The organism is Sulfurimonas hongkongensis (genome assembly GCF_000445475.1).
GTDB classification, from domain to species: domain Bacteria; phylum Campylobacterota; class Campylobacteria; order Campylobacterales; family Sulfurimonadaceae; genus Sulfurimonas; species Sulfurimonas hongkongensis.
In genome coordinates, this window is record NZ_AUPZ01000005.1 from 57672 (window position 1) to 115342 (window position 57671).

58 protein-coding genes (2 of these 58 cut by a window edge) are annotated in these 57671 nt (G+C 35.5%); 47 read left to right on the plus strand and 11 right to left on the minus strand.

Annotated elements, in window-relative coordinates; genetic code table 11:
- From mqnP to M947_RS16300, 19 genes are all read left to right on the plus strand, one after another.
- Positions 1-475: the 3' portion of a menaquinone biosynthesis prenyltransferase MqnP gene (gene mqnP / locus M947_RS16210; protein ID WP_031347890.1), read on the plus strand. The gene continues 386 nt to the left of window position 1, outside the view; only the last 475 of its 861 coding nucleotides appear in the window; its start codon lies off the left edge, out of view; its stop codon occupies positions 473-475.
- Positions 472-987 carry a hypothetical protein gene (locus M947_RS16215; RefSeq protein ID WP_021287117.1) on the plus strand — a complete coding sequence of 172 codons (516 nt, stop codon included), beginning with the start codon at positions 472-474 and terminating at the stop codon, positions 985-987. Before mqnP ends, M947_RS16215 begins: the two co-directional genes overlap by 4 nt.
- Positions 984-1505 (plus strand): hypothetical protein, encoded by a 522-nt coding sequence (locus M947_RS16220; RefSeq protein WP_021287118.1) that lies wholly within the window; start codon positions 984-986, stop codon positions 1503-1505. Before M947_RS16215 ends, M947_RS16220 begins: the two co-directional genes overlap by 4 nt.
- Complete coding sequence (locus tag M947_RS16225) at positions 1505-2665, plus strand: FtsW/RodA/SpoVE family cell cycle protein (RefSeq protein ID WP_021287119.1); 1161 nt, start codon at positions 1505-1507, stop codon at positions 2663-2665. The genes M947_RS16220 and M947_RS16225 overlap by 1 nt, the downstream gene beginning before the upstream one ends.
- Positions 2666-2677: 12 nt before the next feature.
- Positions 2678-3697 carry an undecaprenyldiphospho-muramoylpentapeptide beta-N-acetylglucosaminyltransferase gene (murG, locus tag M947_RS16230; protein ID WP_031347891.1) on the plus strand — a complete coding sequence of 340 codons (1020 nt, stop codon included), beginning with the start codon at positions 2678-2680 and terminating at the stop codon, positions 3695-3697.
- On the plus strand, positions 3694-4296 hold the full coding sequence (locus tag M947_RS16235; RefSeq protein ID WP_021287121.1) for a DedA family protein: 603 nt from the start codon (positions 3694-3696) through the stop codon (positions 4294-4296). Before murG ends, M947_RS16235 begins: the two co-directional genes overlap by 4 nt.
- Positions 4293-4757 carry a DUF420 domain-containing protein gene (locus M947_RS16240; RefSeq protein ID WP_021287122.1) on the plus strand — a complete coding sequence of 155 codons (465 nt, stop codon included), beginning with the start codon at positions 4293-4295 and terminating at the stop codon, positions 4755-4757. The genes M947_RS16235 and M947_RS16240 overlap by 4 nt, the downstream gene beginning before the upstream one ends.
- 206 nt (positions 4758-4963) lie before the next feature.
- Positions 4964-5434 (plus strand): thioredoxin-dependent thiol peroxidase, encoded by a 471-nt coding sequence (gene bcp, locus M947_RS16245; protein WP_021287123.1) that lies wholly within the window; start codon positions 4964-4966, stop codon positions 5432-5434.
- A gap of 285 nt (positions 5435-5719) precedes the next feature.
- On the plus strand, positions 5720-6502 hold the full coding sequence (rpsB, locus tag M947_RS16250) for a 30S ribosomal protein S2 (protein ID WP_021287124.1): 783 nt from the start codon (positions 5720-5722) through the stop codon (positions 6500-6502).
- Positions 6503-6504: 2 nt separating this feature from the next.
- Positions 6505-7560 carry a translation elongation factor Ts gene (gene tsf / locus M947_RS16255; protein ID WP_021287125.1) on the plus strand — a complete coding sequence of 352 codons (1056 nt, stop codon included), beginning with the start codon at positions 6505-6507 and terminating at the stop codon, positions 7558-7560.
- 89 nt (positions 7561-7649) lie between these two features.
- Entirely contained in the window at positions 7650-8846 is a 1197-nt protein-coding gene (locus M947_RS16260) for an NAD(P)/FAD-dependent oxidoreductase (RefSeq protein WP_021287126.1), read from the plus strand.
- 38 nt (positions 8847-8884) lie between these two features.
- Entirely contained in the window at positions 8885-9529 is a 645-nt protein-coding gene (locus M947_RS16265) for an ABC transporter ATP-binding protein (protein WP_021287127.1), read from the plus strand.
- A gap of 7 nt (positions 9530-9536) precedes the next feature.
- Positions 9537-10301, plus strand: a complete 765-nt coding sequence (gene fliR / locus M947_RS16270; protein ID WP_021287128.1) for a flagellar biosynthetic protein FliR — start codon at positions 9537-9539, stop codon at positions 10299-10301.
- 40 nt (positions 10302-10341) lie between these two features.
- Complete coding sequence (locus M947_RS16275; protein WP_245541248.1) at positions 10342-12009, plus strand: midas domain-containing protein; 1668 nt, start codon at positions 10342-10344, stop codon at positions 12007-12009.
- Positions 12009-12635, plus strand: a complete 627-nt coding sequence (gene gmk, locus M947_RS16280) for a guanylate kinase (RefSeq protein WP_031347892.1) — start codon at positions 12009-12011, stop codon at positions 12633-12635. Before M947_RS16275 ends, gmk begins: the two co-directional genes overlap by 1 nt.
- 85 nt (positions 12636-12720) lie before the next feature.
- Positions 12721-12960 carry a Sec-independent protein translocase subunit TatA/TatB gene (locus M947_RS16285; protein ID WP_021287131.1) on the plus strand — a complete coding sequence of 80 codons (240 nt, stop codon included), beginning with the start codon at positions 12721-12723 and terminating at the stop codon, positions 12958-12960.
- A 3-nt stretch (positions 12961-12963) separates the two neighbouring features.
- A complete protein-coding gene (gene argS, locus M947_RS16290; protein WP_021287132.1) occupies positions 12964-14556 on the plus strand; it encodes an arginine--tRNA ligase in 1593 nt (530 codons plus the stop codon).
- A gap of 198 nt (positions 14557-14754) precedes the next feature.
- Positions 14755-15378 carry an acyl-CoA acyltransferase gene (locus tag M947_RS16295; protein WP_021287133.1) on the plus strand — a complete coding sequence of 208 codons (624 nt, stop codon included), beginning with the start codon at positions 14755-14757 and terminating at the stop codon, positions 15376-15378.
- 176 nt (positions 15379-15554) lie between these two features.
- Positions 15555-16766, plus strand: coding sequence for a Na+/H+ antiporter NhaC family protein (locus M947_RS16300; protein ID WP_021287134.1), 1212 nt, complete (start codon positions 15555-15557; stop codon positions 16764-16766).
- 156 nt (positions 16767-16922) lie between these two features.
- Here M947_RS16300 and M947_RS16305 read toward each other — a convergent pair whose 3' ends face one another.
- Together M947_RS16305 and nhaA are read right to left on the minus strand one after the other, a co-directional pair.
- Complete coding sequence (locus M947_RS16305; protein WP_021287135.1) at positions 16923-17666, minus strand: 3'-5' exonuclease; 744 nt, start codon at positions 17664-17666, stop codon at positions 16923-16925.
- A 57-nt stretch (positions 17667-17723) separates the two neighbouring features.
- On the minus strand, positions 17724-19058 hold the full coding sequence (nhaA, locus tag M947_RS16310; protein WP_021287136.1) for a Na+/H+ antiporter NhaA: 1335 nt from the start codon (positions 19056-19058) through the stop codon (positions 17724-17726).
- A gap of 58 nt (positions 19059-19116) precedes the next feature.
- Between nhaA and M947_RS16315 the strand changes: the two genes are divergently transcribed.
- From M947_RS16315 to M947_RS16365, 11 genes are all read left to right on the plus strand, one after another.
- Positions 19117-20484: a hypothetical protein gene (locus tag M947_RS16315; protein ID WP_021287137.1), complete on the plus strand. Its 1368-nt coding sequence runs from the start codon at positions 19117-19119 to the stop codon at positions 20482-20484.
- Positions 20485-21480, plus strand: coding sequence for an AAA family ATPase (locus M947_RS16320; protein WP_021287138.1), 996 nt, complete (start codon positions 20485-20487; stop codon positions 21478-21480).
- 27 nt (positions 21481-21507) lie between these two features.
- Positions 21508-22896, plus strand: coding sequence for a flippase (locus M947_RS16325; protein ID WP_021287139.1), 1389 nt, complete (start codon positions 21508-21510; stop codon positions 22894-22896).
- Complete coding sequence (locus M947_RS16330; protein ID WP_021287140.1) at positions 22877-23593, plus strand: FkbM family methyltransferase; 717 nt, start codon at positions 22877-22879, stop codon at positions 23591-23593. Before M947_RS16325 ends, M947_RS16330 begins: the two co-directional genes overlap by 20 nt.
- A gap of 157 nt (positions 23594-23750) precedes the next feature.
- Positions 23751-24908 (plus strand): methionine adenosyltransferase, encoded by a 1158-nt coding sequence (gene metK / locus M947_RS16335; RefSeq protein WP_021287141.1) that lies wholly within the window; start codon positions 23751-23753, stop codon positions 24906-24908.
- 70 nt (positions 24909-24978) lie between these two features.
- Complete coding sequence (locus tag M947_RS16340; RefSeq protein ID WP_021287142.1) at positions 24979-25263, plus strand: 4Fe-4S dicluster domain-containing protein; 285 nt, start codon at positions 24979-24981, stop codon at positions 25261-25263.
- A gap of 142 nt (positions 25264-25405) precedes the next feature.
- Positions 25406-25819 carry a nucleoside-diphosphate kinase gene (ndk, locus tag M947_RS16345; RefSeq protein ID WP_021287143.1) on the plus strand — a complete coding sequence of 138 codons (414 nt, stop codon included), beginning with the start codon at positions 25406-25408 and terminating at the stop codon, positions 25817-25819.
- A 54-nt stretch (positions 25820-25873) separates the two neighbouring features.
- Positions 25874-26230 (plus strand): DUF177 domain-containing protein, encoded by a 357-nt coding sequence (locus M947_RS16350; RefSeq protein ID WP_021287144.1) that lies wholly within the window; start codon positions 25874-25876, stop codon positions 26228-26230.
- 244 nt (positions 26231-26474) lie between these two features.
- A complete protein-coding gene (gene rpmF / locus M947_RS16355; RefSeq protein ID WP_021287145.1) occupies positions 26475-26624 on the plus strand; it encodes a 50S ribosomal protein L32 in 150 nt (49 codons plus the stop codon).
- A 3-nt stretch (positions 26625-26627) separates the two neighbouring features.
- Positions 26628-27626 carry a phosphate acyltransferase PlsX gene (gene plsX, locus M947_RS16360; protein ID WP_021287146.1) on the plus strand — a complete coding sequence of 333 codons (999 nt, stop codon included), beginning with the start codon at positions 26628-26630 and terminating at the stop codon, positions 27624-27626.
- Positions 27626-28639 carry a beta-ketoacyl-ACP synthase III gene (locus M947_RS16365; RefSeq protein WP_021287147.1) on the plus strand — a complete coding sequence of 338 codons (1014 nt, stop codon included), beginning with the start codon at positions 27626-27628 and terminating at the stop codon, positions 28637-28639. The genes plsX and M947_RS16365 overlap by 1 nt, the downstream gene beginning before the upstream one ends.
- A gap of 131 nt (positions 28640-28770) precedes the next feature.
- Here M947_RS16365 and M947_RS16370 read toward each other — a convergent pair whose 3' ends face one another.
- The 3 genes from M947_RS16370 to M947_RS16380 all read right to left on the minus strand — a co-directional run bounded on the left by M947_RS16370 (position 28771) and on the right by M947_RS16380 (position 33288).
- Complete coding sequence (locus tag M947_RS16370) at positions 28771-29142, minus strand: HIT domain-containing protein (RefSeq protein WP_021287148.1); 372 nt, start codon at positions 29140-29142, stop codon at positions 28771-28773.
- A gap of 264 nt (positions 29143-29406) precedes the next feature.
- On the minus strand, positions 29407-30930 hold the full coding sequence (locus tag M947_RS16375) for a DEAD/DEAH box helicase (RefSeq protein ID WP_021287149.1): 1524 nt from the start codon (positions 30928-30930) through the stop codon (positions 29407-29409).
- Between the two features lie 153 nt (positions 30931-31083).
- The gene (locus tag M947_RS16380) at positions 31084-33288 is read right to left on the minus strand and encodes a bacteriohemerythrin (RefSeq protein WP_021287150.1); all 2205 of its coding nucleotides are present in this window, start codon (positions 33286-33288) and stop codon (positions 31084-31086) included.
- 74 nt (positions 33289-33362) lie between these two features.
- Here M947_RS16380 and M947_RS16385 point away from each other — a divergent pair, with 74 nt between their 5' ends.
- From M947_RS16385 to M947_RS16410, 6 genes are read left to right on the plus strand one after another with little or no spacing between them, the layout of a single operon-like run.
- Positions 33363-34547, plus strand: coding sequence for a DNA recombination protein RmuC (locus M947_RS16385; RefSeq protein ID WP_021287151.1), 1185 nt, complete (start codon positions 33363-33365; stop codon positions 34545-34547).
- Positions 34548-34549: 2 nt separating this feature from the next.
- A complete protein-coding gene (locus tag M947_RS16390) occupies positions 34550-36403 on the plus strand; it encodes a cache domain-containing protein (protein ID WP_021287152.1) in 1854 nt (617 codons plus the stop codon).
- A gap of 49 nt (positions 36404-36452) precedes the next feature.
- Positions 36453-36752, plus strand: coding sequence for a hypothetical protein (locus tag M947_RS16395; RefSeq protein ID WP_021287153.1), 300 nt, complete (start codon positions 36453-36455; stop codon positions 36750-36752).
- Positions 36753-36791: 39 nt separating this feature from the next.
- Entirely contained in the window at positions 36792-37967 is a 1176-nt protein-coding gene (locus M947_RS16400; RefSeq protein WP_021287154.1) for a TolC family protein, read from the plus strand.
- Positions 37964-39022, plus strand: coding sequence for an efflux RND transporter periplasmic adaptor subunit (locus M947_RS16405; RefSeq protein ID WP_021287155.1), 1059 nt, complete (start codon positions 37964-37966; stop codon positions 39020-39022). The genes M947_RS16400 and M947_RS16405 overlap by 4 nt, the downstream gene beginning before the upstream one ends.
- Positions 39015-42080: an efflux RND transporter permease subunit gene (locus tag M947_RS16410; RefSeq protein WP_021287156.1), complete on the plus strand. Its 3066-nt coding sequence runs from the start codon at positions 39015-39017 to the stop codon at positions 42078-42080. The genes M947_RS16405 and M947_RS16410 overlap by 8 nt, the downstream gene beginning before the upstream one ends.
- 168 nt (positions 42081-42248) lie before the next feature.
- Here the strand turns inward: M947_RS16410 and M947_RS16415 are convergent, their stop codons facing one another.
- A complete protein-coding gene (locus tag M947_RS16415) occupies positions 42249-42935 on the minus strand; it encodes a response regulator transcription factor (protein WP_021287157.1) in 687 nt (228 codons plus the stop codon).
- Between the two features lie 44 nt (positions 42936-42979).
- On the opposite strand from M947_RS16415, the gene M947_RS16420 reads away from it, so the two are divergent.
- Positions 42980-43171 carry a hypothetical protein gene (locus tag M947_RS16420; RefSeq protein ID WP_021287158.1) on the plus strand — a complete coding sequence of 64 codons (192 nt, stop codon included), beginning with the start codon at positions 42980-42982 and terminating at the stop codon, positions 43169-43171.
- An 8-nt stretch (positions 43172-43179) separates the two neighbouring features.
- Positions 43180-43569, plus strand: a complete 390-nt coding sequence (locus tag M947_RS16425) for a DoxX family protein (protein WP_021287159.1) — start codon at positions 43180-43182, stop codon at positions 43567-43569.
- 693 nt (positions 43570-44262) lie between these two features.
- On the opposite strand, the gene M947_RS16430 is transcribed toward M947_RS16425, so the two are convergent.
- Positions 44263-44820: a CDP-alcohol phosphatidyltransferase family protein gene (locus tag M947_RS16430; RefSeq protein WP_021287160.1), complete on the minus strand. Its 558-nt coding sequence runs from the start codon at positions 44818-44820 to the stop codon at positions 44263-44265.
- Positions 44821-44987: 167 nt separating this feature from the next.
- On the opposite strand from M947_RS16430, the gene M947_RS16435 reads away from it, so the two are divergent.
- From M947_RS16435 to mltF, 5 genes are all read left to right on the plus strand, one after another.
- Positions 44988-45215 (plus strand): FeoA family protein, encoded by a 228-nt coding sequence (locus M947_RS16435; RefSeq protein WP_021287161.1) that lies wholly within the window; start codon positions 44988-44990, stop codon positions 45213-45215.
- Positions 45212-47350, plus strand: coding sequence for a ferrous iron transport protein B (gene feoB / locus M947_RS16440; RefSeq protein WP_021287162.1), 2139 nt, complete (start codon positions 45212-45214; stop codon positions 47348-47350). The genes M947_RS16435 and feoB overlap by 4 nt, the downstream gene beginning before the upstream one ends.
- A gap of 153 nt (positions 47351-47503) precedes the next feature.
- Positions 47504-48166: a response regulator transcription factor gene (locus M947_RS16445; protein ID WP_021287163.1), complete on the plus strand. Its 663-nt coding sequence runs from the start codon at positions 47504-47506 to the stop codon at positions 48164-48166.
- 91 nt (positions 48167-48257) lie between these two features.
- Entirely contained in the window at positions 48258-49532 is a 1275-nt protein-coding gene (locus M947_RS16450; protein WP_021287164.1) for an ArsS family sensor histidine kinase, read from the plus strand.
- A 20-nt stretch (positions 49533-49552) separates the two neighbouring features.
- Positions 49553-51001 carry a membrane-bound lytic murein transglycosylase MltF gene (gene mltF / locus M947_RS16455; protein WP_021287165.1) on the plus strand — a complete coding sequence of 483 codons (1449 nt, stop codon included), beginning with the start codon at positions 49553-49555 and terminating at the stop codon, positions 50999-51001.
- 106 nt (positions 51002-51107) lie between these two features.
- On the opposite strand, the gene rsfS is transcribed toward mltF, so the two are convergent.
- Positions 51108-51443 carry a ribosome silencing factor gene (gene rsfS, locus M947_RS16460; RefSeq protein WP_021287166.1) on the minus strand — a complete coding sequence of 112 codons (336 nt, stop codon included), beginning with the start codon at positions 51441-51443 and terminating at the stop codon, positions 51108-51110.
- The gene (gene nadD, locus M947_RS16465; protein ID WP_021287167.1) at positions 51419-51976 is read right to left on the minus strand and encodes a nicotinate (nicotinamide) nucleotide adenylyltransferase; all 558 of its coding nucleotides are present in this window, start codon (positions 51974-51976) and stop codon (positions 51419-51421) included. The genes rsfS and nadD overlap by 25 nt, the downstream gene beginning before the upstream one ends.
- 77 nt (positions 51977-52053) lie before the next feature.
- Here nadD and gap point away from each other — a divergent pair, with 77 nt between their 5' ends.
- The 4 genes from gap (at position 52054) to fabI (ending at position 56263) form a co-directional block, all read left to right on the plus strand.
- Positions 52054-53058, plus strand: coding sequence for a type I glyceraldehyde-3-phosphate dehydrogenase (gene gap, locus M947_RS16470; RefSeq protein WP_021287168.1), 1005 nt, complete (start codon positions 52054-52056; stop codon positions 53056-53058).
- A gap of 64 nt (positions 53059-53122) precedes the next feature.
- The gene (locus M947_RS16475) at positions 53123-54325 is read left to right on the plus strand and encodes a phosphoglycerate kinase (RefSeq protein WP_021287169.1); all 1203 of its coding nucleotides are present in this window, start codon (positions 53123-53125) and stop codon (positions 54323-54325) included.
- 1 nt (position 54326) lies between these two features.
- The gene (locus M947_RS16480; RefSeq protein ID WP_021287170.1) at positions 54327-55034 is read left to right on the plus strand and encodes a triose-phosphate isomerase; all 708 of its coding nucleotides are present in this window, start codon (positions 54327-54329) and stop codon (positions 55032-55034) included.
- A gap of 407 nt (positions 55035-55441) precedes the next feature.
- Positions 55442-56263: an enoyl-ACP reductase FabI gene (gene fabI / locus M947_RS16485; RefSeq protein WP_021287171.1), complete on the plus strand. Its 822-nt coding sequence runs from the start codon at positions 55442-55444 to the stop codon at positions 56261-56263.
- Positions 56264-56280: 17 nt separating this feature from the next.
- Here fabI and M947_RS16490 read toward each other — a convergent pair whose 3' ends face one another.
- The gene (locus M947_RS16490; RefSeq protein ID WP_021287172.1) at positions 56281-56973 is read right to left on the minus strand and encodes a hypothetical protein; all 693 of its coding nucleotides are present in this window, start codon (positions 56971-56973) and stop codon (positions 56281-56283) included.
- Positions 56966-57671 carry the 3' portion of a sigma 54-interacting transcriptional regulator gene (locus M947_RS16495; RefSeq protein WP_021287173.1) on the minus strand. It continues 62 nt past the right edge of the window, so only the last 706 of its 768 coding nucleotides appear in the window; its start codon lies off the right edge, out of view — the gene reads right to left on this strand; its stop codon occupies positions 56966-56968. Before M947_RS16495 ends, M947_RS16490 begins: the two co-directional genes overlap by 8 nt.

Genomic DNA, 57671 nt, shown 5'->3' on the forward strand with positions numbered 1-57671 from the left:
CTTTAAAAGGTTTTCTCATTTTGCACACATGGTTCTAGGCATCTCTTTGGGTTTAGCCCCTATTGCTGGGGTTGTTGCAGTTGAGGCAAATATTCCACCTTGGTCGGTGATACTTAGTCTCGGTGTTATCTTTTGGGTGGCTGGATTTGACCTACTCTACTCACTTCAAGATATAGAGTTTGATGTAAAACATTCACTCTATTCTATTCCTTCAAGATTTGGAGCTGAGGCTACCCTTTTTATCTCATTTTTGTTTCATATGTTAAGTGTTATATTTTGGGCTCTGTTTGTTTGGATAGCTGGACTTGGGCTTTTTGCTTATGTGGCAGTGATACTTAGTGCTATTATGCTAGGATATGAACACAAGATTGTAAGGCGTGACTTTACTCAGATAGATCGTGCTTTTTTTACAGTAAACGGCTACCTTGGAGTCGCTTTTTTAATCTTTATCATTTTAGATAAGGTTTTTTCATGAATGTCCGTCTAGTTGCATCTCATATTAGCATGGCTTATGATGAAGTTAGTGTAAATGAAGAGGAATTTAAAAAAGAGTTCTCAAAACTAAGTGAGAGTGACGATGATCCTATAAGCCAATGGTTAAAACTAGCTAAAGGAAGAGGTGAGACAGCTGAGAGTGACCCAGTACTACTAAACTTAATTGTAGAGCTTCACAGAAAAATAGATGCACTTGAGATGTTTTTAAAAAATGAAAAACCAAAAAGAGTCTATTTAGAACATAAGGTAGATATAGAATCTATAGGTTTTGAACACTTTAAAGTTAGCTCAGATGTTTTTGTTAGCGGAGTAGATTATTATGGAAGGGTTGAGATGCCAGTACACCCAAAAAGAGATGTGCCGATTTTCTTTAAAGCCGTAGACTCATCACTTGCAGAGATCACAAAGATACATGAGAGAGACGAAAAAGAGTGGGGCGCATATCTGACAGCTAGAGAGAGAGTTCTTATACGCGAGGCTAAGGCTAAATGAAGTATCTTGAGTTTTTAAATATAGAGTACATTGTAGTTGCAATGGCTGCAATGATTTTGTATCTTATCTATTTTGTATTATCAAAAGACTCAGAATCACATAAAAATATCCGCTCAGTTGCATCAGTAGTTGAAGACTTAAATAGGGAGATTTTCTACTTAAAAAAAGAGTTAGACACTACTAAAAAAGAGATAAAAGCACACAACACTCGTATGAGTGATGAAGATATTTACGCAGAGGTAGAGAGAACTACATATGACTTAGTAAAGCCAGTCTCTCTAGGGCTTAAAAGAGTTGAAGAGACTCTTGTAGTTATGGATGAGCAGCTAAATCTTAGAATTGCAACTATACAAAGTGGAGTAAAACAGATATCCATCCCTACCTCAGTTCATGGAAATGATGATGAGAAAATCATCTCACTTTTCAAACAAGGCGTCTCCCTAGAGACAATCTCAAAAGAGTTGCATATCTCAAAAGCAGAAGTAGAGTTTGTCCTAAAGATAAATAAAATCAAATAATGGCAGATAGAAAACTCTTTACACTAGTCTCAATGATGATTTTAATAAGTATCATCCTTACCTACTCACTCTCAGCATATACAACTTTGCTCTTTGGGGTAAATGAGTTTCATTTTGCTCTAAGACAAGCTATCTTTGGCTTTATTGCTATTGTTATCATTTGGTCGCTTGCTCAGTTAAATCCTGATAAATGGCTAAAAATAGTAGGTTTGACTCTATTTTTTGGCTCTATGCTTATGATGATAGCGATGCCATTTTTGCCAGAGAACCTAGTCTCAGAAGTTGGCGGTGCAAAGAGATGGATAAAGCTTTTTGGATTCTCCCTTGCTCCTGTAGAGTTTTTTAAAGTTGGTTTTGTCTATTTTTTGGCTTGGAGTTTTTCAAGAAAATTAGGCCATCACGATGGTATGGGAATCGGTGCAGAGTTCAAGCGCTTTACCCCTTATGCTTTAGTTTTTGTTGGAGCTATGTTTATGATAGCTTTTATACAAAATGATTTAGGACAAGTTGTTGTACTTGGAATGACTCTGCTTTTTATGCTTATGTTTGCAGGGAGTAGTTTTAGATTTTTCCTCTCACTCCTCTCCATCTCTATGATATTTTTTGTCTTTTTTATTATGATGGCTGAGCATCGCATAAGTAGGATAAAATCGTGGTGGGCACTGGCTCAAAACAGCGTACTAGAGCTTTTTCCAGCAGCCATTGCTAGTAAGCTAAGAGTTCCAACAGAGATAGAACCATATCAGATAGGACACTCACTAAATGCTATACATAATGGTGGCATCTTTGGAACAGGTTTAGCAAATGGAACTTTTAAACTTGGTTTTTTAAGTGAGGTTCACACAGACTTTGTTTTAGCAGGACTTGCAGAAGAGTTTGGTTTTGTAGGTGTTTTTTTGGTGGTTATACTTTTTATGTGGATACTGCAGAGAGTCTTTAAGATAGCAAACCGTTCAAAGGATAGATGCTCTTATCTTTTTTCACTTGGAGTTGGCTTACTTTTGTCATTTGCTTTTTTGATAAATGCTTATGGTATAAGTGGAATAACCCCTATAAAAGGTATCTCTGTTCCTTTTTTAAGCTATGGTGGATCTGCCATTATAGCCTCAGCTATGGCGGTTGGGATGGTGCTTATGGCATCTAGAAAAGCAAAGATGTAAAGAGGTGTTTATTTGAAGTTATGCATAACAGGTGGAGGAACAGGAGGGCATTTGATGATAGCTGATGCACTAGCTACCAAAGCACTAGAGAATGGATTTGAAGTGATTTTTATAGGCTCAACAAGTGGGCAGGACAGAAAATATTTTGAGGGTAAAAGCAACTTTTCTTATGTCTATTTTTTAAACAGTAGTGGTGTGGTAAATAAAAGGGGTTTTGCTAAAGTAAAAGCCATGTGGAATATCTTTCGTGCATTTTTAGTTTCAAGAGAGATACTAAAAAGACATAAAATAGAGGCTACTTATAGTGTGGGAGGTTTCTCAGCAGCTGCAGCATCTTTTGCCTCGTTAAGCCTAAGAATCTCACTCTTTATCCATGAACAAAATGCAGTTCTTGGGAGGCTTAACTCTCTTTTAAAGCCATATGCAAAGAGGTTTGTCTCAGCTTATGATAAAGATTCGTCCATAAAAGGTTACCCCGTAAAAGATGTGTTTTTTAAGAGTCAAAGAATAAGAGAGAGTTTAAAGTGTATCATATTTTTAGGTGGCTCTCATGGGGCAAAAGCCATTAATGACCTAGCTCTTAGCGTGGCACAAGAGCTTAAAAAAAGAGATATAAAAATCATCCATCAAGCGGGAGAGAGTGATTATGAGAGAGTCAAACAAGAGTATAAGGACTTAGGTGTTGAAGTAGAACTTTACGGATTTACTAAGGACTTAGACAAGCTTATCTCTAGAGCAGACTTAGCGGTAAGCCGCGCAGGAGCTAGTACACTTTGGGAGCTTAGTGCAAATGGACTCCCAGCTCTTTTTGTTCCATATCCTTACGCTGCATCTGACCATCAGTATCACAATGCTAGTTTTATTGTAAAAAATGAACTAGGTTGGTGTCAAAGAGAGGGAGATGAATTAAGAGAAAAACTCCTTAGCACCGTTGGTAAGCCATTAGAGCAAAAGAGTAAAAAACTTATAGAGTACTCGATAAAAGGAGTTGCAGATATGATGATAAAAGATATAAAAGAGACACTTAAATGATAAAAGAGTTAGCACAAGGTTTAGTTGACTTAATATTTGACTGGGGATACCTTGGTATCTTTTTGCTGATGGCAATAGAGAGTTCATTTATCCCTTTTCCAAGTGAGATTATTCTTGTTCCAGCGGGATATTTAGCATCACAAAATCAGATGAGTATATCTATGATAATGTTTAGTGGGCTTAGTGGCTCAATGCTTGGAGCATTTATAAACTACTATCTTGCTCTTAGTTTGGGTAGGAGGTTTTTAAAAAAGTATGGAAAGTATTTTTTTATTAAAGGGAGTGCACTAGATAAGATGGACAATTTCTTTTATAAACATGGTCATATCTCCACTTTTACTGGAAGGCTTATCCCAGGGATTAGGCAACTTATATCTATCCCAGCGGGTTTAGCTCGCATGAATATAGTCACTTTCTCCATCTACACAGCATTAGGAGCTGGCATCTGGGCGTTGATACTTACTATGCTTGGATATTTTATAGGCGAAAATCAAGAGCTACTAAGTATTTACTTAAAACAGATTATTATTGTGGTCTTGGTTATCTTAGCCCTGTTGACATCTTGGTATGTTTACTATCAAAAAGGAATTAAAAGTTGAACAATTTACAATATATGTTTCACTCAGGATTTTTAGGAACAAGAGCACCATTTTTTATGGATGTGGTCACACTTATAGTAGCGTTATTACCGCTTTTAGTAGCAAGTGTCATCTTTTTAGCTAGAGCTAAAAAGTATAAACTTCACTCCTATGCACAGATATTTATATTTGCATTTTCTGTTATAATTTTAGGATATTTTGAGACTGGTGTGAGAATGGCTGGCGGATTTAACGTGTTTATGCAAGAGAGTTCAGTCTCACACAACTACGCTTTTATAGTCTTAGTGTTTCATATAGCAATCTCCATCATTACGCTAATAATTTGGGGTATGGCTATTTTTATGGCCAAAAAGCTACTTCGTCAAAACAAACACAAAAAGATAGGGCTCATAACATTTATGGGAGTAACACTAACTTCACTAACAGGCATCTGGGTTTACTTTTTGATGTTTGTTTATTGAGGTGTTAAGTGTTGAGAAATGTGAGATTTTGAAGCTTGTCAAGATTTTTGCAAGCGAGGCTTCAGCCTCGCCTAGTATGGCTTGAAAGCTTTTTTGCGGGACTCATCTTGAAGAACGCCATAGGTTAGTATTCCTAAAAGACGCACTTCCAGGGTGTATTGAGTTTTGAGAAAGCTGCAAGGTTAAAAAAATAAAGGAAAATAATTATGTTAAAAATAAATGACAAAGCACCAGAGTTTTGCTTGGCAAATCAAGATGATATTGAGATATGTTTAAGAGATTTAAAAGGCAAATGGATAGTTTTATACTTTTATCCAAAAGATAATACTCCAGGATGTACAACTGAGGCTTGTGAATTTACCGAGGCTGCGCCTGACTTTAGTGAGTTAGATGCCATCATCTTAGGCGTTAGTGCAGATTCTACTAAAAAGCATCGCAATTTTATAGAAAAAAAAGAGCTTGGCATTACACTTTTGAGTGATGAAGAGACTACTATGATGCAGGAGTACGGCGTTTGGCAAAAGAAGAAAAATTTTGGCAAAGAGTATATGGGGATAGTTCGCACTACTTTTATTATAGATCCCCATGGAGTTATAAAAGCTGTGTTTGAAAAAGTAAAAGTAAAAGATCATGTTGCAAAAGTTAAAGTTGAACTTCAAGAGTTGCAAAAGCTTTGAGAAAAAGTTGTTTTTAAATTAAACTTTAGTATAATTCGCGGATTTTTCTTTTATAAAAGAAAATATTAACAGATTGTGTCAAAAAGTTAGTGCAACTCTCTTTTTTAAGAGATGCTTGTTCGGGCACTCTCAAAGCTAACTAACTACTATTTAAACGCAAGTCGGGACAAAGTTCCGCTTTGCTTCGCTAGTCGCTAAGACACTAAAGCTTGTCTCTCTTGTAGAGACAAAAACTTGCATAGCAAGTAAAAAAACTCTGGCTGAAAAAGCCTTTAAGGATACCTAATGGTAACTATGAAAGACCTATTGGAATGTGGTGTACACTTTGGACACCAAACTCGTCGTTGGAACCCGAAAATGAAAAAATACATCTTTGGTGTTCGTAAAAATATCTACATCATTGACTTACAAAAGACTCTTCGTTATTTTCGTAATACATACACTATTGTTATGGACGCGGCACACGAGGGCAAAACTGTACTTTTTGTTGGTACAAAAAAACAAGCTCGTAACTCAGTTAGAGATGCAGCTATCGCTTGTGATATGCCATATGTTGATAACAGATGGTTAGGTGGAATGCTTACAAACTTTCCAACTATTCAAAAGTCTATCCGTAAACTTGATGTTATTACTGAGATGCAAGAGAGTGGTCAAATCGATCTTTTAACTAAAAAAGAAGCTTTAATGCTCTCAAGAAAAAAAGATAAACTTGAAACATACTTTGGTGGTATTCGTAAGATGAAAAAACTACCAGATATGCTTTTTGTTGTAGATGCTGTAAAAGAGCATATTGCAGTTTTAGAAGCAAGATGTTTAGGCATCCCTGTTATTGCTCCACTAGATACAAACTGTGACCCAGATCTTATAACTTACCCAATCCCTGGAAATGATGATGCTATTCGTTCTATCCAACTTTTTTGTCGTGAGATGACTGCTGCAATCAACGAAGGTAAAGCTCTAAGAGATGCACCAGAGCAAGAAGAAGTAGCTGAACAAGATGCTCCAGAGCAAGAAGAAGCTGTAGCAACTGAGGAAGCGGCCCCAGCAACAACAACAGAGGAAGCATAACTATGGCAGATATAACAGCAGCAATGGTTAAAGAGTTACGCACGGCAACTGATGCTCCTATGATGGATTGTAAAAAAGTTTTAGTTGAGGCTGATGGAGACATGGCAAAGGCAACTGAACTTCTAAAAGAGAGAGGAATCGCAAAAGCAGCTAAAAAAGCTGACAGAGTTGCAGCTGAGGGTCTAGTTGGTTTTAAAATCGCTGATGATTTTTCAAAAGCTACTATAGTTGAGATTAACTCAGAGACTGATTTTGTGGCTCAAAATGATGGTTTTAAAGACCTAATTTTAAAGACAACAGAAGAGATATATAGTAACTCTCCTGCTGATGTAGATGCTATTAAGTCTAGTTCATTTGGCACATATTTTTCAGAATCAGTTGCAAAGATTGGTGAGAAGATAGATATCCGCCGCTTTGCTACACTTAGTGCTGATGATGATACTGTAGCACTAAATGGTTATATCCACTCAAACAACCGTATAGCAGTTATTGTCCTTGCAAAATGTGATAGTGCTAAGACTGCTGAGGGTATGCGTGATACTCTTAAGCAAGTTGCTATGCATGCATCTGCTATGAAGCCTACAACTCTAAGCTACAAAGACTTTGATGCTGAGTTTGTGGCTAGTGAGACTATTGGTAGAATTGAAGCTATAAAAAAAGAGAATGAAGAGTTAGCTCGTTTAGGAAAAACTCTTAAAAATATACCTCAGTATATCTCTATGAGTCAACTTACAGATTCAGTGTTAGCTCAGGCTGAGGCTGATATCAAAGCGGAACTTAAAGCTCAAGGTAAACCAGAGAAAATTTGGGATAAAATCATCCCAGGTTCATTAGCTCGTTTTATCGATGATAATACTACACTAGATAAAGAGCAAGCTTTACTAGATCAAACTTATGTTTTAGATGATAAAAAGACAGTAGCCGAGGCTGTAGAAGCCGCAGCTAAAAAACTTGGCGGAAGTGCTGAGATTGTTGAATTTATTCGTTTTGAAGTAGGTGAGGGAATCGAGAAAAAAGCTGATGACTTCGCTGCAGAAGTTGCAGCACAGATGGGATAAATCTACCTTTATTCTTACGCTTTGGCGTAAGAATAATGCTTCTACATTAAATATTTTCATATAATTATAAATGATGATATACTCTCATCATGGAAAAATCAAATAAAATTATTATTATTGGTGGCGGTTATGCTGGCCTTCGTACCATTGAATATTTAGCCAAAAACAAACAAAATCAAATCATACTTTTTGATAAAAATCCATATCACTACATGCAAACAGAAGTTTATGATCTTATAGCAAATGAAGAGGATTTTGCTCAAGTCACACTTGATCTCTATACTTTTTGCATGGGTTTTGATGAGAATGTAGTTTTTTACAAGCAAGAAGTTACAAGTGTTGATTTTGATAATAAAAAGGTTATCACTCAAACTCAACGGTATAGCTATGACTATCTTGTTATTGCAGTAGGATCTAGAACAAAGTTTATGCCAAGTATCAAAGGTTTAGAATATGCCTATGGTGTAAAATCACTACATCGCGCAATGTACTTTAAGCAAAAGTTTGAGATGTCACTTTTTAACAAAGTGCACGAGGGTGGAACTCACGCTAAACCTTTAAATATAATAGTGGCAGGAGCTGGACTTAGCGGTGTAGAAATCGTTGCACAGATGGCCTCTTACTCAAGAGAGTTTTATAATAATAACAACTTTATATGCAGAACGCTAAATATAGTGCTGGTTAATTCTGCAAAAAACATACTAAAAGGTATGGATGAGAAGCTAGTACAAAAGTCAAAAAAAAGACTAAGAGAGCTTGGCGTTTTAGTAAAAAATGAGAGAAAAGTTGTAGGGCTTGATGGAGTTAGTGTAAGCTTAAGTGATGGAGAGGTTTTACCTATGGATTTTATGATATTTGCAGGTGGAATAGAGCCAAATACCTTAGTTTATAAACTCAAATTAGAAAAAAATAGTCGTGGTTTTATTGAAACAAATGAGTTTTTGCAAGTAAAAAAATATGATGAAGTCTTCGCTATTGGAGATTGCACTACAATATACAACGATGGCAAAGTTGTTCCAGCAACAGCAGATGTATCAGAACAGATGGCAGAGTTTTGTGCTAAAAATATAGAGAATTTGGTTTTAGATAAAGAGCTCCAAGCATACAAGATTGCATCTCGTGGTGTACTTATAGCACTTGGAAGAAACTACGCTGCATCTAAACTTTTTGGTCTATACTTTAATGGTTATCTTGCATATATAGTTAAAAAGATAGTAGAGAGAGTCTATGCAAAGAGGCTCGATAGAGTTGCAAAGAGAGGTTGCGAGAAAATATTTAAAAGCTAAAAGAGATATTTTTAGCAATACTTGATATAATCACTCTTATGAATCTACTATCGGCAAAAAATATATCACACACTTTTGAATATGAACTCTTTAGAGATGTCTCTATAGAGCTTGATGAGGGTGACTCTATTGCTATTATAGGCATAAGCGGGAGTGGCAAATCAACTCTACTTCACATTCTCTCAACTCTGTTAACTCCAGATACTGGGAGTGTTGAGCTTTTTGGTAAAAACGTAGAGTTGATGAGCAAAAAAGAGTTAGCAAAGATAAAAAGAGATGCTTTAGGCTTGGTATTTCAATCACACTATCTCTTTAGAGGTTTTAGTGCGAGAGAGAATCTTGAAGTAGCTGCTATGCTCTCAAAACAAGAGATAGATGATGAGGTGTTAAAAAGGCTTAGCATCTTAGAAAATATGGAACAAAAAGTAACCCAGCTTTCAGGTGGACAACAGCAAAGAGTCTCAATTGCCAGAGTTCTTACTAAAAAACCTCGTGTTTTGTTTCTTGATGAACCAACTGGAAATTTAGATAAAACAACCGCAAATGAAGTTATGGATATATTTTTTGACTTTATAAGAGACAATAATGCAGCTATGATTTTAGTTACTCACGATGAAGAACTCGCATCTAGATGCAGACGAGTCTATAGACTGCAAAACAAAGAACTTATAATGGTTAAGTGAGCAAAAGATGTCTTGGGCGGGGATTTTTACTGACACATATATAGTTGGTTTTGTGCTTCTGTTTTTTCGCTTTGGGGCACTTTTTTTAGCTGCACCAATCTTTTCACACAGCAATATTCCTATGACAATAAAAGCTACTATGGCTTTTTTCTTTACTATAGTTTTTTACTCATCTATGCCGCCTTTACAAATAGAGATAAATGTTGCAACTATAGTTTTAGCCATACTTAGTGAGCTTTTCTTTGGTTTAGCCATAGGTGTGATTTTGCTCTTAGCTTACAATGTTATCACTTTTGCTGGCGGACAAATCTCTTTTATGATGGGTTTTTCAATGGCTAGTGCTATTGATCCACAAAGTGGTGTCTCTATGCCAATCATCTCGCAGTTTTTGTCACTACTTGGTCTTATGATCCTTCTCTCTATTGATCTGCATCATTGGTTATTGCTTTTTATAGATGGCTCATTAAGCAACATTCCTCTTGGTGGTTTTTTGATGGAGAAAAATCTTTTTGACTATACAATACAAGCGGCTTCAAATATGTTTTTAGTAGGTTTTATGATAGCCTTTCCTATCGTAGCGCTAACATTCTTACAAGACATAATATTTGGAATGCTTATGAAGACAATGCCACAGTTTAACTTACTTGTTATTGGTTTTCCTATAAAAATTGCTGTAGCCTTTATGGTTTTGATAGCTACACTAACTGCTACAATGTTGATTTTAAAGACACAAATGCAAGGTGCATTTAACTACTTAGAGATGTTTTTTTAGTTTTTTTTGATACAATGATAAAATTTATGCCCTCAAAGGAATGCTCGTGAAAATTTTACTTCTAAATGAAAATCCAGTGGTTACTAAGCTTGTCACGCTAAGTGCCCAAAAAACATCTGATGAACTAGATATAATCACCGACATACAAGATTTAAAATCTCAAGACTATGACCTTTTTGCAGTAGATGATACTCTCTATACACAAGAGATTTTTGATGAGGTTAAAGCAAAAGTAAACTTTAGTAAATCACTATATATATGTTCACGGGATGCTGAGGCTGTAGAGGGTTTTACAGAGACTTTGATAAAACCATTCCTACCAACTGACCTGGTTGAGCTTTTTGCAAATCTAGATAGCACCCAAGAGAAGGCTGAGGAAGTTCAAGATGAGATAGACTTGAGTGAATCACAAGAGAGTGAATTAGATACTCAAGATGATGAAGAGATTTTAGACTCAGAAGGTGATGAAGCGGGTGTTGATGAGATTGATTTGGATGATGCTGATGAGCTTGAAAATTTAGATGGCATTGATGAGGTAGAAGAAGATGCTCAAGTAGAGCCTGAGCAAGAAGATGATGTAGATCTTGAGGACGATGGACTTGATGATTTAGAGCTAGATGACTTACAAGAAGAAGATTTAAGTGAAGAAGACTTGAATGAAGATATAGATCAAAGTACCCAAGAGAAGAGTGAAAGTGTTTTAGACAAAGATGAGGTTCAAGAGGTTCAAAATCTTCTACAAGAGACAGAAAAAGAAGATGATGATAACTTGGATGATTTAGATCTTGAAGATTTTGACTTAGAAGATGAGCTGGATGAAGATGAATTAAATCTTGATGACTTTGAAGATGAAGATGAACTTAGTCTTGGTGAGTTAGATGATTTAGAGCTTGATGATATTGAAGAAAATGCAGAGCAAGAAGGCAAAGTACAAGAGAGTGAAGAAGAAAAAGATGAAGCAGTTGGTGAGCTAGAAGATTTTGATCTTGAAGATGAAGAGATTCAAGAAACACAAGAAGAAGTGGCTGATGCGCTTGATAGTGAGGTTGATAAAGAAGAAATGACAGAAGAGCCTCAAGAAGATAAAGTTATAGAAGCTGACGAGTTTAGTCTTGATAATTTAGATGAGTTAGAAGATTTTGATCTTGAAGATGAAGAAGCCCAAGAGGAAGAGGCTAATGATGATGTTGAGAGTGATGAAGAAGAAACGATAGAAGAGCCTAAAAAAGAAGAAGTGTTAGAAGACGAAGTAGATGCAAAGCAAGATGAGCCTGATGAAATGTTAGAGTCTGATGAGGAGGAATTAACTCAAGAAGATGATCTAAATATTGATGAAATAAGTGATGATGATTTGGAGAGCACAATAGAAGATGCAGTGCTAGGGCTTAGTAAAGAGGACTTAGAGAGTGAGCTTGATGAGGATGCGCTTATGGATATAGATATGAGTGATATTGATGGACTAGAGTCTCTAAACAGTAGAGATATTAAACTAGCTATTGGCGAGGATATGGACGAAGAACTCGAAGATGAACCTCAAGAAAAGAGTGTTGATGAATCTAAAGAGTTAGATGTGTCACAAGAGATAAGTTCTGATGATGAGGGCGTAGAGTCTCTTAAAAAACTTTTAAAAGCACTCTCAGATAAAGATGTAGCTGCTTCATTAAAAGGTATGAAGATAAATATCAATATAACATTGGGCGATAAATGATGTATAAAAAAAATGGAGTAGTTTTAGTACTCTCTGGTCCTAGCGGTGCTGGGAAAAGCTCTTTAATAAATGCAATAATAGATGATATAGGGGATTACTATTTTTCTATCTCTACAACTACACGTCCTATGCGAAAGGGAGAAGTAGAGGGAGTTCATTACTATTTTGTAAGCAAGGAGGAGTTTCAAAAAGATATTGAGCAAGATCTTTTTTTAGAGTATGCATTAGTGCATGGAAACTACTATGGAACATCTCTAAAGCCTGTTAAAGAAGCTTTGAGTCAGGGCAAGTTAGTAATCTTTGACATTGATGTACAGGGAAATACCGCTATAAAAAATAGGTTAGGGGATATTACAACATCTGTATTTATAACTCCTCCCTCTCTTTCAGAGCTAAAAAAAAGACTTATAAATCGCTCAACAGACTCTAAAGAAGTGATTGAAAATCGAATTAAAATGGCTAAAAGAGAGATTCAAAGAACTTCTGAATATGACTTTGTAATCATAAATGATGATTTTGATGTGGCGGCTAGTGTACTAAAGCAAATTGCAAAAACGGCAAGGATAAAAGTCCCTACTGACAGAATAAATGAATTTGTCCAAAAATGGGAAGATATTGAGCAGTAACCCCTGCTTTGATTGAGGTGATAAGAGTAATTACAGCAAATTGTAGCTATACTCTCGCATTAATTTTATAAAAAAAGGAAATAACATGGGAATGCCTGGTGGAACTGAACTACTAATAATATTTGGAATTATTGTGCTTTTATTTGGTGCAAAAAAGATACCTGACTTGGCAAAAGGGCTTGGTAAGGGAATCAAAAACTTTAAAAGCGAGATGAAAGAGGTTGATGAAGCTGAGGTTGCTTCAACTGATGACCCTAAAAAAGTAGAAACAGAAACAACAACTACTGCTTCAACAGAAGCTCCAAAAACTACAACACAAGCGTAAACTTTGAAACAGCGAGTATCTTCACTTCTGCGCGAAAAATTTGATCGCGATGTAGTTCTAGAGAAGCCAAAAGATAGAAGTTTTGGACATTTTTCTACTCCAATAGCGTTCTCTTTAGCAAAAGAGCTTAGAAAATCTCCAATGCTTATAGCTGAGGAGATTGCATCTTCATTTGATAATCATGAAATTTTCTCTAGTGTTGAATCTTTAAAGGGATATCTAAACTTCCGCCTTAGTGAAGATTTTTTAGATGAATATGCTTCTTGGGCACTAGAGAACGAAAAAGAGTTTGCTAGGCAAGAGAAAAAGAGTAAAATTCTCCTAGAATTTGTAAGTGCAAACCCAACTGGACCACTACATATTGGTCATGCTAGAGGTGCTGTCTATGGGGATACTCTCTATAGATTAGCAAAACATCTGGGTTATGACATCACTGCTGAGTATTATGTAAATGATGCTGGCAATCAGATAGATTTACTTGGGCTTTCTATCCAACTCTATGGCAGAGAAAATATCTTAGGCGAGAATGTTGAATATCCCCAGAGTTACTATAGAGGCGATTATCTAGATGCTTTAGCGCATGATGCTGTAGCTAAGTTTGGCAAAGAGATACTAAGCGATGAATCTCGTCAAAAAGAGCTTGCACTTTGGGCTAAAGATGGAGTTATGAAGATTATAGTTGACACACTAGCCGCTACAAACATTCATTTTGATAGCTTTGTTAATGAGTCATCTCTCTATGCTGATTGGCAAAGAGTTATGAAAAAGATGGGTGATGGCATCTATGAAAAAGATGGTAAAGTCTGGATAGCTTCACAAGCAAAAGGTGACGATAACGATAGAGTAGTTGTTCGTGAAGACGGTAGAGAGACTTACTTAGCTGGCGATATAGTCTATCACAACCAAAAGTTTGAGAGGGGTTATGATCACTACATAAATATCTGGGGAGCTGACCATCATGGCTATATCCCTAGAGTAAATGCAGCTGTAGAGTATCTAGGGTATGATAGTAAAAGACTCGAGACTCTGCTTTCTCAAATGGTGAGTTTGCTAAAAGATGGTAAACCATACAAGATGAGCAAACGTGCTGGAAATGTCATACTTATGAGTGATATTATAGATGAGATAGGCTCAGATGCACTTCGTTTTATCTTTGCCTCAAAAAAGAGTGATACTGCACTAGAGTTTGATCTTAGTGAATTTAAAAAGCAAGATAGTTCAAACCCTATTTTTTATATACAGTACGCTCATGCGAGAATTCAAACCATTCTCTCTAAGAGTAACTTTAGTAAAGAAGAAATTATGGTATCTTCATTAAAGGGACTTAATGAGAGTGCGGATGCACTTCTTTTTGATGCACTTTTACTGCCAGAAGTCATTGAAGATGCATTTGCTTCTCGCCAAGTTCAAAAACTTCCAGAATATTTAAAATCCTTAGCAGCATCACTACATAAGTTTTACTATGATTGTAGAATCATTGGAACTGCTGATGAAGCAAAACTTTTAAAACTTTTAGAAGTTGTAGCACTCTCACTCAGAGTAGGGCTATCACTGCTTGGTATTTGTGCAAAAGATAGAATGACAAAAGAGGACTAAAGCTCTGAAATTAGGTAAGACTCAGCTCTTGCCTAAGTAAAATCTACTCTATTTTTAAAATATCGTAAATCCTACAAAATCAAATCTATTTTTGCTTCAAATAACGAATTTTGCAAAATACCTTAGATTAAGAATGTTTTTATCATAATATATGGTACTATTACCACTAAATGAATATAAATAATTTTGGATGAAAATATGAGCATAAAAATAAGAAAAGCTTTAAGTGAAGACGCCCCTTTTTTGGCAAAAATGATACTGCAAAGTTCTCGTGCTGAGAAAAAGTACGGAATGTTTGATCTTATATTTGCAACTAAAAAAGATGAAGAAACTTTAAAATATATAGAAAAATTAACTACTACAAATGTTAAAAATCAATGTCATTACACTAATTTCTTAATAGCAGAGATAGATGGAAAAAAAGTTGGTTCACTCTGTTCTTATGAGCCTAGAATTGCTACAAGAGAGACTTTTATAGAAGCGATAGATGAGATAGAAAGAGAAAATGGTAGTGATGAGTATGTAGAGATATTAGAATCTTGTGATTTTGAACTAAACAAAAGAACACTTGTTTTTGACTTTATGGAAGAGATAGAAGGTTTTATAGATGTTGGGGTACTAAAAGCTCTTATGCAAAAGAGTCTTTTAACTGCAAGATTAAAGGGTTATAGAATAGCCCAAGCTATGGTAGAGATTGGCTCACTAGAGACTCTACTGTACTACAAAAAACTAGGCTTTAAAGAGGTTCGACAAAAAGAGTGCGAAATCTATAAAGAGAAGTTTGGTAGAGCTGGTTTGGTGCTTTTAGCTATAGAGTTCTAGCTATAGAAACATCTGCCCTTTCTCTTCTTCCCTCGCTTATTGCAATCTTCTTAGCACTCTACACTAGAAGTGTTCTTCTTTCTTTATTTGGTGGAGTAGTCTTAGGACTTTTTATACTTTATGATTTTTCCATCACACTTAGCATCAAAGCTCTTTTTGAACTTTTTGTTTCGCTTTTGCAAGAGCCTTGGATCTTAAAGACTCTTGGTTTTGCTATCTTGGTTGGAAGTATTATGGCTCTCATAGAGCAAAGTGGTGGCATCGAAGGTTTTGTAGAGTTTATGCAAAAAAGACTAGGACTTGTAAAGTCAGAGAGATCTGCATTAATGCTTAGTTACGTTATTGGTGTGGTTATCTTTATAGAGTCTTCTATCACATCACTAATAGCGGGAGCAGTAGGTCGTGGATTTGTTAAAGAGTATAAAATCCCAGCTGCTAAACTAGCTTTTGTTTGTGACTCCACATCAGCTCCCATCAGCTCTTTGATAGTTTTAAATGGCTGGGGAGCACTTCTTTTAGGACTCATCGCGACACAGATTCAAAGTGGCGTTATAGAGGGTGATGCTATTACGATACTCTTAGAGTCCCTGGTGTTCAATTTTTATGCAATGGTAGCCCTTATTGTTACCTTTGTAGCTATCTGGTTTAACATAGATATAGGTGCAATGAAACATGCCAAATATGTAAATACTAAAACTAAAGAAGACGAGTCCTTAGTTAAAAAATCACAAAGTATGTACTTTATGATAGTTCCAATCGCTTTAATGGTTTTTTTTGTTTTTGCCTATCTCTATATAACTGGAGATGGAGATTTACTAAAAGGTAGTGGCTCTAGTGCCATCTTTTACACAGTTGTTACGACTCTAATATTTATGTTTTTTTATTATACATTAAAAAAAAACATGACATATAAAATTTGGGGTATAAATTCATTTAAAGGGGCTGTAAAGCTCTTTCCTATCGCTATGATTTTACTTTTTTCTTTTGCGATAGGTGAGGTTACAAGTGAGTTGAAAACGGGAGAGTATTTAGCATCTTTAGCACAACAAAGTCTAAATATTTATCTGCTAGCTTCTGTTATCTTTTTACTAAGCTCGCTAATATCTTTTTCAACTGGAACTAGCTGGGGAACTTTTAGCATTATGGTACCAATAGCTGCTTCAATGGCAATAACTTTAGATGCAAATATAGCCTTAGTTATAGGAGCTGTTATCTCTGGCGGTATTTTTGGAGATCACTGTTCGCCTATCTCAGATACTACCATTATATCTTCGATGGCGAGTGATTGTGAGGTGGTTGAGCATGTAAATACTCAACTTCCATATGCCTTAATTAGTGGTGCTATTGCACTAATTTTATTTTTTGTGACTTCCTTGTTTTTTTATTAGATTGAACCATATGATTAATCTCTAAAGAAACATTTTGCATAGCAAAAAGCGATTCTCTTGTTTTGACTCAGGATCCAACTTAATAATTCTTTAGAGCATTCAACTATAAACTTTAAAATCCTAACTTCTTACAAAGCTAGGAGCAACTTAAAAGAGTTAGGTTTCTAAAACTTTGTTGATGGAGTAGCGCATATCTTCATCAAGATTTTCCATGTTTTTAAGCATCCATCTAAGATAAGCGGCATCTGAAATTGCTACTTCTTTTAGAGCTTTTCCTCTGTACTTTCCAAATCTGAAGTAGTGTTCAAAGATAGGTGTTTGAGTAAGTTCTACCATCTTCTCAACAGGGTTTTCTCCTACAAAGGTAGAAGTCACTACATCTTTGAGTTTTGATAAAAATAGTTTTAAAATTAAAACATCACCTATAGCATCGTGAGCTTTTACTACAATACCAAGCTTGTCAGCCTCTTTTTGTTCCTCTTTGTAAAGCCCCATTTTATAGCGAAAATATTGAAGTCTATGTGATTCTTCATCAGGAAGCACATGTTTTGCGACTCTTAGAGTATCTATAACCCTCATCTTGTTTACAAAGCCCTCCTTCTCAAGCATCCCAATATCAAAATCAGCGTTGTGGATGATGAGGTAGTTCTCCTCAAGATTTAGCTCGCCTAGCCTCCTATAAGCTTGACTATCAACACAAGAGGGTTTTCCCTCTAACATATCTGGGGTGATGCCATGAACTTCCATAGCCTCAAAACTGATATCTACCTCGCTAGAGTAAAATTCGTTGTGAACTTCTATCTCTTTGGCACCTAGGACCATAAAACCTAGTTGTATTATCCTATCGTTTTCACCTATACCTGTTGTCTCGGTATCAAGTATTACATATTTTTTTGCCAAAAATCATCCTTTTAATATCTTTTTACTTATAAAATTAACACTAAATTCTATAAATATTTAAGCTGCTCTCTTTGCTACAAATCTTAGCCAAAAATAACCAAAAAGTCCCGCAAAAAGAGAAGCGGCGATAATTCCAATCTTCGCTTGAAATATAAGTTCAGGATTTCCAACAAAAGCTAAATCTGCTATAAATATGGACATTGTAAAACCTATGCCACCTAAAAAAGAGACACCAAAGACTTGACTCATCGTGCTCCCCTCTGGAAGTTTAGCGATGCCAAGTTTTATAGCCAACCAGGCAACTCCTGCAATGCCTAGAACTTTACCAAGGATAAGCCCTGCTACAATGCCCAAAGAGACACTCTCTACTATAGTGTCTCCAACCGAAGAGAAATCTATAGAGATGCCAGCATTTGCAAGAGCAAAAAGTGGTATAACAATTAAGCCAACAGATAGATGCAACTTTTGTTCAAGCCTTGCAGAAGGAGATTCTACAGCGATTATTCTGTCTTTTATATTTGTAAGTATCGCTTTTTGCTTATCATGCATAGTGCAGTCAGTTGCTATGGGGTAGTTATCGTACTTATCGAGTAGATCTCTAGTGTCATTTGTAAAATCAAGTGGAGTAAGTTTTGGTTTAGATGGAATGGCCATCGCTGCAACTACTCCAGCAATGGTAGCATGTATACCAGATTCAAGCATAAAAAACCATAGAATAAGACCAATTATAAAGTAAGGAAGTATCATACGAATACCAAGGCGATTAAAAATAACCATCACTAAAAAAGATGCAAAAACTAAAGTAAGAGAGATCATATTTATATCATCTGTATAAAAAATAGCAATAACCACAACAGCGCCGAGGTCATCAACAATAGCAAGTGCTACTAAAAATGTTACAAGTGCAGGTGAGACTCTGTTTCTTAGAAGTACTAAAGCACTAATGGCAAAGGCAATATCAGTTGCCATTGGGATTCCCCAACCCTTCGCTCCAGCTTCATTATAGTTAAAAGCCATGTAGATAAGTGCAGGAACAACCATACCACCAATGGCTGAGAGGATTGGTAATATGGCTACTTTTATGTTTGAAAGCTCTCCAGTTAAGATCTCTCGTTTTATCTCAAGTCCGATAATAAAGAAAAAGATAGCCATCAGTCCATCATTTATCCAGTGATGTATGGTGTGAGAGAGTTCCCACGAGCCAATACTTAACTCAACTTGGGTGTGAAAAAAATCAGCATAAGCTTGTGTTAGTGGAGTATTTGCCAAAAGCAAAGCAACTACGGTCATAAAAAGTAAAATCATACCAGTAGTAGTTTGAGCATGTATAAACTCTTCAAAAGGAGTAGAGATTCTATTAAATGCTCTCTCCCAAGGTGCGTAAATTCTCATATTGCTCCATTATAGATTTTTAAGTTATTATAACTAAAAAAGACAATGCTAAAAAAATATGAGTATAATCTACCTTATGAATTTAGAAAAACTTAAAAATAAGACTATTTTACTTTTTGGAAAAACGCGTTCGTTTAGTTGGGACGAATTTAACTCTCAATTAAAGTTTCATAAAATAAAGCTTGCAGATAAATTTAGCGATAGTGTAGAGCTAATTGTAGATGCAAAGATGATGACTCCTTATGAGCAAAATGAGAGCGAGAGTCTATATGAGAGTAAAAAAGATTTAGAGTTTATCTCCATAGATGCGCTTGAGAGAGAACTTGCAAAACACATAGATGCAGATACGCTTATGATGAGTCTAAAGCTCTCAGGAGACAAAACAAGGCTAAAAGACTTTTTAACAAATCCGATGATAAGTGATGAGTTGTATTTAAAGCTCATAAAGATGTACAATTGGGGCGGTGAGAACTTTTTTGATAATGATGATAACAGAGATATAAGTGCAGCTTTAATAGTGCGGTTTTATAAAAACATAGAGAGAAACCACAATGTTGAGTATGCAGCTTTAGGTATCATGCATCTCGCATCTCAAAGCAGTAACTCTTTGGTTTTAGAAACCATTGCAAACTTAGAGCCACTTCATTTGAGCATGAGTGATGAAACAAATAGATCAAACTACAAAATCATCTCAAGCCTTGCTAAAAACAGCTCAACTCCAAAGAGTGTTTTAAAAATGTTTATAAAAAAAGGACCGCTTGAGATAAAAGAGATAATAGCCATGCGAGAAGATTGTGATGGAGAGATGCAAAACGCGCTTTTAGAGATAAGTGAAGTTCATAAGGCTCTCTCACATAACAAAAATCTGACAAAAGAGACGATAAAAACTCTTATGCAAGAGAGTGAATTGGCTAGAAATATGGCAAGATATGTAAAGTTAGATGCTGAACTCTTTGAGACTTTTTTAGATGCAAACCTTGTAGAGCTAGCACAAAATAGTTCTCTAACTAAAGAGATGCAAAAGAGGATTTTAGGACTTAAAAACCGAGATGCAAACCTAGCTTTATCAGTAAATGAGCAAATAGACAGAGATGTAGTGGATAGTTTGCTCGGTCAATCTTCACAAGAGATTTCTGATGCCTTATATCAAAATAGAGCGACTCCAAAAGAGATACTTAAAGTCGCTTTTGAGGATGAGAAAAACCATCAAGGGCTTGCTAAAAATTCTAACACGCCTAGTGAGATTTTGGAACTCTTAGCAAAGAGTGGCGATGCAGAGATTTTGCTCTCTTTGGCAAAAAACTCTAACACACCAGTTGATATTTTATATCAGCTTCAACTTGATTCTCGGTATGAGCGAGCAGTCAAAGAAAACCAAAATTTTGGCAGGCATATTATGAGTGAAAATATAGGATGGCAAGTTTAGATGAGAGCATCAAGATTAACACAAACACTTAAAGCTTTAGTAGAGCAAAAGGTACCAGTTTTTTTATGGGGAGCACCTGGGATTGGGAAGTCTTCTATAGTTAAGCAGATTGCACAGAGTAAGAAAATCGGCTTTATAGATTTAAGGCTCGCACTTATGGACCCAACGGACTTAAAAGGGATTCCATTTTATGATAAAGAGTCACACACTGCTCTTTGGGCGCCACCTGCTTTTTTACCAAAAGATGGCGAGGGGATACTCTTTTTAGATGAGCTAAACACCGCCGCACCAAGCGTTCAAGCCTCTGCATATCAGCTCATACTTGATAGATGTGTAGGTGAGTATGAGTTGCCTGATGGTTGGGCTATAGTTGCTGCTGGAAACCGTGAGAGCGATAGAGGTGTGACATATAGGATGCCATCACCACTTGCCAATAGATTTGTTCACTTTGAGATGGAAGTTGATGTGGATGATTGGAAGTTTTGGGCTTTTAAAAAAGCTCTTGATGAGAGAATCATTGCTTATATCTCTTACAAAAAAGAGCATCTATTTACTTTTGATGCAAAGAGTGATGCAAAAAGCTTTGCAACTCCTAGAAGTTGGGAGTATGTTCATAATATCTTAAATGCAAATCTGGATGGGACACTTTTGCTTGATGCTCTTAGTGGTGCTGTCTCTCGTGAAGTTGCAGTTGGATTTTTAAGTTTTATAAAAGTTATGCATAAACTTCCAGATATAGAAGCTATCTTAGAGACAGGAGAAGGCGAATATAGCGATGAAGTAGATGTTTTGTACGCTCTTAGTATAGGACTTGTAAGCGCTTTGCTTAAAGACTATAGCGATGAAAGGCTTGATAATCTTCTTAGATATACACTAGAGTTAAAGAGTGAGTTTGCGGTTTTGTGTGTGCAAGATTTGCAAAAAAATGGGCAAACGATGGAACACTCTGATGTTTTTAGGGAGTGGGTAAAAAAATTTGCTTACCTTTTGGCGTAAGCATTGTAAAATAATGGAAAATTAAACTTGATAAATAAACTAAAATCCCTACAAAATAATCAAGGCTTTATGAAGTACTTCAAAAACACTTCTTGGCTCTTTGGTGAGAAGATTCTTCGCATGATAGTAGGGCTTTTTGTTGGCATCTGGGTAGCTAGATATCTGGGACCTGAGCAGTTTGGGCTTTTTTCTTATGCTCAGAGCTTTGTGGGACTTTTTACTGCCATCGCTACTCTTGGGCTTGATGGCATAGTAGTTCGTGAGCTTGTAAAAGATAAGAGCATAAGAGATGAGCTTATAGGCACAGCTTTTTGGCTAAAGCTCATGGGAGCCTTTGGAGTTTTACTCGTGCTAGCTGTTGCAGTAAACTTCACTTCAAATGATAGCTATACAAATCTACTCGTATTTATCATCGCATCTGCTACAATATTTCAGTCTTTTAATGTCATAGACTTATACTTCCAAAGCAAAGTGTTAAGTCGTTATGTAGTCTATGCAAATATTATTTCACTTTTTATAAGCAGTATAGTAAAAGTGGTACTTATACTTAGCGGTGCTCCACTTATTGCTTTTGCATGGGTAGTTTTGTTGGATAGTTTTGTATTGGCATGTGGATTTGTCTATTTTTATATATATCATTTTTATCATTTCACACCCGATACAAAATCTCAAGCCATTCGTCATTTTGCACTTCGATATAAAATCCCATTTAAAATTCAAAATCTAAAATTTAAAAAATCTACAGCAATCTCTCTTTTGAAAGACTCATGGCCACTCATACTTAGCGCAATTGTTATCTCTATATATATGAAGATAGATCAAGTTATGATAAAAGAGATGCTAGATAGCCAGGTAGTAGGACAATATGCCGCAGCAGTTAGAATAAGTGAGCTTTGGTATTTCATACCTATGGTTATAGTATCTTCTCTGTTTCCTGCCATCATCAATGCTAAAAAACAGAGTGAAAAACTTTACTATATAAGACTTCAAAAGCTTTATAATATGATGGTTTGGTTGGCGATAGCTATAGCACTTCCTATGACATTTCTCTCTGACTGGGTTGTGGATTTGCTCTATGGAGAGCAGTACAATCAAGCCGGAAGTGTGTTGATGATACATATTTGGGCAGGGGTTTTTGTGTTTTTGGGAGTTGCTAGTGGGAAGTGGTTATTAAGTGAAAATCTACAGATATTTTCTACTATTAACACATCTATTGGCGCAGTTATTAATGTTGGTCTAAATTATATACTAATTCCAAAGATTGGAGTAGATGGTGCTGCTTGGGCTACTCTGTTTTCTTATTTTATAGCAGCTTATTTTAGCTTGCTATTTTGGAAACAGACAAGGATAAATTTCATACATTTATCAAAAACTATATTAATTACAAAGATGTTTAATGCTAAAAAAAATACTTAAAGCTGTACTACCAAAAAGTATAGTAGAAAAACTAATTGATGTTAAAAAAAACTGCTTGGATGGTTATGCTTTAAAATCATACTCACAAGAGGGCGAAGACATGATTTTAAGGCGACTGTTTGAAAAGCAATCAATAGGTTTTTATGTTGATGTTGGAGCACACCATCCAAAACGATTTTCAAACACTTACTTTTTTTATAAAAAGGGTTGGAATGGTATAAACATAGATGCTATGCCAGATAGTATGAGAGCGTTTAATAAAATTCGTCCAAGAGATATTAATATAGAAAAGCCTATTTCAGATAAAAAGCAGATTTTAACTTACCATGCTTTTAATGAACCAGCACTTAATGGATTTTTAAAAGAACTCTCAGAACAAAGAGAAGCTAAAGAGAGCTATTTTGTGCAATTTACAAAAGAGATAGAGACTTCAACACTAGAAGATATACTTGATAGTAAATTGCCTAAGGGACAACAAATAGATTTTTTATCAATAGATGTTGAGGGGATGGATTTTATGGTTTTAAAATCAAATAATTTTGAAAAATACCAACCAAAAGTTATCTTGATAGAAGTTCTTGGAAGTAGTTTGTCAGATCTTGAAAATAATAAAATATCAAAATTTTTAAAAGAAAAAAATTATTCTATATATGCCAAAGCTGTCAATACTGTTATTTTTATTAGTGATAAATTCTAAAAAAGTACTCTTTATTTAAAGAGATAATATACATTTTGTGGACTTATTTATGCATAATTGTTCAAACTGTTATGTGACTACATAATATTTAACCCTATTTTGTTATACTTCTAGCGATTTATAGGACAAGAGCCTATACTTCAATAAGGAAAAATCGATGACTAAAGAGTATATATTTACCTCAGAGTCTGTAACAGAAGGGCACCCTGATAAGATGGCAGATCAGATTAGCGATGCAATTTTGGATTATATTATTGAGCATGATACCTCCGCGCGAGTGGCGTGTGAGACGATGGTGTCAAATGGTTTTTGTGTAATCGCAGGCGAGTTAAAAACAACGGCTTATGCACCGATGCAAGAGATTGCTAGACGTGTTGTCCAGGAGATTGGTTATACAGATGCGACTTATGGTTTTGATTATAGATCTGCAGCAGTGTTAAATACAATAGGGGAACAATCCCCAGATATAAATCAAGGTGTTGATCAGGCTGATGGCGAGATAGGAGCAGGTGATCAAGGTTTAATGTTTGGTTATGCTTGTAGTGAGACACCAGTTTTGATGCCTCTTCCTATCTACTTAGCACATCGCATAACACGAAGATTAGCAGAAGTTAGAAAAGAGTGTATAGTCCCATATCTTCGCCCAGATGGAAAAGCACAGATAAGCGTTAAGTATATTGGGGATAAACCAGTCTTTGTAGATACTATAGTTATCTCAACTCAACATGCTCCAGATGTATCTCAAGAGCAGATTAGAAAAGATATGGTAAGCGAAGTTATAGAGCATGTTATACCAAAAGAGCTGATGGGCGAGGCTACTAAGATACATATAAATCCTACAGGAAAGTTTGTTATAGGCGGACCACAAGGAGATGCAGGACTGACAGGCAGAAAAATCATAGTAGATACTTATGGTGGAAGTTGTCCACATGGCGGTGGAGCATTTAGCGGAAAAGACCCAACTAAAGTAGACAGAAGTGCAGCTTATGCGGCTAGATGGGTTGCTAAAAACTTAGTTGCTTCAGGAGCTTGTACAAAAGCGACTATACAGATATCTTACGCTATTGGGATAGTTCAACCAACTTCGATATATGTAGATACTCACTCAACTGGTGTGGTTGATGAGCAGGTGATAGAGAGTTGTGTAAAAGAACTTTTTGATCTCTCTCCAAAAGGCATCATAGAGTCTTTGGATTTACTTCGCCCAATATATAGAAAAACAGCCTCATACGGTCACTTTGGAAGGGAAGAAGAGGGCTTTACATGGGAGCTAACAAATAGGGTAGATGAGATTAAAAGGTATTTAGGTATTTAAAGATATATTTTAGCTATCTTTAAAAATCTTGTGATAAACTTACCTCGAAAATTAAAATAAGGAAAATTTTATGGCAGTTATTATTAATGACACTTGCATCAATTGTGGTGCTTGTATAGATGAATGTCCAGTAGAAGCAATCGTTGATGAAGACGATAATCCGACAGGTGAAGAAATTTACTATGTATATGGTGACAAATGTGTAGAATGTGTTGGTCATCATGATGAACCAGCTTGTGCTACTGCTTGTCCAACTGAGGGCTGTATAACTTGGGATGCTATCGGAGATAGTCCGTCGCACCGTGAAGATGTAACAGAAGAACAACGCTCTAACCATGAGAATGTTATAGACTAATTCTCTACTTAAAATATTTTGCAAGGTGCATATTTTGCACTTTGTAAACTCTCCACTTTTTACAAATCTTACAATTTAAACTACAACTAGCTATTTTTTAGATATAATTCCACTCTAATTTTATGAATATATAGGAGATTTGATGGAGCGTACACTATCAATAATAAAACCAGATGCGGTTGCTAAAGGCGTAATTGGTAAGATTTTAGATCGTTTTGAGAGCAATGGCCTTAAAATTGCAGCAACTAGAAAGATACAACTATCACGCGCTGAAGCTGAAGCTTTTTATGCTGTTCACTCTGAGAGACCTTTTTTCAATGACTTAGTTGATTTTATGATCAGCGGACCAGTTGTTGTAAGTGTTTTAGAGGGTGAAAATGCTATGCAAAAAAACCGTGATTTGATGGGTGCTACTAACCCCAAAGAGGCTGAAGTTGGTACAATTCGTGCAGATTTTGCTCAAAATATAGATGCAAATGCAGTTCACGGAAGTGATTCTGTTGAAAATGCAGCTATAGAGATAGCATTCTTTTTCTCAGAAAGAGAAATTTCATAGATTTACAAAAAGAGCGAATTAATTTGTCTAATTATCTTGTAAAAAGCTTGTTTTATGAAGATTAAGCTTATAAAAATAGGAAAGACACCTGTAGACTTTGAAGTAGGATCAGATGAAATGACTTTTAAAGGTTATTTAGTGTATGATTCTGGCAAATTAATTTTGCTAAAAGCAAATTTAAGTGGATTCACATTATGTGAATGTAGTCGATGTGGTGAAGAGTTTAAACTAAAAGTAGATGAAGAAGTAGAGTTTTTTATCTCTGATGGTATTTTTGATTCAGATGCAAATATCGACTTAGATGTTGTTGAGTCTTTTGACTCTATGGCAAATTTAGATGAGCTTTTAATCTCAGAAATAGAGCTTATAAAAAGTGACTATCACAGTTGCAAAAATTGTAAAACAGAGTAATCAAAAAAACTCAAAAGAAGTAAAAGGGACTCAGGAAACATCGGCTAAAGCCGAGCGTGTTACTTGTTTTGTTCCTTTTACGGACTAATAGGAGCACAGCTTCTAAATTCTGCTCTTTGAAAAAGAGCTAGCTTTAGTGGCCCGAGCGGCCTTAGCGAAGTAAAAGGGACTTGTTCCTTTTACGGACTAATAAAATGAATTCTTCATTTTATTTATGAAACAAATCAAATTAAGGAATGAAAATATGGCAGTACCTAAGAGAAGAGTGTCTCACTCTCGTTCAGCAAAAAGAAGAACTCACTACAAGATTTCTTTAGCTCGTCCAGTAAAAGATAAAGATGGGACTTACAAACTTCCTCACCATATCAACCCAACTACTGGTGAGTATAAATAGTAGATGATAAAGATTGCAATTGATGCAATGGGAGGGGACTTCGGTCCCAGACCAATTGTTAAAGGTGCTATGTTAGCACTAAAAAGAAAACTTTTTATTCCAATATTTGTCGGCAATAAAGATGAAATTTTAGCTCTGTTACCAAAGCGTTATAGAGCTAAAGTTTCTATAGTTGAAGCTAGCGATGTTATCTTAATGTCTGATGCTGCGACGGATGCAGTAAAGAAAAAAGAGAGCAGTATATATAAAGCCATAGAGCTAGTGAGAACTGGCGAAGCACATGGTGTGGTCTCAGCTGGACATAGTGGGGCTACTATGACTCTTGCAACTCTTAGACTAGGTCGCCTTGATGGTGTTGCTCGTCCTGCGCTTGCAACGCTTATGCCAACTAAATCAGGCCGTCGTTCTATTATGCTAGATGCTGGAGCAAATGTTGACTCTAAGGCCATTCACATAGCTCAGTTTGCTATTATGGGTGGATGCTATGCAGAAGATTTGCTTAAGATACCAAATCCTAGCATAGGAATATTGGCGAATGGAGAAGAACCTTCTAAGGGCAATGAGATCACAAAAGAGGCTTTTAAAATTTTAAATGGCTACAAGGGATTTAAGGGAAATGTAGAAGGTACAGATATCTTTAACGGAAGCTGTGATGTAATTGCTTGTGATGGCTTTATAGGCAATTTAGTCCTAAAGGCTAGTGAAGGTGTTGCAGCTACAATTAGCCAACTAATTAAAGACTATATAAGAAAGTCCCCTGTGGCTATTACTGGTGCACTTCTGATGAGAAAGGTTTTTAAACTTCTCAAAAAGCAGATCGACTATGCTGAGATTGGTGGGGCTCCACTTATTGGCATAAAAGGTTGTGCTATTGTTAGTCACGGAAAGAGTAACTCAAAAGCTATAGAAAATGCTATATATCAAGCTATAACTTATGTAGATACTGGTGTAAATGAGCATATTGTCTCAAGACTAAAAGAGTTAAAAAATAAGGAAGTTTAATGGCATATGCTGCATTTCGCTCTATTGGGGCTTACGTTCCTGCTGATATACTTAGCAATGATGACTTGTCAAAAATGGTTGATACTACAGATGAGTGGATTACTAAAAGAACAGGTATCAAAGAGCGTCGCATAGCAGCAAAAGATCAAACTACTAGTGATATGGGAGTTGAAGCTGCATCTTTAGCTATAAAGAGAAGTGGCATAGATAAAGAAGATATCGATATGGTGATTTGCGCTACTATATCGCCTGATTACTTCTGTATGCCATCAACTGCTACTATCATTTCAAACAAACTTGGACTTGGAAATGTTACAGCTTTTGATATCTCAGCAGCTTGTACAGGATTTGTCTATATTTTATCTATTGCCAAAGCTTTTATAGAGTCTGGAATGAAGAAAAATGTTCTAATCATTGGAGCTGAGAAGCTATCTGCTATAACTGACTATAGCGATAGAGGTACTTGCATCCTTTTTGGTGATGGTGCTGGTGCTGCTATGATTAGTGCGACTGATGAAAGAAGAGAAGCTATCATAGATATTCACACTGCAGCTGATGGCACTTACGCGGACTTACTAATGACTCCAAATGGTGGAAGCGGCTCAATTCACGACTCACTTGACCAAGAAGCAGGTAGCTGTTTTATGCAGATGAAGGGAAATGAGACCTTTAAAGTAGCGGTCCGCACACTTACAAAAGATGTTATAGATATACTAAAAGAAAATAAGATACAAAGCGAAGATATAACTCACTTCGTGCCACATCAAGCTAACTATCGTATCATAAAGGCAGTTGGCGATGCACTAAAACTAAAAGATGAGCAGGTTGTCATGACAGTTGCAAAGTATGGAAATACTTCAGGCGCATCTATACCAATGGCAATCAATGATATATATGAGCAGGGAAAGTTAAAGGGTGGAGATTTGATGTTACTTGATGCTTTTGGCGGAGGCTTAACATGGGGCAGCGCCTTAGTCCCTTTTTCACCTCTTTCAGAACTAAAGCAAAATTAGAATTTTAATTATGAAAAATCAAGCTCTTTGGCTCTAACGGAAGTGAGGCTTTAGCCTCGCCTTTTTTTTGGGACTTATCGTGGAGAATGTCATTGGCTAGCATTCCTAAAAGCATCGCTTCTGAAAAACAGTTAAGAATTTAACGCTTTAACAAGTCTCTCAAAAAACTCTTTATCATCTGGTAGCTCTATAGTTGCCTCTCTTAGTTTTTCGCCCCACATTGGGTTTGGATAGTGTGAATCATCTTCAAATCTCGCCATAACATGGATATGAACTCTTGACACTATATTTGCAAAAGAAGCCATATTGATTTTTGTAGGCTTATAATAACTCTTCATCTCGCTCTCTACGATATCGTAAATATCCCAAAGTCTTACTCTTAGCTCTTTTGGCAGATCACCTAACTCTTTGTATGGCTCTGTTGTGAAGATCTTTAGCCACGGTATTTGGCTCTCTTGTTTTTCTATATAGATATCTCTATCTTTGTAGATCACATTTTGCATTAGTTGTCCTATATATTTTTTAAGCTTGCATTATACTCTATTGTTTGATGCTTTGGTTACTTGAATGATGTTTCTGTAACTTGCTTTACATATCCGTCATTGCGGGCTTGACCCGCAATCTCATTGTGTTTTTAAAGTCTCAAGAGACCCTGAATCAAGTTCAGGGTGACAAGCTGGGAGTTTAGGGTGACTAGTTAGAGGATTGATTTGTTTGAGAGGGATACTCTAAGCATCTTTGCTTAGAGTGTGTGTTGTCTGTAAGTATTATCTAGCTCTGCTTGAGCGGTTTTTATCACGGCTTGTGGTACCACGATATCCACCTGAGCGGTTTCTATCTGGACGAGATTTGCTTGAGCGAAATGAGCCACTTCTTGAGCGACCTCTCCCTCTTGTGTCTTTTCTCTGTGCAGCTCTAGCAAGTATTGCTTCTATCTTATCAGCCGGGATACCAATGCTATTTGGTCCTTTTATATCTTGTTGATCAAGAAGCATTGAGATAAGCTTGTAAGCCATTTGCTCTTCATCTATATCTTGGCGAAGTTTATCTAAAACTTTGTGGGCTTCATCATAGATTTTATGATCTTCTACTTTTTTAACAAGATTGTCAATAGTAGTGCTTCTTAAGTCAGTTTTACTTGGTACATAAGCGTGAGCCATTGATGTTCCCACTTTTTGCTTGATGCGTTGAAGCTCTTTGAACTCTAGAGGAGTTAAAAGTGTTATAGCCTTACCTTTAGTCCCAGCTCGACCAGTTCTACCGATACGGTGAACATAAGACTCTGGGTCAAAAGGAATATGGTAGTTAAAAACATGAGATATGTTGTTTACGTGAATTCCACGTGCTGCAACATCAGTTGCGACTAAAACTTTTACAGAGTTGTTTTTAAAACCTTTTATAACAGTCTCACGTTGACGTTGCTCCATGTCTCCATGAAGTCCATTTGCTAAGTATCCAGCGTTTGAGAGAACATTTGATAGTCTATCAACTTCGCTTTTTGTTCTACAAAACACAACTGACTTTGTAGTCTCTTCTGAATCCATAAGGCGAATGATTGCATCATCTCTCTCAGACTCTTCTATAACATAGTAAAGTTGTTCTATATCTGTGTTTGTTGTCTCTCCTTGAGTGATAGAGATAAACTCAGGATTGTTTAAAATTCTCTCTGCTAATAATTTTATAGGCTTTGGCATTGTTGCTGAGAATAGTAGAGTTTGACGGTTTGTAGGAAGGTATGAAAATATCTCATTGATATCATCTAAAAAGCCCATATCTAGCATCTCATCTGCTTCATCTAAAACAACTACGCTAGGTGTAAAGTCTTTGATTAGGTTTTTCTTTAGGATATCCAAAAGACGTCCTGGAGTAGCAACAACTACACTAGCACCTCTACTTATTAGGTCGATTTGACGCTTATATGAGCTTCCGCCATAGACTGTAACAGTTCTAGCGTTCATGCCTCTACCATATTTGAAAAGTTCATCGCTTACTTGAGTAGCAAGCTCTCTTGTTGGAGTTATAACGAGTATCTCAACTCCAGATTTAGGGTCTATATTGTTTAGTGCAGGAAGTCCAAAGGCTGCAGTTTTACCTGTTCCAGTGTGAGCTTGACCTACAATATCACGACCTTGAAGTATAAATGGAATTGAAGCGACTTGTATAGGGCTTGGGATGGTAAAACCAGCCTCTTTTACGCTTCTGAGCATATTTTTGTTTAAACCTAAGTCATCAAAAGTGATTAGGTTCTCCTTTCTGGGTACGTTTAGTTCTGTTTGTGCATTTTCTTGCATCATTTTCCTTGTAATTAAGGAGATGATACAATTTTGCCTAACGCAAAGCACCTTCCCCTTAAACTGTTTGGCGGATTATACCCAAGTTAAACAAAATTTAGCTTGAAGTTGATTGTTTGTTTGATAAAATAAGTTTGTATTGAGTAAAAAAGTCTAGTTCTTTTCATAAATAACGCTACAATTTCTTCCAGAGTTTTTAGCTTCATAGAGCGCTTTATCTGCTCTTTGTAGTATGCTCTTAACATCTTTGTCACCAGCTTGCTTTGAGGTTATTCCTATACTCAGAGTGTATTTTATAGTTTTTCCATCAATGTTTAGCTCCGAATTAGAAATCTTTTGGCGAAATCTCTCAGCAAAGATAAAAGCACCCATCGTGTCGGTCTCTCTTAGCATCACTACAAACTCTTCACCACCAACTCTAGCTACAATATCTAAGCTTCTTGCCATCTTTAAGCATACGCTAGAGAAGTGCTTAAGGACTTCATCGCCAATATCGTGCCCATAGGTGTCATTAATACTTTTAAAGTGGTCAATATCTAACATCAAGAAGCTTAGCTCACTTTTGTAACGGTTTGAACGCTCAAGCTCAGCTTCGGACAACTCATCAAATTTACGGCGATTAATTGCTCCTGTGAGTGGGTCAATATACGCCATCTCTTGAAGCTCAACATTTTGTTTTTGATGAGTTTGGAGCTCTAACTCTTTTTTGTTAAGATATAGTTGAGTGTAGATATCACCTTTTAGGAGCTTTTGCCTAGTTGTCTCATACGCATCATACATAAAAGCCAACTCATCTCTGTTGATATTTATAGGAGAGAGCCTAAGTGATCTTCCCCCCTTAGCTAAATCCCTCATGGCATCTGTAAGTTGATGGATTTGATACTTTGTACTTGTTCTAAAGGTGTAGAGAATAGAGAGTGTAACTATCAAGATAATCGTAGCAAAAGATAGCCATAAAAGAAGATTTACTATGGAGTCATCTATGCTTGCATCTACTAAAGAATTAATCTTAGAGAGCAGGGTATCTTCAAAATTTTTTACCTCATTTATAAGCTCTGTGATAGAGTCAAACCAGACTTGCGAATCAAGAGAGTCAAACTTCCTTAAATATATGCTCATCTTATATTCATCGACTCTTTTTGCTATGCTTGAGGCTTTTATGAGGTTGTACTCATCTTTTTGTAGGGCAGTTGCACTCTGTTTAAACGTTTCTAAAAAAGCTTTTTGTGATCCATCTAGTTTTGCAAAGTGTAGATACTCATCTATAGAACCACCATTTTTTTCAATAAGCATAATTGCATAGGCTCTTTGTTGTCCTAATGACTCTTTTAGATGTTGCAAAGAAGATAGTGTGGCGATGTTAGAAGATATCTCTCTATCGTAGTTTAAGAAGGCTATCTTTGGTGTGATGTTTAGGATGTTTTTTATAATTTTGGTATAAGAGTCTATCGCTTGAGTTTGAGTAATGCTTTTTGTATCTATTTTATCTCTAAGCTCTTTTAGTGAAGAGAACTCTGTTTGAAATGTCTTTATATGAGGCTGTATCACACTTATACGTTTTATATTTGCTGTGTTGATTTTTTCTAAAAATTTTTTTGCCGAGATATCAAGGTTAAGTCTTTGTTCTCTTAGAGTCTCTTTAAACTTACCATCTATGCAGGTGATATGCCCACTACTGAGCCCTCTTTCAATCTGCATATCGTGAACAACTCTGTCTACGCTTGATACTATCTGAGTGATAGTAGATGTTTTTTTCATATTTGTGTATTTTGTAAAATTATTAAACAATATGATGGTTCCAAAGAGTAGCATTCCAAGGAGTGGGATGATGGCAGAGAGAAAGATTCTCTTTGTAAAACTGAAATTTTCTATAGTTTTTTTTGTTATTGTAGAGATAAAACTTCTCTTTTTACTCTTTTTTTGTTCTGTATATCCACACTGCTCAAAAAGGCCAATAGTCGGAATATCTTCTTCTATGATGTGGTTAAATAACCAGTCTGTTAGAAAGTAGCTTACCTCTTGTGCATTAGCACTACTTTTTGTATCGGTTAGTTTAGCTTTTAGCTCAGGAATTTTTTTGCTAAACTTTCTATGTTGAACTATATGCTCTTTTATATTTTTGCATCCACATTTCTTTAGTAGTGCCTCCTCTCTACGAAAATGCTCTATGACATACTTCTGTAAGTCTTCAAATATCTCATCTATGATTTGTTGAGTATTATCATCCCTTATAGCAATAGAGAGCCTATTAATAATGTTTAGTAGTTGTTTATGGTCATCGTCAAGAGTTTTTACGCCAAGACTTAAACCTTCATGCCATTGGATCATAAGATGGATTCTAGCATAAAAAAATGGCATTTTGCCTTATATTGAGACATTACAAATACAAATACTGTATAATTTACTAAAATAAAATTTAGGATTTTTTTAACATGGATTTATATTTGGTTCTTTTACTTGTTTGTGGCGTAGTTATGTTAGTATTGCTATATCTTTATATCTCGACTCTTCAAACTAAAAATGACTTAAGGATGAGATACGCCATCTTAAGTAGCAAGTATGAACAAAATATAAAATCACATCAAGAAAAGATAGAGATATTGCAAAATGCAAAAGAGCAACTCTCAAAAGAGTTTAAACTTCTAGCAAATGAAATTTTTGAGACAAAAGCAAAAAGCTTTAATCATACACACAAAGAGCACTTTGAGATGCTACTTCGTCCATTTCGTGAGCAGATAACAAACTTCTCAAACCAAGCAAAAGAGCAGTTTAGTTATGAGATTAAAGAGAGGCATCTTTTAAAAGATGAGCTAGTAAGACTAAAAGAGATGAATGAACAACTCTCAGAGGATGCACTAAATCTTACAAATGCTCTAAAGGGTCAAAACAAGACTCAAGGAAACTGGGGTGAGATAGTTTTAGCTAGAATATTAGAAGAGTCAGGACTTAGAGAAGGAGTTGAATATAAAACACAAGTGAGTCTTAAGTCTAGTGATGGGAAGAATTTTCGTCCTGATGTAGTCATTCATATGCCACAGCAAAGAGACATTATCATTGACTCTAAAGTCTCTCTTGTAGCTTATGAGAGATTTATAAAAGAGAGTGATGAGCAGTTAAAAAGACTTGCATTAAAAGAGCATTTAAACTCAATAAATACGCATATAAAAGAGCTGAGTGCTAAAAAGTATGATACACTCGAAGGTGTAAACTCGCTTGATTTTACTCTTTTGTTTATGCCTATAGAAGGAGCGTTTCACCTAGCATTAGATGGAGATGAAGAGTTTTTCAAACGTGCATATGATAGTAATATCTTAGTCGTTTCACCATCAACTCTTTTGGTAACTCTTAGAACTATAGAGCATATTTGGCGAACTAAAAACCAAGAAGAACACGCTCAAAAGATAGTGAGTGAAGCTGAAGCTATGTATGAAAAACTTGTTTTATTTGTAGATGAGATGTTAAAGGTAAAAGAGCATCTACTAAAGGCTCAAGACTCTTATGATACTTCTATGAAGAGATTAAAGAGTGGTAAAGGAAATATTATAAAGCGGGCCCAAAATCTTGTGGAGTTGGGCTTAAAGCCTAAAAAAGAATTAAGTATAGTGAGCCAAGAATAAAAATGAAGATAAATGAAAAGAGAGTAATCTCATACCTTATAGTAGTAGTTCCATTAGCATTAGTTTTAACGGCTAGTTTTTTTATAACTACTTTCTATATAGAAAAAGTCAATGCTTACTTTATAAAGGTAAAAGAGATATCTATAGCTGAGCATATAGAGTCTAAAAAAGCTAAGAGTGAGATCTGGGTTGACCAGCTAAATCTTCTTTTTGACTACAAGAACAATCGTTTAGTTGATGGCATAAAAGCAGAGCTAAAGCACAGTGTTGATATGGCTTATGATAGTGCTAGATATATCTATGAAAAGTATTATTCTAAAAAATCAACAAGAGATATAAAGCAGAGAATAATAGACTCTCAGATGGCATTTAACACAAGTAAAAATCCTGTTTTTATGGTGAGTTTCAATGGTGATAATATTCTTCCAAGAAGCCTAAAACTAGCTCAAAAAAATATTTTAGCTTATGAAGATGCCAATCACAGAGCTATAATACTCGAAGAGATACAAAAGGTAAGAAAACATCAAGAAGGTTTTTTAGAGAGCGACTTTTATGAGCAATATCAAAGCTATATTACTTATGTTAAAAACTTAAATATGTATGACTACTATATAGGTTCATCAACAAATGTTGAGATGCAAAGAGACTCTCTAAAGTCTGAACTCTTAAAGATGCTAAAGAGTATTCCTATGGATAGAGCTGACTTTATGGGCTTGTATGATGCTAAAGAACCGATACTGATATCTAAAAAAATGTCATCGTTTTTAGGAGATGATTCATTTGCACTTATCTCTGCAAATCTCTCAAAAGAACCAAAGTGGTATAAAGATACACTAGATAACTTTTACTATTACTCTAAATATTATGAGCCACTTGATTGGTACCTAGTCTACGGTTTTGATACATCTAAGATGAGCAAAAAAGAGTTACAGAAGCAAAATGAGCTTGAAAAGATGCTAGATGATGAATTAGATTTTATCCTAAGTGCGTCAGCTGCGATAGTTATTTTTGTAGTTGTTCTTTCGTTGCTTCTCTCAAGAAAAATAAACCGTATATTTTTAGAGTATCAAGATGAGGTGCAAGAGAGAGCTGATGAGCTAGAGAGACTAAATGAGTCACTAGAGCAAAGAGTCGCTGATGGATTAAAAGACCAAAGACAAAAAGATAAGATGCTGATTCAACAGTCAAAGATGGCAGAGATGGGGGATATGTTAAGTATGATAGCCCATCAGTGGAGACAGCCTTTAAATCAAATGTCATACTTGATTATGAATATAGACTCAGCTTATGAGTATAAAGAGCTTACAAAAGAGTATCTTGATGAAAAACTAGCTGAAGCGAATGATATCTTAGAGTTTATGTCGGTCACTATAGATGACTTTAGAAACTATTTTAGACCAGATAAATCAAAAGAGTTCGTGCTTGTTAGTGATGTAGTAAATACTAGTGTGAACTTGATGCAGAAGTCGCTTGAGCTTAGCGGTGTAGAAATTGAGCTCGATGCACAAGGGAGAGACTTGACTCATATATATAAAAATGAGTTTATTCAAGTTATGCTAAATCTTATAAAAAACGCAAAAGATATCTTAGTAGAAAAAGATGTGAAAAACCCTAAAATAATCATCAAAACAAGATGCCAAAAAGAGAAACTTATAGTTGAAGTTTGTGACAATGGTGGAGGAGTTGACGAGTCTATAAAAGAGAAAATTTTTGAGCCGTACTTCTCTACAAAAGATAAGCATAACGGAACAGGTTTGGGGCTTTATATGTCAAAGATGATTATAGAAGAGCATTTGGGTGGAAGTTTGAGCCTTAGCAATCATGAAGACGGGGCTTGCTTTAGGATTGAGATATAATTTTGAATCTTAACACTCATGTAATAGAAATTTGTGTAAAATGACCATTATGAAAAAGATTAAAAAAAGAGTCTTAACTCTGCTACTTCTTACTTTTGCTTTTTTTGTGGTGCATGACTATGTTGTGCAAGATTTGCACCATGATGCCAGCTATGAACTTAGTTACAAGGTCTTCGATAAAGCGGATATGCAAAGTAAGATTCATGATACTATCCACAATATCTTTAACTTTAATCTAAAAGAGACTTTTTTTGTAGAGACAAAACTCTTAGATGCAACTCCATCAAGCATAATCCTCAGCTTAATTTCAAACACATCCCAAGTTCCACAAAGGCCGCCGCTCATATAGACTTTTTTATAAACTTAAAATTTTAAAAAAGGTCAAACTATGAAAATAAAAATATGTTTACTTCTCTTTGCTTCTACAACTCTTTTTGCACAAAACCTGAGCGAAATAATCCAAGCATTAGAGATGAGTAAAAGAGTAACTTCAATGAAAGAGCAGAGCAAATCAAGCATAGCTCAAACAAAGCTTTTAGGTGCTTATGATGCGCCATATTTGGGGCTTAGTATATCTCATGCTGATGAGAGCAGTGATAAGGGAGAAGAGTATGCAGTTGGCATTTCTCAAGATATAAGTCATCCTTTTACAAACAAAAGTGTAGCAGTAGATGCAAAGACAAAAGCTATAGAATTAGGCTCATCTTATAACCTTGATATGTTGAGTTTGGATATAGCAAAAATATATCATCAAGCTTGCATAAGAAAAGAGATAAGCTTATCTCTAAAAAGCCTCTATGAGGAACAAAATGAGGGTTATTTGCGACTACAAAGAGCCCACGCACTTGGAGAGATTTCAAAAAAAGAGCTACTTTTTAATAAGCTAGACCTAGCAAAAACAAAGCAAAGCGTAAGAACTTATAAAAGAGCTTATCTTGCGAAGCTCTCAAGTCTTAACGAATCAGTTGACAATCTCACAATAAATGATTTGGCGTGTGATGATTTGATAAGAATTACAAAAGAGGTAGAACTAAAAGAAGTTCAAGAGCACGCCCTTATAAAGAAGATATCTTATGAGCAAAGCTCTGCAAACTCTTTTTATAATGTGTATAACTCAACATTTAGCACCATCGGATATGAGCTGCTTTATGAAAAAGAGCTAGACAAAGATCGCTACACCTTTGGGCTGAGTCTTCCTCTTGATTTTTTAAGCTCAAAAGCCCAGATGCAAAGAACTGAGCTAATGCATCTTGATGCTTCACTTATGGCAAAAAAAGACGCACTAAGTATTGAAATACAAAACTATCTAAGTGCATCAAGCATAAGACTAAAGGCTCTTTATGAGGAGTTTGTTGTTTTAGAAGAGGAAATCTTGCCTTTGAGTTTAGAGCTAAAAGATTTAGCAAAGAAGTCTTTAAAAGAGGGGCATAGCAGTGTCTTAGAATATCTAGATGCAACGCGCTCGTACACAAAAATAGTCTTAGAACTCCAAGAGATTAAAAAAGATTACTACAATGAGCTAATTGAGCTTTACAAAAAAGCTGATATGAGGGAGAGATTATGAAAATATTAACACTTTTAACACTTGTCTTTATGAGTCTTTTTGCAACTATAGAAATGAGTCAAAAACAAGAGAGTGAACTTGGCATAAAAACTACAAAGCCAAAAAAAACCACAAGTATAGAGTTTGGAGCATATAATGCGAAAGTAAGCTTAGATGAAAAAGATATTATCTCTGTTGGATTAGCAGTTGATTCGGTTGTGATAGATATTTTCGTCACAAAACTCTCATCTATAAAAAAAGGAGATAAGCTTATCTCTTTAAGAAGTAGTGAGCTTTTAAATCTTCAAAAAGAGTATATTAACGCCCTTATAGAGAAGCAAAATATACTTAAAAACTACAAAAGAGATGAGAGGCTGTTTGATGAGGGAATCATCTCACAAAAAAATCTACTTATCTCACAAAAAGAGAAACTAAACTCCGAGTTAAAAGTGAAATTAAACGAGAGTCAACTTCTTATGAGCGGCTTTAATCAGACTCTTTTAAAGAGAGTTAGAGATACTTACACACTTGTAGAGTTTATAAATATCTTAGCACCAAGAGATGGTTTAGTAGATGCTATAGTTGTAAATGTTGGACAAAAAGTAGGGTCAAACAAAACTATGATGAAAATCTACGCAGACGCAAAGAGATATCTGGAGTTAAATGTGCCTCTTGTTGTAGCAAACAATATAGCTCTTGGAGATAGATGCTACTTTGAATCAAAGAGTGCTAAAATTGTAGCCATCTCAAACATTGCAAATGAGGAGACTCAGTCTGTAAAGCTAAGAGCTGTCATAGAAGATGCAACAGGTGTGATGATAAATAGAGTCTATTTTGCAAAGATAAAAAAGAGCGTAGATAATGCTTTTGTGATTAAGAAGAGTGCTTTGGTTTATGAGCAAAACAAGCCTATAGTTTTTAAAAAAGTATCAAAGGGATACGAGCCTTTGAGTGTTTTGGTACTTAAAGAAGATCCACAAACATATACTATACAAGCAACATTAAATGAAAATGATGATTTGGCTTCAAGTTCTACTTCTGCACTTCTAAGTGCTTTGGAGCATTCAGATGAGTGAAAGACTCATTAGTTTTGCACTTTCGCAGAGGTTTTTAGTTCTATTAGTAGCTTTTGGAGTTTTGTTTTTTGGTGCATCTTCAATGTTAAAACTACCAGTTGATGCATATCCTGATATAGCACCAACTCAGGTAAAAATCATACTAAAATCTTCAGGAATGACACCAGCAGAGATGGAATCTCGTGTGATGATTCCAGTAGAGCAAAATCTACAAAGCATACCAAACCAGACGATAGTTCGTGCACTTGCAAAGTATGGACTTTGTGATATAACTATTGACTTTGAGGAGGGAGTCGATATTTACTGGGCTAGGCAACAAGTGGCACAAAGGCTTAGTGAAGTAAAAGATATACTTCCTCAAAATATCACAGGTGGATTAGCTCCAATTACTACACCACTTGGTGAAGTTTTGATGTTTACTATAGAGTCCCAGACGCTAGACCTTATGCAAAAGAGAACACTTCTTGACTGGGTTATAAGCAAAAGAATCCGTTCTATTGATGGTGTTGCAGGTATCAATGCTTTGGGCGGATATGTCAAAACTTATGAGATAGTTCCTGATTTTGCTAAGATGAAACTTCATAAAATTACAATGCAAATGCTCGAGAGTGCAGTTAGAAAAAATAATAAAAATGAGGGAGTTGGAAGACTCTCTATAGGCGAGCAGAGCCTTTTTATAAGAACAGAGGGGAGACTCAAAAATCTTGGGAATATCTCAAGACTCATTATAAAGAATGAAGATGCAAGAGATGTAAGAATCTCTGATATTGCCGAGGTAAGGATTGGTTCACTTACAAGAGGTGGCTTTGTAACAAAAGATGGTAAAGAGGAAGCTGTTCAAGGCTTGATTCTCTCAAGAAAAGGAGCTGATGCTTCAGGAGTTTTAAAAAGAGTAAATGCAGAACTTAAAAAGATAGAAAAAGACTTGCCAAAGGACACAACTTTAAATATCTTTTATGATCGTTCAGACTTGGTCTCAAAAGCTATATATACAGTTACAAAAGCACTACTAGAAGCTATGGCACTTATCATAATAATCTTGTATATCTTCTTGGGAAGCTTTGCCTCCGCTTTTAGTGTTGCCATTATCCTTCCATTTGCCGCTATGATGACTTTTATAGCTATGAGTTACTTTGGTATTAGTGCAAATCTTATGAGTCTTGGAGGGCTTGCTATTGCTATTGGGATGCTAGTAGATGCTGGGGTTGTGATGGTTGAAAACATCGCAGAGCATCTTCAAGATGAGAAGTACAAAGATGAGTCAAAACTAAACGTGGTTTTAGCTTCTGCAAAAGAGGTTGCGACACCAGTTTTTACGGGAATTTTAATCATCATCATAGTTTTCTTACCTCTTTTAACATTAGAAGGCTTAGAGGGAAAACTCTTTGTTCCTGTGGCTCTTAGCATTGTTTTTGCACTAACTTCTTCACTTATACTTGCACTTACTTTTATCCCTGTAATAAGCTTTTATGTGCTAAAAAAAGCTTCCCAGAAACAAGTAGCTTTGATGACTTTTTTAGAAAACAGATATGAGAAAATCTTAAGATTTTCTCTCTTTCATCAAAAGAGTGTATTTGTTGGAGTTGGAGTTTTATGGATAGTTGCAGTTATGGCTTATGTAGGAGTTGGAAAGACATTTATGCCAACACTAGATGAGGGGAATATAATAATCGGTATCGAGAAAAATCCATCTATCTCACTTGAGGCTAGTCGTGATATTGACTTAAAAATCCAAAAAGCTCTTATGCGAGATGTACCAGAAATTCTCTCTATTGTAGCTCGTGGTGGAAGTGATGAGATAGGACTTGACTCTATGGGCTTAAACGATACAGACACATTTTTAGTCTTAAAACCAAAAGAGGAGTGGAGAGTGCCATCAAATGAGTGGCTGCTTGATGAGTTTAGAGGAGTGCTAGATGAATTTGTGGGTATCGAGTACAGTTTTACGCAACCCATAGCAATGCGAGTATCTGAGATGCTAAGTGGTTCTCGTGGGGATATAGTTGTAAATATCTATGGCTCAGATATAGATATGCTCGAAGAGATGGCAAAAAAAGTAGCCAAGATAACAGAGTCAATAGAGGGTAGTAGTGATGTTTACAAGAAAGCAAATGAGGGAGTTGCTTACTGGGAGCTAGAGTTTAAAGAGGAGGCCATGGCAAGACATGGAGTAAACAAAGATGAACTCTCAAACTATTTAAAGGCTAGTGTTGATGGGATTGAAGTAGGGATAATTCAAGAAGATTTAAGACGCATTCCTTTGATGATAAAAGGAGATAAAACTCTTCAAACTACTATGAGTGAAAATAAAAACCTGAAATATGTGCTTCCTAGTGGGGAGAGTGTTGAGATAAACGAGCTAGTAGAGTTTAAAATGACACAAGGTCCAGTGCAGATTAATCATGAAAACACTATGAGAAAGTCTCTTGTGCAAACAAATGTAGTAGGACGAGACTTAGTTGGTTTTGTGGATGAACTTAGCTCTTTAGTAGAGGCAAAACTTGAGCTTCCACAGGGCTATTTTATAGAGTACGCAGGTGAATATAAAAACCAACAAAGGGCATCCAAAAGACTCTCTATCATAGTGCCTATTAGTATTGTTCTTGTTTTTATTTTGCTTGTTGTAACATTTAAATCAGCCCTGCAAGCATTTTTAATATTCTTAAATATACCTTTTGCTCTTATTGGTGGAGTTTTTGGACTCTACTATACGGGTGAATATATGAGTGTGCCAGCTAGTGTTGGTTTTATCGCACTTATGGGTATTGCAGTGTTAAATGGAGTTGTGATGCTGGAGTATTTTAACAAACTAAGAGGAAGTGTAGGAGATTCAGAGGAGTTAGTTATTCAAGGAGCTCTTAGAAGACTTAGACCAGTTTTGATGACAGCTTCTATTGCAGCTCTAGCTCTTATACCAATGCTCTTTGCAACAGGTCCAGGTTCAGAGATACAAAAGCCTTTAGCTATAGTTATTATAAACGGTTTAGTCTCATCAACCTTTTTAACGCTAGTTCTTTTACCGATTTTGTATCATAAGTTTGTAGCGAAAAAAGGGTAGCAACAGTGAACTCTCTGGCTCCCATGCTCTGCGTGGGAGTCTATATATGTACAACACTCAAGAATATATATGAGTTTTAACGCAGAGCATTGGAACTAGTAAAGTGAGGCTTCTAGGAGTGCTAACCAATGGCACTCTCCACGATGAGCCTCGCCTATTTTACGGGACTCATTTGTTATAGATGTGAAGTTTATAACCACTTCCTGAGACGTTTTCTATAGAGTTGTGAGGCACTTTTTTTCTTAGACCTCTTACAAGGGAACGGACGGCATCTTGACTCATACCATCGTATGGCCAAATGGCACTCTCTATCTCTTCATACTTTACTACTCTTGTGTGATGATGTGCTAATAGATCTAAAAACAGGGTTTCATTTTTTGTTAGTTTTATCTCTTTGTCATCTTCATAGATTACTTTTTCAAAGGCGTTGTATTTTGTATTTTTTGAGAGTGCTAGGCTAAATTTACTTTTATCTTCTATGAGTTCTATGGACTTCTCTAGTGCTTCTATGAGTTTTTCTTTTGTTATGGGTTTTATGATGTACTTAACAAGTTGAAGTTCTACTGCTTTTAGTAAGTACTCTGTGTCTGAGTGAGCAGTTGCTATAATGATTTGAACATCTTTATCATGAGACCTTATGTAGCTTGCCATATCGATGCCATTTAAGCGCGGCATACTTATGTCAGAGATGATGATATCGGGCTTATGTCTCTTCCAAACCTTGATAGCATCTTTGCCATCTTTTGCTTCTAAAACCTCTTTTGCAACGCGACTAAGATATTCTACCGCACCAGCTCTTACCATTTCATCATCTTCTACATATAAAATAGTGAAGTTTTTTAGCATATTTTTCATAAACTGCCTTTATCGATTATAGATTTTTGGCTATTATACTCTTTATGAATATACAAACACAATATAATTATGAAAAAACATGGACAACTATAGATGAAAAAGACACTCTTCGGATCATAGAAGAAGAGGTTGGAGATGCAGACCCGCAAGGCACGCTTTTATATGTAAAAGAAGCTATCAAAAATGGCAGAGTTATAAGCGTTGGAAGTTGTAAATTTAGAAAAAGTGATATATAAGGAATAGAATGTTTCAAAATATAGATGTAGCAAAACTCATCATTAGGCTAAGCCTTGGTATCATGATGCTCTTTCATGGAGTAGATAAGATAAGAAATGGTATAGGCGGAGTTAAGCACCTAGTCACAACGGCAGGATTGCCTGAGTTTTTGGCGTATGGAGTCTATGTTGGCGAGGTTTTAATGCCTCTTTTTATCATTCTAGGGCTTTATGCAAGAGTTGCCTCAGTTATTTTAGGCTTAACTATGGTATTTGCCATATTTTTAGCTTATGGAGGAGCTTTCTTAGCCCTAACAAAACACGGTGCACCTGCGATGGAACTTCCATTTTTGTATCTTGTCTTATCTCTAGGTGTCTTTTTTCTAGGTTCTGGGAGATATGCTCTAAACTCTAAATAAGTTTTGACAAATTATTTATACTTTGATATAATTTTTGTGTTGAGATGTATGAACCTTTTATATCTGCCTAACTAGCAGGTATCTAAAAGGATGAGGCTAAGACTTACGAGTCTTGGCCTTTTTTTTTGCCAATTTTTTGGTAAGGCTAGGGTGAGAGTGGACTTTTAGACTAAAGGTTCATTATGTCTCACAAAACAATAGTAGTCTTTTTAATGTTGATGGTGTTTACGCCCTCTTTTCATTAGTCAAAACAGAGAGATTAGTTACCCCTCTGGCTACTATTAAAATACTCTACTTTTAAATTAGCTTTATCCTTCAAATGAATTTTTCATCTTACTTTTTTAAAAAAGTAAGCAAAAAAGCTAAAATCCAAAGTGATAAGAAGACTAACTTACTTTGATAGCCTTGAATCATGGAACCGCAAACTTGTTCTGGGGATAAACTTCTTAAATGTAGATGCAAAGCCTTATCAGCCTCTAATAAGTTCGTGATTTTGCAGTTGTTAAACCTTACTTTCTCAAACTACACAAACACTTAAAAGCTTATGCGTCAGTTGCAACATTTTGGGAACCTCACAAAGTGAGGCTCGAAGCCGTTGCAAGAGTTTTTGTTTACTTTTTGCGAACAAAAAGTAAGAAGAAAGTATTAAATCAACTAAATTACTAGATTCCAAATAAATTTTTTACAAAATCTTTACGGATGTCTAACTTTTATAGTAGAGTTTAGGCTCCAACCTACAATAACCATAAGAACTACCACAACTATAGCTGGTAAGATATCATAGGCGTGAGTTAGATAGGCTAGCCATAGTAAAATCGCTCCTAGTGGAGTTGGTACGCCTGTAAAATACTTATCTACTTCGCCTGCATCTGTATTTAAGTTAAAATGAACAAGTCTTCTAAGTCCGCTAATAACATAGTAGATGCTTACAGCTGAGGCAAAGAGAAGTGATATACTTGAGAGCGAAGTCGCATATACAGCTTGAAATAATAAGAACACTGGAACAAGCACAAAAGTTAAAAAGTCTGCAAAACTGTCAAGTTGAACCCCAAACTCATTTGAGAGTTTAAACTTTCTAGCAATCTTGCCATCAAAGATATCAAAAGCACCGCCAATCCATGCTAAGATGATGGCTAAAACAAAGTTGTTTTGAGTGATAAAGTAAGTAGCAAGAAGACCAGCAGTAATATTTACAAAGGTAAAAAGATTTGCAAGGTTGAAGTGAGAACGAGGATTGTACAAAAATTTCATAAAGAGCCTTGAGCTAAATTTAGGTGTGATTATATCTCTAAAAATATTTTTAATCAAACTATCATGTACATTAAATCTTTTTTGATAACATTTATCATTATTAAGATGCTTTTAAATTAAAAAAGACTATCCTTGTGAATATAAAAAAATTAAAATTAAGAACATAGATGAAAACATTAAAAGATTGTCAAAAAAGTCAAAAGGTAAGAGTTGTAAAACTTCACGCTCCAAAAGAGCTTAAACAGAGGCTTATCTCTTTTGGCATCATGAAAGATACGATTTTACAAGTCATGGAATATGCACCTGCAAAATCTACCATAAAGATTAAAATTGGCAAGATGAGTTTAGCCTTAAGAGCTAAAGAAGCCGAATTTATAGAAGTGGAGTTAATATGAATGATACACAAGACAAAGCTTGCCCAGTCATAGCAAAGCACATAAAAGTAGCGCTTGTGGGCCAACCAAATGTTGGAAAAAGCATGCTTATCAACTCAGTATCAAATGCACATCTTCATGTGGGAAACTTCTCAGGTGTAACTGTAGATAAGACCGAGGTTTTGTTTGACTATAAAGGTTATCATTTTACGGTGGTTGATCTACCTGGAACTTATGCCTTTACGGACTACTCCATAGAAGAGAGAGTTACCCATAAGTATCTCTCTAGTGGTGGATATGACCTTATTATAAATGTAGTGGACTCTACAAACTTAGAGAAAAACCTACAACTTACCTCTGAGCTTATGAGCATGAACAAAGATATAGTCATTGCCTTAAATATGAGTGATGAGGCTAAAAAAGAGGGTATAGAGATAGATGCAGAGTATATGTCTGAGCTTCTTGGTATACCTTGTGTAAAAGTCTCCGCTGTTACAAAAGAGGGTATAGTGGAGCTTTTAGATGCAGTGGTAGAAGTTGGTTCAAAGGAGAGACAAGAGTCAAAGCTTATCTTTAGTGAAGCGGTTGAAGAAGAGATAGTAAAGATAGTTGAGTACTTGCAAAAACATAAGTATGAAGCACCAAATTCATATAGAAACATAGCTATAAATCTTTTGAAAAACAATAAAAAAACTTATGAGAGACTTCATGATGAGCCAATCTGGACGGAACTTCAACCCATCCTTATTGAGGCTACAAAACATATAGAGTTGCATCATGATAGTGATGATATTAAAGAGGCTTTTGCAGAAGAGTACGCTGCTTTTAACAAAGGTATCATCACAGAAGTTGTAAAACAAGCTCATACTCAAGAAGAAAAATCCGTTACTCAGAAAATAGATGATATCTTGATTCATCCACTCTTTGGCATCCCGATATTTCTTTTTCTTATGTGGGGACTTTTTCAGCTTACTTTTGAAGTAGGTTCTATCCCAATGGAGTGGTTAGAAGCCTTTTTTGGTTGGCTTGGCGACACTATAGGAGCTACTATTGCAAATGAAGATATCCGCTCACTTATAGTTGATGGTGTGATTGCTGGTGTTGGAGCTGTTGTTTTGTTTGTCCCAAATATTATTATACTTTTTATTGGGATTGCGCTCTTAGAGAGTACTGGCTATATGTCAAGAGTCGCTTTTTTACTTGATGGCTTTTTTCATAAATTTGGACTTCATGGGCAGTCTTTTATCCCACTTGTCACTGGTTTTGGATGCTCCATCCCCGCTTATATGAGTGCTAGAATACTAAAAAATGACAGGGATAGACTACTAACTCTTTTTATCATAGGTTTTATGAGTTGTGGGGCTAAACTTCCTGTTTATGTTCTTTTTGCAGGTGCTTTTTTCTCAGCTGAGATGGCTGGAAATGTTTTGTTTGCTATCTATATAGGCGGTGCTTTTCTTGGTCTAATTGCTGCAAAGATTTTAAAACTAACTGCGTTTAAAGGAGCTGACGAGCCTTTTGTTATGGAGATGCCAAAGTATAGACTTCCATCAGTAAAACTTATTTGGCATACAGTTTTAACAAAAACTATGATGTATCTAAAAAAAGCGGGTACTTTTATAGCAGCTGCATCTATGCTTATTTGGTTTTTGAGCAACTATCCGCACAACCTAGAGCTTGAAGAGGAGTTTGCAACCAAAATTGAGCTTGCATCTACACAAGAGAATAAGACTAAACTAAGAAATGAGTTTGCCGTTTTGCACTTAGAGCAGAGTTATTTGGGAAGTGTTGGAAAGTTTTCTGAGCCTCTCTTTACGCCACTTGGTTTTGACTGGAAAATGAGCGTCGCACTTCAAACCGGACTTGCAGCTAAAGAAGTAGTGGTCTCAACTCTAGGGGTTCTTTACGCTCTAGGCGATGAAGTAGATGAAGAGAGTAGCACCTTAGTAAATGCTATTAGTAAAAATATATCTTTTGCATCTGCTGTTGCTTTTATAGTAGTTGTTATGATATATCTTCCATGCTTGGCGGCATCTATAGTCTTTACTCGTGAGGCTGGCGGTATAAAGTACTTCTTTTACCTCTTTACTTTTACTTCAATCGCGGCTTATTCGCTAGCATTTGTAGCGTATAACATCGCTTTGATGTTTTCTTAGTGAGATACTTATTTTACTGGCAGGGACAAATGTCCCTTGCAACCCCTTAAAGCTACGAAAAATTATTTTCGAAAATCACAAGGTATTTATGGCTTTTTTATAAAAAGCACATAAGAAAATAATCTATTAGTTTAAATAGGATAAAATTTCATCATGAAAAAAATATTAATGATTGAAGATGACTTGGAATTAGCGGAGATATTGACTGAATATCTTGAGCAGTTTGATTTTGAGGTTATTACAGAAGATGATCCATTTAAAGCGGTGAGCATACTAAAGTTAGAGAAGTATGACTTAGTTATACTAGATCTTACTCTTCCTGGTATGGATGGACTTGAGGTTTGTGAAGCGATTCGTGAGAGGCAAGATATCCCAATTATCATCTCATCAGCTAGAAGTGATGTGACAGATAAAGTAAAAGCACTAGAACTCGGTGCGGATGACTACTTGCCAAAACCTTATGATCCAAGAGAACTTGAAGCTAGAATCCACTCAGTTTTAAGAAGATATGCTGCAAAATCAGAAGCAAAAGAGGAATCAAAGAGCGACTTTAGATGCGATATGTCTTCTATGATGATAACTTATAAAGGTAGAAATATAGACCTTACAAACGCAGAGTTTGGAATCCTTGCATATATGATAGCAAAACAAGGGCTTGTGGTATCAAGAGAAGACCTTATTCACAATGTAAATGCAATAAACGAAGACTCATCAAACAAAAGTATAGATGTGATGGTTGGCAGAATCAGAAATAAACTAGGCGATAAAACTCTTATAGAATCAGTTCGTGGAGTTGGATATAAGCTTTTAAAATAATAAATAATGATAATTTTTCTCTTGGCTATAAGCAAAGCTTCAGTGAGAGAAATTAGTAAAGAAATTTACTTTCTTTACTAGGGAGACAATATTGCGTAAACACGCCGTTTTAATAACTGTACTCTTTGCATTAACTGTTACGCTCTTTAGCGTTAGCGCAGTTTTTTGGGAGTTTTATAAGTTAAATAAAAATCAATATATAGAACATATTTTTACAAAACATGAAATAATCACTCAAATATATCGTGAGCATCTTCAAAAAAAGACTTCACAAATCATGCTTGAAGCAAACTTGGCAGTCTATAAATTTGTTATAGAAAAAGATAAGCATGAGCAAAAAGCAATTTTAAAAAAAGCAAAAACTCTAAAACAAAAAAATTTACAAAGAGTTGATGAAGCTGTTATGCTCAACAAAAAGGGCATTTTTACTCAGAAAATTGTTCGTGATGTTAGAATATCTATGCTTGAGCTAAATAAAACCATATACTTTTATATAGAAGGACCAATAGGTTCTGTACTTATTGAGGATGAGGGCTTAAAACCATTTACGTACTACTCTATTGCCTACTCTTACTTAACAATCATTTTGATAATCTCTATCTCTTTTGTTTTGATACTTCAAAGATTAAAGCCACTTATCCGTCTTAGAAGAAAGATAGCACTTTTTGGAAATGGAGATATGAACATATCTTTTAAAACCTCAGGAAGTGATGAGATAGCACTTGTTTCTAATGAGTTAGAGTACACAAGAGAGAAGATAAACACACTTCTAGAAGCAAGGACTCTTTTTTTAAGAAATATTATGCATGAGTTAAAGACACCCATAGCTAAAGGAACTATAGCTACTCAGATGCTTGGTACTCAAAAAGAGAGAGATAGGTTTAGCTCTATTTTTGGAAGACTAGAGTCTTTGGTTGAGGATTTTGCACTTATAGAAGAGGTAACTAGTATCAGCGACAAGAGCAATTTTAATGAGTATAGGCTTGTAGACATTATAGATGGTGCAATAGATATGGCTATGGTGGATAGAAAATGTGTAACTGTAGATGTAGATGCAGGAGTTAAGTTGCGAGCAAACTATAGACTCTACACTACAGCCATAAAAAATATGATAGATAATGGGATAAAATATTCAACAGATTCGCATGTAAAAATAGTTATGAAAAATGATGAGTTGTGTTTTGAGAGTAGGGGTGAGTGTATTGCACATCCACTTCAATACTACATAGAACCTTTTACGAAAGACAATCCAGCTAAAAATAGTTTTGGCTTAGGTCTCTACCTTGTCGACTCAATACTTAAAGTTCATGATAGAGTTTTAGCACACGAGTATGAAAATGGTGTTAACCGTTTTATATTTGCATAAGTTTTTGTATGTAAACTAACATGATGAGTAAATTAGATAGAAACATCAGAGCTTTGCTAACAGTTGCTTTTGCTTTGAGCTTTTTTGTTTTTGGTTGGCTTAGCCACTCTGCTTATGAGCCAGGGAAAAGGATACAAAAGCCATCTACTTTAGATGAGATTAAAAAAACTAAAAAATTAAATGTTGTTTTACTAAATGCACCATCAACCTATTATATAGGTGTAGAAGGCCCACAAGGCTTTGAGTATGACTTGCTTAGTGCTTATGCCAAGCATCTAGGAGTAACATTAAATATAACAACTGCAAACACTATCAAAGATGCCATCAGGCTCTCAAGACTACCTCATATTCATATAACTTCAGCATCACTTGCTAAAACAAAAGAGAGAGAAGAAAAGTTTAACTTTGGACCATCATACTTTGAAGTGCAAGAACAAGTTGTTTGTAATCGTGGGATGATTATCGGTGGAAATTTTCCACGAAATGTAGAAGAATTAGCAGGGCTTCGTATAAAAGTTGGAGAAGAAACAAGTTACAGCGAAACTTTGCGCTCACTTCAAGCGGATGGTTATGATATAAATGCCTCATTTGATGCTGAGTTATCAACTGAAGAACTTCTAGAGATGGTTGCATCACATGAGATAGACTGCACTGTGGCAGACTCAAACATATATACACTAAATCAAAGGTATATGCCACAGATTGAATCAGCTTTTATCATAAGTGGAAGAGAACAGTTGGCATGGGTTCTGGCCCCAAACTCTAAAAAACTTGAAGCTGATATGTACTCATGGCTTAACAACTTTAATCAAAGTGGTAAATTAGCTCAATTAAAAGATCACTACTATAGCTATATGCTTTTCTTTGACTACTACGATAACACAATGTTTTATAAACGGGTAAAATCAAGACTTCCTAAATACAAAAAATATTTTAAAGAGTATGGAGAGATGTATGGTATTCCTTGGACACTACTAGCTGCACAGTCTTATCAAGAGTCGCACTGGAATCCTAAAGCAAAGAGCTTTACGGGAGTTCGAGGTTTGATGATGTTAACGCTAAAAACAGCAAAGCTCTTAGGTGTAAAAAATCGTCTTGACCCCAAACAGAGTATAAAAGGTGGAACTAGGCATATCAACCAGATGCTAAAAAATGTTCCAGATGAAGTAAAGGGAGAGGACCGTTTAAAGTTTGCACTAGCTGCTTACAACGTAGGCATGGGGCACATTATAGACGCACAAAGTTTAGCTACAAAAATGGGACTTAATAAAAATATCTGGAGTGACTTGAAAAAGGTTTTACCGCTCTTATCTCAAAAAAAGTACTACAAAACTCTAAAACATGGTTACGCTAGAGGAAGTGAACCCGTTAGATATGTTGACTCTATCTATGATTATAGAGACATTTTACAAAATATAAATGAAGAAGCTAAAGAAATAAAAGAGCAAAAAATAGATGAGGAGAAGTAAAAGGAACATTTTTTATATGAACACTCTGAGTTTTTTTAAAACCTTAGCTTTAGTGGCCTCAGCGGCCTTAGCGAAGTAAAAGGAACTTGTTCCTTTTACGGACTAATTAAAGAGTATTGCCTTCCTTGCCATCAGAGAGTGAAGTTAAAAAACTCTCCATGTCGTACTTGACTCTATATTCAGGTGTCATGATGTGGATTAGTATATCGCCAAGATCTATAACTACCCAGTCCTCGCTCTCATCAACATGCATAAAAGTCTCAGTTGGTTTTAGGTCAGTTTTTATGTGATTTAAAAGAGCACTTGTGTGCTTTGCACCTAATGATGAAGCTATGATAGCATACTCCACAAAGTAGTTTTTCTCTCTTAAGTCAAAGACTTCTATGGACTCTGCTTTGTTTTTATCTAGTGAGTTTACTATTGTTTGTATTCTTGATTGCATTTGTTTCCTTGGTAAAATTCTATTATCTCATCTGCACATCTTGATGGCAGTTTTGTTATGTCTAAATTTTTTCTTAACATAGTAGATGAAACATCTATGTCAATATTAATACTCATATACCCATCTGGTATATCTATACTGTTTCTTTTGGCTACTATAAATGTAACTAAACTATTTAGTTCATCAAAATTTGTCCATTTACGTAGTGTGGCAAGATTATCTGCACCTATGACTAAGTATACCTTTTTATATCTTTTTAGAAGATATTTTACGCTTTGCACGCTTGGAACTTTTCTGTTTTGCTTAACTTCATAGTCACTTACTTCCACCTTTTTTGTGTCACTAAAAATCTCTTTTAACCATTTTAATCTTAACTCTGATGGTGCAAAGAAATGTGATTTAAAAGGGTTTAAATATGTCGGCATCACTACTACTTTGTCAATCTCTTTTATCTCCAAAAGAGCTTTTACAAGAGCCTCGTGAGCGATGTGAGGTGGGTCAAAAGAGCCACCAAAAAGTGCGATAGTTTCCATATGCTTATCCAAATTTAAAGCGAATTATAGCTAATTTTAGATAAAATAATCCAATTTTTTTAATTTTAGGAAATATAATGGCACTTAAGATAGCAATAAACGGATTTGGTAGGATTGGTCGTTGTGTAGCTCGCATTGCGGCTAGTAGAAGTGATGTAGAAATTGTAGCAATAAATGATATGGCTACAATCGATATGATGCTTTATCTACTTAAAAATGATTCAGTTCACGGAACGTTTAAGAGTGAAGTAATTCAAGTTGATGAAAACAATATTCTCATAGATGGTAAAAATGTTAGAGTTTTTAGTAATCGTGACCCTAAAAAACTTGCCTTTGCTGATTGCGGTGCTGACATAGTTTTAGAGTGTACAGGAGTTTTTTTAACTCAAGAGAGCGCACAGATTCACATAAACAATGGTGTTACTAAAGTTCTCTTTTCTGCTCCATCAAAAGATAAAGAGACAGCTACTTTTGTTATGGGTGTAAATGAGCATCTATACGATGGGCAAAAAATAGTCTCAAATGCTTCTTGTACTACAAACTGTTTAGGTCCTATTGCTAAGACTCTAGATGATGCTTTTGGGATAGAAAAGGGCCTAATGACTACGATTCACTCTTATACGAATGACCAAAATATTTTAGATGTAAAACACTCAAAAGATAGACGTCGCGCAAGAGCAGGGGCTATAAATATGATACCTACTACAACAGGTGCTGCAAAAGCGATAGGACTAGTTCTTCCTCAGCTTGTTGGAAAACTCCACGGTCAAAGCGTTCGCGTTCCAACTCCTAATGTTTCTATGGTTGATTTGAATGTCGTAGTTAGTAGAAAAACTAGCAAAGAAGAGGTGACAGCTGTATTTAACGAGATGGCAGAGACTAAACTAAAGGGGCTTTTGCTTATTGACAAAGAGATGAGAGTGTCTCAGGACTTCGTTGGATGTCAGTATAGCTCGATAGTTGCAGAGGACTTAACTCAAGTTATAGCAGGCGATATGGTAAAAGTTATGGCATGGTATGATAATGAGTGGGGCTACTCTATGAGACTTCTTGATATGGCACTTCATATCTCATCTAAATAATACGCAAGAGTACTTTTAGTAGTAAGCTCACAATCTAGCATTGTAAAAGAAATTAAGGAACTAAATGGAATTATTAAACATAAAAAACTTAGATTTAGCTGGTAAAAAAGTCTTTATAAGATGTGACTTTAATGTACCTATGGATGAGTATGGAAATATATCTGATGATAGAAGAATCCGCTCAGCTCTTTCTTCCATAAACTACTGTCTTGACCAAGAGTGTGCAGTTATCTTAGCATCACACTTTGGTCGCCCAAGAGGCAAGGTAGATGAAAAATACTCTTTAGTTCCAGTAGCAAGAAGGATTCAGCACCTTCTAAAAAGAGAAGTAATAATAGCAAAAGATGTTATAGGTCCAGATGCAATATCTAAGGCAGCTGCACTTGAGAAGTCTCAAGTACTACTTCTAGAAAATCTTCGTTTTGAAGAGGGGGAGACTAAAAACGATAGAGAGCTCTCAGAAAAACTAGCATCAATGGCAGAATTTTATATAAATGATGCTTTTGGAGTTAGCCATAGAGCCCACGCCTCAGTAGAGGGGATAACGCATTTTTTTGATAATGAGCATAAGGCTGCTGGCTTTTTACTGCAAAAAGAGATAACATTTTTCTCCAAACTTATAAACAATCCAGTTCGACCTTTTGCCGCAATAATTGGAGGCTCAAAAATCTCTGGAAAATTAGAAGCTCTTATAAATCTACTTCCAAAAGTAGACAAGATGTTTCTAGGAGGTGGTATGGCGTTTACATTTTTAAAAAAGATGGGTTACAACATAGGTGCGTCTTTAGTAGAGGATGATTTGCTCGAAGAAGCTGGGCAGATTATGGAAGAAGCAAAAAGATTAGGCGTTAAATTTTACCTGCCTGTAGATGTTATAGTGGCTGATAAATTTTCAGAAGATGCAGTTAGTAAGATTGTAACTACACAAGAGATTCCAAACTCTTGGATGGGGCTAGATATTGGACCTGCTACTGTTAGACTTTACCGTGAGGGACTAAGTGATGTGCAAACTGTTCTTTGGAATGGACCAATGGGTGTATATGAGATGGAAAAATTTGCAAGAGGTTCTAGTAAAATTGCTAACTTTGTAGCTGATAGTTATGCTACAACTGTAGTTGGTGGTGGAGATACAGCTGACCTTGTTCAAAGAATTGGAGTAGATGATGAGATGAGTTTTATCTCTACAGGCGGTGGAGCATCACTAGAACTTTTAGAGGGAAAAATGCTTCCAGGTGTTGAGCCTTTAATTGTTAATAAAGAGGCTTAAAATGATAATTGCAGCAAATTTAAAAACAAACTTAACTAGAGCACAGACACTAGAATATCTTAAAAATTTAGAATCATGTTTAAATGAAAATAGTATCACTCAAGAAGTTATGGTATTTCCATCTCCAACTTCCCTAAATGCTCATGATGGAAAAATTATAATAGGCACTCAAAATGCTTATGGAACTAGTAGTGGCGCATTTACTGGAGAGATAGGAAGTATGCATCTTGATGAATTTGGCATAAAAACCATCCTCATCGGTCACAGCGAGAGAAGACATATATTAGGTGAGACGCAAGAAGAGATTGTAAATAAATTTAACTTTTATAAAAATCTCGGGTTTAAGATAGTCTATTGTGTAGGAGAACCTCTTGAAGTCAGAGAAGCTGGATTTGAATATATGATGGAGTATATCTCAAAACAGTATGAGGGCATAGATTCAAACTATGAGAGCCTTATAATAGCCTATGAGCCAGTTTGGGCAATAGGTACAGGACTTACTCCAACTAGCGAGGATATAGCGTTACTTCATAAAGAGCTAAAGAAAAAATTACCTGCTCCACTTCTTTATGGTGGAAGTGTAAAAGTAAACAATGCCAAAGAAGTTTTAAGCATAGATGCAGTTGATGGCATCTTAGTAGGAGGTGCTGCACTAAATGTAGAAGACTTTTGCACAATGTGTGAAATAGCACAAGGATTGAGTGGTTAGCACTCGTTACACTTACTCTAAGACTGTGAAACAACTCGGAAGTGATTTAGGCCTCGCAGAAATACTTTAAGGCCCTACAGGGCGAGGCTAAAGCCTTACTTCCAAAAGGCGTAAAATTTGCTCTCATTCCCAAGTTCTAAGAGTGTGGAGAGAGAAGCACTTTAAAGTAGTTTAGTCTCGAACAAATTTGAGGTTCCAATATATGTAAAAACATTATTTAAGAGGCACTGGTGCCGAGAGCTTTGCGCTGAAGCTTGTCGTAAAACTCTCTGTGAGAAATATAGTGCGCCTAGAGGAAGTACCCTTGAGGTATTAGCGTAGCTAAAGAGACTAGTTTCTTTGGCGTGATAAATGAATAGGGAAAAGGTTCCCTTAAATTTATGAAATAAATTAAAGGAAATAAAAGTATGATAATGAAAGGTAAAAAAGGTCTTATTGTAGGTCTTGCAAATAATAAATCAATAGCTTATGGAATAGCAAAAGCTTGTCATGAGCAGGGCGCACATATGGCTTTTACTTACTTAAATGATGCACTCAAAAAAAGAGTTGAGCCAATTGCAAAAGAGTTTGGAAGTGATAAAATTTATGAACTTGATGTCTCAAATGAAGAACATATGGCAGGAATCGCTACGTTAGTTGAAAAAGACTTTGGAAAGATTGACTTTTTAGTTCATTCTGTTGCATTTGCACCAAAAGAAGCATTGAGTGAGCCTTTTATAAAGACTTCTAAAAAAGCGTTTGGGATCGCTATGGATATCTCTGTATACTCATTTATCGACTTAACAAACCGCTTAGAGGGCGTTTTATCAGATGATGCATCTATACTAACACTTTCATATCTAGGTGGTCCTAAGTACATAGTAAACTACAATGTTATGGGTGTTGCTAAAGCTGCATTAGAATCAAGTGTAAGATATATGGCGGTAGATTTAGGTAAAAAGGGTCAAAGAGTAAATGCAATCTCAGCAGGACCGATAAGAACGCTCGCAGCTGCTGGGATAGGTGATTTTAAACAGATTCTTAATTGGAATGAAACAAATTCACCTCTAAAGAAAAATGTCACAACTGAGCAGGTTGGAAACTCTGCTATGTATCTATTAAGCGACTTAGCATCTGGTGTGACTGGTGAAATTCACTATGTTGATAGTGGATATAACATCATGGGGATGGCAGCTGCTGAGACCAACGGAGATGGTAAAACTGTCTTTTCATGGGATGTTCGTAAGTAGTTTTACGAATATAATGGTTATAAAATCATTGGAAATTCCAGTTTTATATAACCATTGATTTCAAATACATTTATATGAGACTTTAAAGCTTGTCTTTCTAAATTGTGGCTCGCTTCTATAGGGGTATTGGCTTTACATTTTATATATGCAATGCTATACCTCTTAGCATCTATGACCTCATATTCTCCAACTTTTACATGGACGGAAATTTTAACCTGCTTTGACTCTATAAAGAGTTTAAAACATTCATTTAGAGTAAGCAAAAAATTGTTTATATTGACTTTTATCTCAGGTATCGATGTATCGTACTCTCCAGTGATAGTTGTTTTTGTAAAGTCAAAGTTTGTATTTTTTGCTATATCTATAAGACTAAAAATATTTGTTTGTTGTACATCTTCAATTTTAGCTACCTCTTTTTCTATATCTACTTGCTTATACAACTCTATAGCTATATGTTCATCATCTAGATACCCTATAAGAATCGCATAATATTTCATCTTTGCATATTTTAGATGGATATATTTTCTCTCAAATCCAAAGTTGTAAGGTGAGTGTTTTAAAGTTAATTCAAATATCTCTTTAGGAGATATACTATTAAAAAGAATTTCAGCCTCATAGTTGAAATCGAGAAGTTTACCCTCATTGTTAAATAGAATAAAAGGATTTATAGATTCATTAATAAATGATTTATAAAAGTTATCACTATACATTTTTATCTACTTCAAAATAACTACTTAGCTTTTTTCTAAGCGTCATTCTATTTATATCTAAATGGTTTGCCATCTGAACCTGAGATTTATATGTCTCTTTAGATGCCCTTAAAAGTGGGATTTCAAAAATTTCTAATAAATCTTTATAGGAGTTTTTTTTATTTTTTAAGTCATTTATAAAATATGTATATAAAATATCCATAAGTTCATCCTTAGAAATAGAGTTGAGTAAAATGCTTTTATATATAGACTGTTTTAAAGAAACTCCATTTTTAGATATATCTATCTTTACATCAGCTACATTTTTATTGGAGAAATAGACTTTATTTGCCTCATTTATATAGATGCTAGTCAACTCCTCTAAGTCCTCTTTTCGCTTAGATAAAGATTCTAACTTAATCTGAATAGGAAATGTGTTTAAATCATCTCTATAGTTTGGTGAGGCTGTAGCTATAACTCTTACAGTTTTTAACTTTTGGAAAAATTGTTTTTTATTTATAAGAGAATCAATATTAAAAATCATCAAAGATTTGAAACTATGTATATCTAGTTGTTTATTTAGTATCAACTTCTCTATCTCTAAAGCTTCAAAACTTTCACAATTTTGTAAAATTTCCTTAGCTAAAGTTTTCTTTCCCACACCAACTTCACCATATATTAAAATATTAACTGGCAAGCCCGCTGACATTTTTGCAACA

Coding starts and splice junctions, on each gene's coding strand:
- M947_RS16295 (WP_021287133.1), top strand. CDS start 14,755: ATGAGCATAAAAATAAGAAAAGCTTTAAGTGAAGACGCCCCTTTTTTG.
- M947_RS16225 (WP_021287119.1), top strand. CDS start 1,505: ATGGCAGATAGAAAACTCTTTACACTAGTCTCAATGATGATTTTAATA.
- M947_RS16375 (WP_021287149.1), bottom strand. CDS start 30,930: ATGCAAGAAAATGCACAAACAGAACTAAACGTACCCAGAAAGGAGAAC.
- M947_RS16410 (WP_021287156.1), top strand. CDS start 39,015: ATGAGTGAAAGACTCATTAGTTTTGCACTTTCGCAGAGGTTTTTAGTT.
- M947_RS16395 (WP_021287153.1), top strand. CDS start 36,453: ATGAAAAAGATTAAAAAAAGAGTCTTAACTCTGCTACTTCTTACTTTT.
- plsX (WP_021287146.1), top strand. CDS start 26,628: ATGATAAAGATTGCAATTGATGCAATGGGAGGGGACTTCGGTCCCAGA.
- M947_RS16370 (WP_021287148.1), bottom strand. CDS start 29,142: ATGCAAAATGTGATCTACAAAGATAGAGATATCTATATAGAAAAACAA.
- feoB (WP_021287162.1), top strand. CDS start 45,212: ATGAATGATACACAAGACAAAGCTTGCCCAGTCATAGCAAAGCACATA.
- M947_RS16400 (WP_021287154.1), top strand. CDS start 36,792: ATGAAAATAAAAATATGTTTACTTCTCTTTGCTTCTACAACTCTTTTT.
- M947_RS16260 (WP_021287126.1), top strand. CDS start 7,650: ATGGAAAAATCAAATAAAATTATTATTATTGGTGGCGGTTATGCTGGC.
- fabI (WP_021287171.1), top strand. CDS start 55,442: ATGATAATGAAAGGTAAAAAAGGTCTTATTGTAGGTCTTGCAAATAAT.
- M947_RS16315 (WP_021287137.1), top strand. CDS start 19,117: ATGAGTATAATCTACCTTATGAATTTAGAAAAACTTAAAAATAAGACT.
- M947_RS16420 (WP_021287158.1), top strand. CDS start 42,980: ATGAATATACAAACACAATATAATTATGAAAAAACATGGACAACTATA.
- M947_RS16445 (WP_021287163.1), top strand. CDS start 47,504: ATGAAAAAAATATTAATGATTGAAGATGACTTGGAATTAGCGGAGATA.
- M947_RS16425 (WP_021287159.1), top strand. CDS start 43,180: ATGTTTCAAAATATAGATGTAGCAAAACTCATCATTAGGCTAAGCCTT.
- M947_RS16265 (WP_021287127.1), top strand. CDS start 8,885: ATGAATCTACTATCGGCAAAAAATATATCACACACTTTTGAATATGAA.
- M947_RS16480 (WP_021287170.1), top strand. CDS start 54,327: ATGATAATTGCAGCAAATTTAAAAACAAACTTAACTAGAGCACAGACA.
- mltF (WP_021287165.1), top strand. CDS start 49,553: ATGATGAGTAAATTAGATAGAAACATCAGAGCTTTGCTAACAGTTGCT.
- M947_RS16385 (WP_021287151.1), top strand. CDS start 33,363: ATGGATTTATATTTGGTTCTTTTACTTGTTTGTGGCGTAGTTATGTTA.
- M947_RS16405 (WP_021287155.1), top strand. CDS start 37,964: ATGAAAATATTAACACTTTTAACACTTGTCTTTATGAGTCTTTTTGCA.
- rsfS (WP_021287166.1), bottom strand. CDS start 51,443: ATGCAATCAAGAATACAAACAATAGTAAACTCACTAGATAAAAACAAA.
- tsf (WP_021287125.1), top strand. CDS start 6,505: ATGGCAGATATAACAGCAGCAATGGTTAAAGAGTTACGCACGGCAACT.
- M947_RS16350 (WP_021287144.1), top strand. CDS start 25,874: ATGAAGATTAAGCTTATAAAAATAGGAAAGACACCTGTAGACTTTGAA.
- M947_RS16435 (WP_021287161.1), top strand. CDS start 44,988: ATGAAAACATTAAAAGATTGTCAAAAAAGTCAAAAGGTAAGAGTTGTA.
- M947_RS16430 (WP_021287160.1), bottom strand. CDS start 44,820: ATGAAATTTTTGTACAATCCTCGTTCTCACTTCAACCTTGCAAATCTT.
- M947_RS16215 (WP_021287117.1), top strand. CDS start 472: ATGAATGTCCGTCTAGTTGCATCTCATATTAGCATGGCTTATGATGAA.
- M947_RS16365 (WP_021287147.1), top strand. CDS start 27,626: ATGGCATATGCTGCATTTCGCTCTATTGGGGCTTACGTTCCTGCTGAT.
- rpsB (WP_021287124.1), top strand. CDS start 5,720: ATGGTAACTATGAAAGACCTATTGGAATGTGGTGTACACTTTGGACAC.
- M947_RS16390 (WP_021287152.1), top strand. CDS start 34,550: ATGAAGATAAATGAAAAGAGAGTAATCTCATACCTTATAGTAGTAGTT.
- bcp (WP_021287123.1), top strand. CDS start 4,964: ATGTTAAAAATAAATGACAAAGCACCAGAGTTTTGCTTGGCAAATCAA.
- nadD (WP_021287167.1), bottom strand. CDS start 51,976: ATGGAAACTATCGCACTTTTTGGTGGCTCTTTTGACCCACCTCACATC.
- M947_RS16320 (WP_021287138.1), top strand. CDS start 20,485: ATGAGAGCATCAAGATTAACACAAACACTTAAAGCTTTAGTAGAGCAA.
- M947_RS16475 (WP_021287169.1), top strand. CDS start 53,123: ATGGAATTATTAAACATAAAAAACTTAGATTTAGCTGGTAAAAAAGTC.
- M947_RS16380 (WP_021287150.1), bottom strand. CDS start 33,288: ATGCCATTTTTTTATGCTAGAATCCATCTTATGATCCAATGGCATGAA.
- M947_RS16415 (WP_021287157.1), bottom strand. CDS start 42,935: ATGAAAAATATGCTAAAAAACTTCACTATTTTATATGTAGAAGATGAT.
- M947_RS16330 (WP_021287140.1), top strand. CDS start 22,877: ATGCTAAAAAAAATACTTAAAGCTGTACTACCAAAAAGTATAGTAGAA.
- gmk (WP_031347892.1), top strand. CDS start 12,009: ATGTATAAAAAAAATGGAGTAGTTTTAGTACTCTCTGGTCCTAGCGGT.
- gap (WP_021287168.1), top strand. CDS start 52,054: ATGGCACTTAAGATAGCAATAAACGGATTTGGTAGGATTGGTCGTTGT.
- M947_RS16490 (WP_021287172.1), bottom strand. CDS start 56,973: ATGTATAGTGATAACTTTTATAAATCATTTATTAATGAATCTATAAAT.
- M947_RS16235 (WP_021287121.1), top strand. CDS start 3,694: ATGATAAAAGAGTTAGCACAAGGTTTAGTTGACTTAATATTTGACTGG.
- metK (WP_021287141.1), top strand. CDS start 23,751: ATGACTAAAGAGTATATATTTACCTCAGAGTCTGTAACAGAAGGGCAC.
- fliR (WP_021287128.1), top strand. CDS start 9,537: ATGTCTTGGGCGGGGATTTTTACTGACACATATATAGTTGGTTTTGTG.
- M947_RS16220 (WP_021287118.1), top strand. CDS start 984: ATGAAGTATCTTGAGTTTTTAAATATAGAGTACATTGTAGTTGCAATG.
- M947_RS16275 (WP_245541248.1), top strand. CDS start 10,342: ATGCTCGTGAAAATTTTACTTCTAAATGAAAATCCAGTGGTTACTAAG.
- M947_RS16340 (WP_021287142.1), top strand. CDS start 24,979: ATGGCAGTTATTATTAATGACACTTGCATCAATTGTGGTGCTTGTATA.
- nhaA (WP_021287136.1), bottom strand. CDS start 19,058: ATGAGAATTTACGCACCTTGGGAGAGAGCATTTAATAGAATCTCTACT.
- ndk (WP_021287143.1), top strand. CDS start 25,406: ATGGAGCGTACACTATCAATAATAAAACCAGATGCGGTTGCTAAAGGC.
- M947_RS16285 (WP_021287131.1), top strand. CDS start 12,721: ATGGGAATGCCTGGTGGAACTGAACTACTAATAATATTTGGAATTATT.
- rpmF (WP_021287145.1), top strand. CDS start 26,475: ATGGCAGTACCTAAGAGAAGAGTGTCTCACTCTCGTTCAGCAAAAAGA.